At 71.5% G+C, this 55,810-nt stretch carries 54 protein-coding genes and 1 pseudogene (1 of these 55 only partly in view); 31 read left to right on the top strand and 24 right to left on the bottom strand.

What is annotated here, in order from left to right; translation table 11 throughout:
• The 4 genes and pseudogenes from AB0O48_RS31400 to AB0O48_RS31385 form a co-directional block, all read left to right on the top strand.
• Positions 1-277, top strand: the end of a protein-coding gene (locus AB0O48_RS31400; protein ID WP_357572604.1) for an alpha/beta hydrolase. The gene continues 452 nt to the left of window position 1, outside the view; the window shows 277 of its 729 coding nt (coding positions 453-729); its start codon lies off the left edge, out of view; the stop codon is at positions 275-277.
• A 399-nt stretch (positions 278-676) separates the two neighbouring features.
• Positions 677-1,444: pseudogene (locus tag AB0O48_RS31395) on the top strand (ThuA domain-containing protein); the annotation flags it as partial.
• Between the two features lie 588 nt (positions 1,445-2,032).
• Entirely contained in the window at positions 2,033-4,864 is a 2,832-nt protein-coding gene (locus tag AB0O48_RS31390) for a PQQ-dependent sugar dehydrogenase (protein WP_365069530.1), read from the top strand.
• Between the two features lie 215 nt (positions 4,865-5,079).
• On the top strand, positions 5,080-5,988 hold the full coding sequence (locus tag AB0O48_RS31385) for an NAD-dependent epimerase/dehydratase family protein (protein ID WP_357254218.1): 909 nt from the start codon (positions 5,080-5,082) through the stop codon (positions 5,986-5,988).
• On the opposite strand, the gene AB0O48_RS31380 is transcribed toward AB0O48_RS31385, so the two are convergent.
• Both AB0O48_RS31380 and AB0O48_RS31375 read right to left on the bottom strand, forming a co-directional pair.
• Complete coding sequence (locus AB0O48_RS31380; protein ID WP_365069528.1) at positions 5,950-6,480, bottom strand: GNAT family N-acetyltransferase; 531 nt, start codon at positions 6,478-6,480, stop codon at positions 5,950-5,952. The genes AB0O48_RS31385 and AB0O48_RS31380 overlap by 39 nt on opposite strands.
• A gap of 57 nt (positions 6,481-6,537) precedes the next feature.
• Positions 6,538-6,741 carry a hypothetical protein gene (locus tag AB0O48_RS31375; RefSeq protein WP_357254214.1) on the bottom strand — a complete coding sequence of 68 codons (204 nt, stop codon included), beginning with the start codon at positions 6,739-6,741 and terminating at the stop codon, positions 6,538-6,540.
• 218 nt (positions 6,742-6,959) lie between these two features.
• Between AB0O48_RS31375 and AB0O48_RS31370 the strand changes: the two genes are divergently transcribed.
• Positions 6,960-7,454 (top strand): GNAT family N-acetyltransferase, encoded by a 495-nt coding sequence (locus tag AB0O48_RS31370; RefSeq protein ID WP_365069526.1) that lies wholly within the window; start codon positions 6,960-6,962, stop codon positions 7,452-7,454.
• A gap of 18 nt (positions 7,455-7,472) precedes the next feature.
• Here AB0O48_RS31370 and AB0O48_RS31365 read toward each other — a convergent pair whose 3' ends face one another.
• Positions 7,473-7,913 (bottom strand): VOC family protein, encoded by a 441-nt coding sequence (locus AB0O48_RS31365; protein WP_357572602.1) that lies wholly within the window; start codon positions 7,911-7,913, stop codon positions 7,473-7,475.
• A gap of 91 nt (positions 7,914-8,004) precedes the next feature.
• Entirely contained in the window at positions 8,005-8,652 is a 648-nt protein-coding gene (locus AB0O48_RS31360; protein WP_357254208.1) for a TetR family transcriptional regulator, read from the bottom strand.
• A gap of 122 nt (positions 8,653-8,774) precedes the next feature.
• Between AB0O48_RS31360 and AB0O48_RS31355 the strand changes: the two genes are divergently transcribed.
• The 3 genes from AB0O48_RS31355 to AB0O48_RS31345 all read left to right on the top strand — a co-directional run bounded on the left by AB0O48_RS31355 (position 8,775) and on the right by AB0O48_RS31345 (position 11,840).
• A complete protein-coding gene (locus AB0O48_RS31355; protein WP_357572601.1) occupies positions 8,775-10,229 on the top strand; it encodes an MFS transporter in 1,455 nt (484 codons plus the stop codon).
• 195 nt (positions 10,230-10,424) lie between these two features.
• The gene (locus AB0O48_RS31350) at positions 10,425-11,300 is read left to right on the top strand and encodes an alpha/beta hydrolase (RefSeq protein ID WP_365069523.1); all 876 of its coding nucleotides are present in this window, start codon (positions 10,425-10,427) and stop codon (positions 11,298-11,300) included.
• Between the two features lie 123 nt (positions 11,301-11,423).
• Positions 11,424-11,840 (top strand): hypothetical protein, encoded by a 417-nt coding sequence (locus tag AB0O48_RS31345; RefSeq protein WP_365069521.1) that lies wholly within the window; start codon positions 11,424-11,426, stop codon positions 11,838-11,840.
• Between the two features lie 43 nt (positions 11,841-11,883).
• Here the strand turns inward: AB0O48_RS31345 and AB0O48_RS31340 are convergent, their stop codons facing one another.
• On the bottom strand, positions 11,884-12,147 hold the full coding sequence (locus tag AB0O48_RS31340) for a hypothetical protein (protein ID WP_357254201.1): 264 nt from the start codon (positions 12,145-12,147) through the stop codon (positions 11,884-11,886).
• 108 nt (positions 12,148-12,255) lie between these two features.
• Here AB0O48_RS31340 and AB0O48_RS31335 point away from each other — a divergent pair, with 108 nt between their 5' ends.
• Positions 12,256-13,008, top strand: a complete 753-nt coding sequence (locus AB0O48_RS31335) for an ATP-grasp domain-containing protein (RefSeq protein WP_357254200.1) — start codon at positions 12,256-12,258, stop codon at positions 13,006-13,008.
• A gap of 94 nt (positions 13,009-13,102) precedes the next feature.
• Here AB0O48_RS31335 and AB0O48_RS31330 read toward each other — a convergent pair whose 3' ends face one another.
• On the bottom strand, positions 13,103-13,771 hold the full coding sequence (locus tag AB0O48_RS31330) for an HAD-IA family hydrolase (protein WP_357254198.1): 669 nt from the start codon (positions 13,769-13,771) through the stop codon (positions 13,103-13,105).
• Positions 13,768-14,799, bottom strand: coding sequence for a nitronate monooxygenase (locus AB0O48_RS31325; RefSeq protein WP_357572598.1), 1,032 nt, complete (start codon positions 14,797-14,799; stop codon positions 13,768-13,770). Before AB0O48_RS31325 ends, AB0O48_RS31330 begins: the two co-directional genes overlap by 4 nt.
• A 149-nt stretch (positions 14,800-14,948) precedes the next feature.
• Here AB0O48_RS31325 and AB0O48_RS31320 point away from each other — a divergent pair, with 149 nt between their 5' ends.
• From AB0O48_RS31320 to AB0O48_RS31305, 4 genes are all read left to right on the top strand, one after another.
• Positions 14,949-15,257: a helix-turn-helix domain-containing protein gene (locus AB0O48_RS31320; protein ID WP_357572597.1), complete on the top strand. Its 309-nt coding sequence runs from the start codon at positions 14,949-14,951 to the stop codon at positions 15,255-15,257.
• The gene (locus tag AB0O48_RS31315; protein ID WP_357572596.1) at positions 15,254-16,150 is read left to right on the top strand and encodes a PhzF family phenazine biosynthesis protein; all 897 of its coding nucleotides are present in this window, start codon (positions 15,254-15,256) and stop codon (positions 16,148-16,150) included. Before AB0O48_RS31320 ends, AB0O48_RS31315 begins: the two co-directional genes overlap by 4 nt.
• Before the next feature lie 534 nt (positions 16,151-16,684).
• Positions 16,685-17,791 carry a hypothetical protein gene (locus AB0O48_RS31310; RefSeq protein ID WP_357572595.1) on the top strand — a complete coding sequence of 369 codons (1,107 nt, stop codon included), beginning with the start codon at positions 16,685-16,687 and terminating at the stop codon, positions 17,789-17,791.
• Between the two features lie 221 nt (positions 17,792-18,012).
• Positions 18,013-19,521: a cellulose binding domain-containing protein gene (locus AB0O48_RS31305; RefSeq protein ID WP_365069516.1), complete on the top strand. Its 1,509-nt coding sequence runs from the start codon at positions 18,013-18,015 to the stop codon at positions 19,519-19,521.
• Positions 19,522-19,584: 63 nt separating this feature from the next.
• Here AB0O48_RS31305 and AB0O48_RS31300 read toward each other — a convergent pair whose 3' ends face one another.
• Positions 19,585-22,053: a helix-turn-helix domain-containing protein gene (locus AB0O48_RS31300; RefSeq protein ID WP_365069514.1), complete on the bottom strand. Its 2,469-nt coding sequence runs from the start codon at positions 22,051-22,053 to the stop codon at positions 19,585-19,587.
• Positions 22,054-22,380: 327 nt separating this feature from the next.
• Between AB0O48_RS31300 and AB0O48_RS31295 the strand changes: the two genes are divergently transcribed.
• The 3 genes from AB0O48_RS31295 (at position 22,381) to AB0O48_RS31285 (ending at position 24,374) form a co-directional block, all read left to right on the top strand.
• Positions 22,381-23,241: a class I SAM-dependent methyltransferase gene (locus tag AB0O48_RS31295; protein WP_365069511.1), complete on the top strand. Its 861-nt coding sequence runs from the start codon at positions 22,381-22,383 to the stop codon at positions 23,239-23,241.
• Between the two features lie 181 nt (positions 23,242-23,422).
• Entirely contained in the window at positions 23,423-23,752 is a 330-nt protein-coding gene (locus tag AB0O48_RS31290) for a hypothetical protein (RefSeq protein WP_357572591.1), read from the top strand.
• Positions 23,753-23,951: 199 nt separating this feature from the next.
• The gene (locus AB0O48_RS31285; protein WP_357254181.1) at positions 23,952-24,374 is read left to right on the top strand and encodes a hypothetical protein; all 423 of its coding nucleotides are present in this window, start codon (positions 23,952-23,954) and stop codon (positions 24,372-24,374) included.
• 54 nt (positions 24,375-24,428) lie between these two features.
• Here the strand turns inward: AB0O48_RS31285 and metH are convergent, their stop codons facing one another.
• Positions 24,429-27,944 carry a methionine synthase gene (gene metH, locus AB0O48_RS31280; protein WP_357254179.1) on the bottom strand — a complete coding sequence of 1,172 codons (3,516 nt, stop codon included), beginning with the start codon at positions 27,942-27,944 and terminating at the stop codon, positions 24,429-24,431.
• Positions 27,945-28,206: 262 nt separating this feature from the next.
• Between metH and AB0O48_RS31275 the strand changes: the two genes are divergently transcribed.
• From AB0O48_RS31275 to AB0O48_RS31255, 5 genes are all read left to right on the top strand, one after another.
• Entirely contained in the window at positions 28,207-29,076 is an 870-nt protein-coding gene (locus AB0O48_RS31275; RefSeq protein ID WP_357254177.1) for a PAC2 family protein, read from the top strand.
• 122 nt (positions 29,077-29,198) lie between these two features.
• Positions 29,199-29,990, top strand: a complete 792-nt coding sequence (locus AB0O48_RS31270; RefSeq protein ID WP_357254175.1) for a GntR family transcriptional regulator — start codon at positions 29,199-29,201, stop codon at positions 29,988-29,990.
• Between the two features lie 217 nt (positions 29,991-30,207).
• Positions 30,208-30,942, top strand: a complete 735-nt coding sequence (locus tag AB0O48_RS31265) for a hypothetical protein (protein WP_357254173.1) — start codon at positions 30,208-30,210, stop codon at positions 30,940-30,942.
• Positions 30,939-31,271, top strand: a complete 333-nt coding sequence (locus AB0O48_RS31260; protein ID WP_357254171.1) for a transcriptional regulator — start codon at positions 30,939-30,941, stop codon at positions 31,269-31,271. Before AB0O48_RS31265 ends, AB0O48_RS31260 begins: the two co-directional genes overlap by 4 nt.
• 220 nt (positions 31,272-31,491) lie before the next feature.
• On the top strand, positions 31,492-32,697 hold the full coding sequence (locus AB0O48_RS31255; RefSeq protein ID WP_365069506.1) for an acetylhydrolase: 1,206 nt from the start codon (positions 31,492-31,494) through the stop codon (positions 32,695-32,697).
• A 204-nt stretch (positions 32,698-32,901) separates the two neighbouring features.
• Here AB0O48_RS31255 and mshC read toward each other — a convergent pair whose 3' ends face one another.
• From mshC to AB0O48_RS31225, 6 genes are all read right to left on the bottom strand, one after another.
• Positions 32,902-34,140: a cysteine--1-D-myo-inosityl 2-amino-2-deoxy-alpha-D-glucopyranoside ligase gene (gene mshC, locus AB0O48_RS31250; protein WP_365069504.1), complete on the bottom strand. Its 1,239-nt coding sequence runs from the start codon at positions 34,138-34,140 to the stop codon at positions 32,902-32,904.
• Positions 34,141-34,206: 66 nt separating this feature from the next.
• On the bottom strand, positions 34,207-35,025 hold the full coding sequence (locus AB0O48_RS31245) for an SCO1664 family protein (RefSeq protein ID WP_357572588.1): 819 nt from the start codon (positions 35,023-35,025) through the stop codon (positions 34,207-34,209).
• Entirely contained in the window at positions 35,022-35,612 is a 591-nt protein-coding gene (locus tag AB0O48_RS31240) for a DUF3090 domain-containing protein (RefSeq protein ID WP_357254163.1), read from the bottom strand. Before AB0O48_RS31240 ends, AB0O48_RS31245 begins: the two co-directional genes overlap by 4 nt.
• Positions 35,613-35,769: 157 nt before the next feature.
• Entirely contained in the window at positions 35,770-36,483 is a 714-nt protein-coding gene (locus tag AB0O48_RS31235) for an MSMEG_4193 family putative phosphomutase (RefSeq protein ID WP_365069501.1), read from the bottom strand.
• 105 nt (positions 36,484-36,588) lie between these two features.
• Positions 36,589-37,425: an undecaprenyl-diphosphate phosphatase gene (locus tag AB0O48_RS31230; RefSeq protein WP_357254159.1), complete on the bottom strand. Its 837-nt coding sequence runs from the start codon at positions 37,423-37,425 to the stop codon at positions 36,589-36,591.
• Entirely contained in the window at positions 37,422-38,474 is a 1,053-nt protein-coding gene (locus AB0O48_RS31225; RefSeq protein WP_357254157.1) for an LLM class F420-dependent oxidoreductase, read from the bottom strand. The genes AB0O48_RS31230 and AB0O48_RS31225 overlap by 4 nt, the downstream gene beginning before the upstream one ends.
• Before the next feature lie 185 nt (positions 38,475-38,659).
• Here AB0O48_RS31225 and AB0O48_RS31220 point away from each other — a divergent pair, with 185 nt between their 5' ends.
• On the top strand, positions 38,660-39,631 hold the full coding sequence (locus AB0O48_RS31220; RefSeq protein WP_357254155.1) for an aldo/keto reductase: 972 nt from the start codon (positions 38,660-38,662) through the stop codon (positions 39,629-39,631).
• A 172-nt stretch (positions 39,632-39,803) separates the two neighbouring features.
• On the opposite strand, the gene AB0O48_RS31215 is transcribed toward AB0O48_RS31220, so the two are convergent.
• On the bottom strand, positions 39,804-40,709 hold the full coding sequence (locus AB0O48_RS31215; RefSeq protein WP_365069498.1) for a hypothetical protein: 906 nt from the start codon (positions 40,707-40,709) through the stop codon (positions 39,804-39,806).
• Positions 40,709-40,864, bottom strand: coding sequence for a hypothetical protein (locus tag AB0O48_RS31210; RefSeq protein WP_357254151.1), 156 nt, complete (start codon positions 40,862-40,864; stop codon positions 40,709-40,711). Before AB0O48_RS31210 ends, AB0O48_RS31215 begins: the two co-directional genes overlap by 1 nt.
• 189 nt (positions 40,865-41,053) lie before the next feature.
• Here AB0O48_RS31210 and AB0O48_RS31205 point away from each other — a divergent pair, with 189 nt between their 5' ends.
• Entirely contained in the window at positions 41,054-41,245 is a 192-nt protein-coding gene (locus AB0O48_RS31205) for a DUF5703 family protein (RefSeq protein WP_013734349.1), read from the top strand.
• Positions 41,246-41,300: 55 nt separating this feature from the next.
• On the opposite strand, the gene AB0O48_RS31200 is transcribed toward AB0O48_RS31205, so the two are convergent.
• Entirely contained in the window at positions 41,301-41,963 is a 663-nt protein-coding gene (locus tag AB0O48_RS31200) for a hypothetical protein (protein WP_357254149.1), read from the bottom strand.
• A 57-nt stretch (positions 41,964-42,020) separates the two neighbouring features.
• Positions 42,021-43,349 (bottom strand): M20/M25/M40 family metallo-hydrolase, encoded by a 1,329-nt coding sequence (locus AB0O48_RS31195; protein WP_357254147.1) that lies wholly within the window; start codon positions 43,347-43,349, stop codon positions 42,021-42,023.
• Between the two features lie 183 nt (positions 43,350-43,532).
• Here AB0O48_RS31195 and AB0O48_RS31190 point away from each other — a divergent pair, with 183 nt between their 5' ends.
• The 3 genes from AB0O48_RS31190 to AB0O48_RS31180 all read left to right on the top strand — a co-directional run bounded on the left by AB0O48_RS31190 (position 43,533) and on the right by AB0O48_RS31180 (position 45,511).
• Positions 43,533-44,141: a hemerythrin domain-containing protein gene (locus AB0O48_RS31190; RefSeq protein ID WP_357254145.1), complete on the top strand. Its 609-nt coding sequence runs from the start codon at positions 43,533-43,535 to the stop codon at positions 44,139-44,141.
• Positions 44,142-44,226: 85 nt separating this feature from the next.
• Entirely contained in the window at positions 44,227-45,207 is a 981-nt protein-coding gene (locus AB0O48_RS31185) for a LysR family transcriptional regulator (protein WP_357254143.1), read from the top strand.
• A gap of 58 nt (positions 45,208-45,265) precedes the next feature.
• Positions 45,266-45,511: a hypothetical protein gene (locus AB0O48_RS31180; RefSeq protein ID WP_357254141.1), complete on the top strand. Its 246-nt coding sequence runs from the start codon at positions 45,266-45,268 to the stop codon at positions 45,509-45,511.
• A 58-nt stretch (positions 45,512-45,569) separates the two neighbouring features.
• Here AB0O48_RS31180 and AB0O48_RS31175 read toward each other — a convergent pair whose 3' ends face one another.
• From AB0O48_RS31175 to AB0O48_RS31165, 3 genes are read right to left on the bottom strand one after another with little or no spacing between them, the layout of a single operon-like run.
• Positions 45,570-45,920, bottom strand: a complete 351-nt coding sequence (locus AB0O48_RS31175; RefSeq protein WP_357254139.1) for a DUF3140 domain-containing protein — start codon at positions 45,918-45,920, stop codon at positions 45,570-45,572.
• Positions 45,920-46,123 carry a hypothetical protein gene (locus tag AB0O48_RS31170; RefSeq protein WP_357254137.1) on the bottom strand — a complete coding sequence of 68 codons (204 nt, stop codon included), beginning with the start codon at positions 46,121-46,123 and terminating at the stop codon, positions 45,920-45,922. Before AB0O48_RS31170 ends, AB0O48_RS31175 begins: the two co-directional genes overlap by 1 nt.
• Complete coding sequence (locus AB0O48_RS31165; RefSeq protein ID WP_357572584.1) at positions 46,120-48,678, bottom strand: ATP-dependent Clp protease ATP-binding subunit; 2,559 nt, start codon at positions 48,676-48,678, stop codon at positions 46,120-46,122. The genes AB0O48_RS31170 and AB0O48_RS31165 overlap by 4 nt, the downstream gene beginning before the upstream one ends.
• A 141-nt stretch (positions 48,679-48,819) precedes the next feature.
• Between AB0O48_RS31165 and AB0O48_RS31160 the strand changes: the two genes are divergently transcribed.
• The 5 genes from AB0O48_RS31160 to AB0O48_RS31140 all read left to right on the top strand — a co-directional run bounded on the left by AB0O48_RS31160 (position 48,820) and on the right by AB0O48_RS31140 (position 54,065).
• Positions 48,820-49,200: a hypothetical protein gene (locus tag AB0O48_RS31160; protein ID WP_357254133.1), complete on the top strand. Its 381-nt coding sequence runs from the start codon at positions 48,820-48,822 to the stop codon at positions 49,198-49,200.
• Between the two features lie 152 nt (positions 49,201-49,352).
• The gene (locus AB0O48_RS31155; RefSeq protein WP_030504016.1) at positions 49,353-49,613 is read left to right on the top strand and encodes a hypothetical protein; all 261 of its coding nucleotides are present in this window, start codon (positions 49,353-49,355) and stop codon (positions 49,611-49,613) included.
• Between the two features lie 6 nt (positions 49,614-49,619).
• Positions 49,620-50,738: a hypothetical protein gene (locus AB0O48_RS31150; RefSeq protein ID WP_365069491.1), complete on the top strand. Its 1,119-nt coding sequence runs from the start codon at positions 49,620-49,622 to the stop codon at positions 50,736-50,738.
• Entirely contained in the window at positions 50,731-53,406 is a 2,676-nt protein-coding gene (locus tag AB0O48_RS31145) for an FtsK/SpoIIIE domain-containing protein (protein ID WP_357254129.1), read from the top strand. The genes AB0O48_RS31150 and AB0O48_RS31145 overlap by 8 nt, the downstream gene beginning before the upstream one ends.
• Complete coding sequence (locus AB0O48_RS31140; protein WP_357572581.1) at positions 53,403-54,065, top strand: hypothetical protein; 663 nt, start codon at positions 53,403-53,405, stop codon at positions 54,063-54,065. The genes AB0O48_RS31145 and AB0O48_RS31140 overlap by 4 nt, the downstream gene beginning before the upstream one ends.
• 219 nt (positions 54,066-54,284) lie before the next feature.
• On the opposite strand, the gene AB0O48_RS31135 is transcribed toward AB0O48_RS31140, so the two are convergent.
• Together AB0O48_RS31135 and AB0O48_RS31130 are read right to left on the bottom strand one after the other, a co-directional pair.
• A complete protein-coding gene (locus tag AB0O48_RS31135) occupies positions 54,285-55,559 on the bottom strand; it encodes a cupin domain-containing protein (protein WP_357254125.1) in 1,275 nt (424 codons plus the stop codon).
• 9 nt (positions 55,560-55,568) lie between these two features.
• On the bottom strand, positions 55,569-55,810 hold a 242-nt coding region (locus AB0O48_RS31130), incomplete at its 5' end, for a hypothetical protein (RefSeq protein WP_357254123.1).

Raw genomic sequence — 55,810 nt, 5'->3', positions numbered from 1 at the left:
CCTCTACGCGGTGCAGGGGCCGATCGCCGGGGACCTGTTCCAGGGCCGCACGACGACGGCCGCCTGGCGGAACCGACCCTGCTACTACTCGATCTCCACGCAGGACCGCACGACCGCGCCGGAGCTGGAACGGTTCCTGGCCGACCGGATGGACGCAACGACGATCGAGGTCGAATCGTCGCATCTTGCCATGGTCACCCACCCGGAGACGATCGCCGACCTCATCCTCATGGCGACCCGGGGCACTCGCGGTGGCGCGTCGGACGAGCGGGGTTAACCGCCCGACGCGCACCGGGGTCGGCGGGTCAAACCGGCAGCGCCGCGCCCTGTTCGACGCGAAGTTCTCGTCTTGGCGGGTGGACCTGCCGCCGACCACGCGCCGCGCCGCAGCGCCCGCGCCGTCCGCGTCGACGGACCCCGGGGCCGGAGCACGTGGGCTTGACGAGGGCCAGACATCGGAGGTTTACTGCGTCAGCGATGCCAGTCGATACAATTGATCGTCCACAGTGTCGGTCGAGTCGGCCGACTGGCGCAGTGACCCGTCCCCCATCACCCCACCACCCCCCGCACCACCTCAGCCGAGCATCGGCGGCCCGGCTTCCGCACCACCGCCACTGCGGCCCCGGCCTGCCCCCGTGCACAGCCTGAGGTCGACGCTCAGCAGAGGAGCAAGACCATGCGTTCCCGTCCCCGTTTGTTGGCTCTCATCACCGGCCTGGCCGTGCTGGTGGCCGGCCTGATAACCCTGCCCACGCAGGCCTCGGCCGCACCGCTGACCAAGGTCCTGGTGTTCAGCAAGACCGCCGGCTTCCGCCACTCGGCCATCCCCAACGGCATCGCCGCGATCCAGCAGCTCGGCTCCGCCAACGGCTTCAGCGTGACCGCGACCGAGGATGCCGGCCAGTTCACCACCTCCAACCTGGCCCAGTACCAGGCGGTGGTCTTCATGTCGACGACCGGTGACGTCCTCAACGCCAGCCAGCAGACGGCGTTCGAGTCGTACATCGCCGGTGGTGGCGGGTACGTCGGCGTGCACGCCGCCGCCGACACCGAGTACAGCTGGCCGTGGTACGGCGCGCTGGTCGGGGCGTGGTTCGACTCGCACCCGGCGATCCAGACGGCGACCGTGAAGATCGAGGACCGCACCAACCCGTCGACCGCGCACCTGCCGAGCACCTGGTCGCGCTCCGACGAGTGGTACAACTACCGCACCAACCCCCGGTCCACCGTGCGGGTCCTCGCCAGCCTCGACGAGTCGTCCTACAGCGGCGGCAACATGCGCGGCGACCACCCGATCACCTGGTGCAAGACGGTCGGCAGCGGACGGGCGTGGTACACGGGCCTCGGGCACACCGAGGCGTCGTACACCGACCCGAACTTCACCCGGATGCTGCTCGGCGGCCTGCAGGTCGCCGCGGGTTCCGTGAGCGCCAACTGCTCGCCGGGGACGTCGCCGACCACCCCGCCGCCGACCACCGCCCCGCCGACCACCGCGCCGCCGACCACCGCGCCGCCGACGACGGCCCCGCCGACCACCCCGCCGCCCGCGGCCGTCGGTTCCACCCTGAAGGCTCGCGCCAACAACCAGTACGTGAGCGCGCCCAACGCCACCACCGCGCTGATCGCCAACAAGACCTCCGTCGGGACCAGCGAGCGGTTCGACGTGGTCAGCCTGGCCAACGGCAACGTCGCGCTGCGCGCCAAGAGCAACGGTCAGTTCGTCGCGGCGGAGAACGCCGGAGCCTCCGCGCTGATCGCCAACCGGGGCAGCGCCGGCGCCTGGGAGACCTTCCAGCTCGTCCGCAACTCCGACGGCACGGTGAGCCTGCGGGCCACGGTGAACAACCGTTACGTCGCGGCCGACAACGGTGGTGGCTCTCCGCTGATCGCCAACCGGACCTCCATCGGTCAGTGGGAGAAGTTCGACCTCGTCACCACCAACTGATCGCGTCTCGACGCGCTCTTCACCACCCCCACCTGGCCGTGGTGCGCCCCCGCACGCCCCGGCCCTGGTCGTCGAGAAAGGACGATCATGCTTTCGAACCCCCGGCGCTGGTCCCGGGCACTCATCGCGGCGGTCACCACCGTCGCGAGCGTGACCCTGGCCGTGGCCGCCGCACCGTCCACCGCGCAGGCGGTGGTCATCCCCGCCTCCGACTATCAGCAGGTCAAACTCGCCACCGGCTCCGCCGAGCTGGGTGAGGCCATGTCCCTGGCCGTGCTGCCCAACCGTTCGGTGCTGCACACCGCCCGCAACGGTGTCCTGCGGGTCACCGACGTGAACGGCAACACCAAGACCTCCGGCACCCTGTCGGTCTACACCCACGACGAGGAGGGGTTGCAGGGCGTCGCCGTCGACCCCAACTTCGCCACCAACCGGTGGATCTACCTGTACTACTCGCCGACGTTGAGCACCCCGTCCGGGGACGCCCCGACCACCGGCTCGCAGTCGGACTGGGACCGGTGGAAGGGGCACCTGCGGCTGTCCCGGTTCACCCTCAACAGCGACGACACGCTCAACCTGAGCACCGAGAAGATCGTGCTCCAGGTCGCCAACGACCGTGGGCAGTGCTGCCACGTCGGTGGTGACCTGGACTTCGACGCCGCGGGCAACCTGTACCTGACCACCGGCGACGACACCAACCCGTTCGAGTCGTCCGGCTACGCGCCCCTGGACGAGCGGACCAACCGCAACCCGCAGTTCGACGCCCAGCGCTCCGCGGGCAACACCAACGACCTGCGGGGCAAGGTGCTGCGGATCAAGCCGCAGGCGGACGGCACGTACACCATCCCGTCGGGCAACCTGTTCGCCCCCGGCACGGCGAACACCCGCCCGGAGATCTACGCGATGGGCCTGCGTAACCCGTTCCGGATGAGCGTCGACAAGGCCACCGGCGTCGTCTACCTCGGCGACTACGGCCCCGACTCCGGGTCCACGAACTCCAGCCGCGGCCCCTCCGGTCAGGTCGAGTTCAACCGCATCGCGGCACCGGGCAACTTCGGTTGGCCGTACTGCACCGGCAGCAACAGCAGCACCGAAACGTACAACGAATACACCTTCCCGTCCGGGCCGTCGCAGTCCAAGTACAACTGCACGGGCGGGCCGACCAACAACTCGTTCCGCAACACCGGCCTCGGCACGCTGCCCGCGGCGAAGCCGGCCTGGATCAAGTACGCCGGCGACTCCGGGTCGCCCTCGGAGTTCGGCAGCGGCTCGGAGTCGCCGATGGGCGGCCCGGTGTACCGGTACAACGCCTCGCTCAACTCCAGCATCAAGTTCCCGCAGTCGCTGGACGGCCAGTTCTTCGCCGGCGAGTACGGCCGCCGGTGGATCAAGCCGATCAAGGTCAACTCCGACGGCTCGCGCGGGGAGATCTCCAGCTTCCCGTGGAGCGGCACCCAGGTCATGGACATGGCCTTCGGCCCGGACGGCGCGCTCTACGTGCTGGACTACGGCACCGGCTCGAACAACCAGGCGCTCTTCCGGATCGAGTACATCGGCGGCGGCAACCGCAACCCGATCGCGGTCGCCTCGGCCAACCCCACCTCGGGGTCGAACCCGCTGACCGTCAACTTCTCGTCGGCCGGCTCCTCCGACCCGGAGGGTGGGGCGCTGAGCTACCTGTGGACGTTCGGCGACGGCACCACGTCGACGGCGGCCAACCCGACGAAGACGTACACCACGAACGGCACCTTCTCCCCCACCCTGAAGGTCACCGACCCGACCGGCCTGTCCGGCACGGCGAGCCTGGTCATCACCGTGGGGAACACCGCGCCGACGGTGACGCTGACCACGCCGGCCGACGGGCAGCTGTTCAGCTTCGGTGACACCGTGTCGTACCAGATCTCGGTGAGCGACCCGCAGGACGGCACGATCGACTGCTCGAAGGTGAGCCTGACCTACGCGCTGGGCCACGACAGCCACGCGCACCAGATCACCTCGAAGACCGGTTGCAGCGGCGCCATCACCGTCCCGACGGACGGGGAGCACGACTCCGCGGCCAACATCTACGGAGTCTTCGACGCCGCCTACACCGACAACGGTGGGCTCACCACGCACAGCATCAAGACCCTGCAGCCGAAGCACCGTCAGGGTGAGCACTTCAGCGCCCAGTCCGGTGTCCAGGCGACCGACCACACCAGCGCCGAGGGTGGCCGCACCGCCGGGTTCATCGAGAACAACGACTGGATCTCGTACCAGCCGTACAACCTGTCCAACGCCAACCGCATCACCGTGCGGGCGTCGTCGGCCGGCGCCGGTGGCACCATCGAGGTCCGGGCCGGGTCGGCCACCGGCACCCTGCTGGGCACCGTCACGGTGCCGGTGACCGGTAACTGGGAGACCTTCGTCGAGTCGTCCGGCACGATCAGCAACCCGCCGAGCGCGTCGACCGCGCTGTACCTGGTGTTCAAGGGCGGGTCCGGCTACCTGTTCGATGTAGACGCGTTCACCTTCACCACCGGCACCACCACCCCCAGCGGAGGTATCACGCTGCGGGCGCAGGTCAACAACCAGTACGTGTCGGCTGTCGGCACCAACCCGCTGATCGCCAACAAGGCCAGCGTCTCGACGACCGAGCAGTTCGACCGGGTGGACGCCGGCAACGGCAACATCGCCCTGCGCTCGCGCGCCAACGGGCTGTACGTGTGCGCTGACAACGCCGGCGCGAGTCCGTTGATCGCGAGCCGTACGACGGTCGGGCCGTGGGAGACCTTCACGATCATCAACAACTCGGACGGCACGGTCGGCCTGCGGGCGCTGGCCAACAACCAGATCGTGGCCGCCGAGAACGCCGGGGCGGGCGCGTTGATCGCCAACCGTACGTCGGTCGGGTCGTGGGAGAGGTTCATCCTGACCAGCTAGCCGGCGGTGCCCGGCCTGGTCGGCGGCCGGGGCTGCCGAACGGCGGGAGTCCGGGGCGGACGGTGTAAACCGTCCGCCCCGGTTCTTTTCTGGGCTAAGAGAGGTGGGTTGAGCGGCTGCTGGGTGGGCGTTCGCCGCGGCGGTGCAGCCGGCGCAACGGACCGGGTGGCCACGGTGGCTTGACAAGCACCCGGCTCCAGAGTGGACGATGCACCGTGCGGATTCTCGTGGTGGGTGGCAGTGGCCTGATCGGCGCTCATGTCGTGGACGTGCTGCGCGAGCGCGGCCATGCCACCACCACGGTGGCGCGGACCGCCCAGCCGGGGGTCGATCACCGCCTCGATGTCGGGTCCGCCTCGATCGAGGACCTGCGGCCGTTGCTCGCCGGTCACGACGGCGTCGTGTACGCCACCCGCACCGACGAGCAGCGGCCGCTGCGCAAGCCGATCTACCCGGAGTTCCGCCGCGACAACGTCGAACCGGTGGTACGCCTGTGCACCGCCGCCCGCCTGGAGGGCCTCACCCGCGGGGTCGTGATGGGCTCCTACTACACCTATTTCGACCGGCTGCATCCGCAGTGGCGGCTCGCCGAGCGGCACACGTACATCCGCTGCCGTGTCGAGCAGGCCCGGGAGGGGCGGGCGGCCGCCGGCCCGGATCTGCCGGTCGCCGTTCTCGAACTGCCCTTCGTCTTCGGTCGGGCCGGTGACCGGCTGCCGAACTGGGCCGGGCCGCTGGACCGGTGGGCGCGGTCGCGTACCCCGCTGGTGGTGCCGACCGGCGGAAGCGCCGCGGTCGCGGTGCGCAGCGTCGCCGAGATCGCGGCGGATGCCTTGGAGCAGGCCAGCGGCGCGGACATTCCAGTCGCCGACGAGAACCTGACCTGGGACGACATGATCGGGCGCATCGCCGAGGCGGTCGGCCGACGTCGCCGGGTGGGCCGACTGCCGGCCGGCGTGGCGAAGGCCGCGTTCCGACTCGGCGGCGCGTTGCAGGGCCTCGGGGGCAAGGAGTCGGGCATCAACGTGACCCACCTCGCGGGCCTTCTGCTCGCCGAGCTGTTCGTCGAGCCGACGACCGGCCGGTCACTGGACCCCGCGCTGCGCGAGACCTTCCCCGTCTAGGGCTGTCTCACCAGCGCGGCCCGCCCGCGCTGGACCGCGCGCCTGGCTCTCGGATGCCGGTGGTCGCGCCAGGTACGCGGTCTTGACGTCGGGCGCGAACCCGCAGGCGCGGTAGAAGGCGTGCGTCGCCGGGGTACGCGACCCCGTCATCAGCATCGCCTTGTAGCAGCCCGCGTCCCAGGCGGCCTGGAGGGTGCCGGCCATGATCTGCCGGCCGAGCCCGGTGCCGCGCCGCGACTCCTCGACGACCACGTTCTCGATCACGGCGTACGGCGACGCCGACCGGCTGAGGTTGGGGATCACGTTGAGGTACGTCGTGGCGACGACGACCCCGTCCAGTTCGAGGACGAACAGACGCAGCCCCGGTGTGTCCACGATCTGGTGGAAGACCTGCTCGTCGGATCCGTCGTCGAGCACCGGATCGTCCGGGTTCAGTTGCCGGTAGAGGCGGATGATCTGCGCGAAGTCATCAGGCCGAGCCGCACGGAACATGCCCCGAGCGTAACGAGGAAGCCGGAAGCCGCCACCGCGCGGGCACGCGCCGCGCCGCTAACGGTCGACGCGTCGGACACCACGGTAGACCGCCGTGATGACCACGAAGAGCGTGCCCACGAGCACGATGGTGATGGCGGCGTTGACCACCACGGGCAGGTCCCGAACCAGGTACTGCTTCACGTAGTTGCCGCCGAGAATGACACACAGGTAGACCCACCAGGGCGCCCACGTGCTCCTCTGCTCTTCGTTCCCGCTCACGTACTGCCCTCTCTCGATGTGGTTGTCCGGACCTCGACCCGTCGACGACGGCCGCGGCCAGCGAGGCGACACTGCGTCCACTCTGGTGCCGACATACGGCCGTGCCATCGACACCGGGAATGAAGAAGACCTCATCAGTTGGTACTACGACCGCCCACCTCGGCGAGTCACTTTCTCGTCATTGGCGGCCGGGTCTGGGCCTGTGGCAGGGTGTGGCGGTGCAGAACGTCGATATCCGCGCCGCCACTCCGTCCGATCTCGCGTTCCTGGTCGACATGCTGGTGGAGGCCGTGAACTGGCTGCCGGAGCGCGACTGGTCTCGCGAACGGATCCTGGCCGACCCCGCGCTGGCGCACTACGTCACCGGGTGGATGCGGCCGGACGACGTCGGGGTGGTCGCGGTGAAGCCGGCCGGTCAGCCCGTCGGCGCGGCCTGGCTGCGGCACCTGACCGCCGCGGACCCGGGCTACGGGTACGTGAGCGACGACGTGCCGGAGCTGACCATCGGCGTGGTGGAGTCGTGGCGGGGTCGGGGGGTGGGCCGGATGCTGCTGCGCGCTGCCCGGGATGCCGCACGCGCGCGCGGCATCCCTCGGGTGTCACTGAGTGTGGAGCGTGCGAACTTCGCGGCGAAGCTCTACGCCGCCGAAGGGTTCCGCACGATCGAGTCGTTCGAGAACGCGGACACGATGGTCACCGACATTCGCGCCTGACCCTCGCGGCGCTGGCCCTCAACCGAGCTGTTCGGCCAGGCCGACGATGATGCCCTCCGGACCACGGACGTAGCAGAGCCGGTAGCTGTTCTCGTACTGCGCCAACTCACCGACGAGTTCGGCCCCGTGCGGACGCAGGCGGGCGATGACGTCCTCGACGTCGTCGACGGCGAACATGATCCGACGAATGCCCAGGGTGTTCGCGGGCGCGTCCGCCGGCTCGGCCCGGACCGCCGCCGGCGTGTGGAACATCGCCAGCTCGACCTTGCCGTGGCCGTCCGGGGTCCGCAGCATCGCGACCTCCTGCCGAACGTCGTCGAGCCCGATCACCCGCTCTACCCAGCGCCCCTCGACCGGACCCCTGCCCTCCAACTCCATGCCGAGTTCGACGAAGAACGCGATGACCGCGTCAAGATCGTCGACAACGATGAGGACGTTGTCCATCCGCTGGATCGCCATGCCGGGCCTGCCTCTCCTTGGTGCGGCCCTGGTGGCCGCTCATCACTGGGACGGAACCGCCCGGCCGTTCTCGACGTCCCGGACCGTCGGGTTATCCGGGCTTCTGCCCAACCGATGACCGGTGCGCGTGTGCCAGCGGCAGGAGCACGGCATCCACGATGGACTCGATCTGCTGGTCGGTGCTCCTGTCCTGCCCGTTGACGCAGTTGTACGTCAGCATCGCGGGCCCGACCGTGGCGAACACCCTCGCCTGCGCCTCGTCAATCGTCGACGCGCCGCCGGTCGGCACGTCCCGGCGCAGCAGCGCCAGGATCTGCTCCTGGCACGGGTCGGTCACCCGAGCCTGGAAGAGGGCACGCAGCATCGTCACGTCGTTGCCGCTCCCGGCGGCGACCGCCTGGAACGCGGCGCCCCTGGACCCGAACAGTGCCGAGTCGAAGTACTGCAGCAGCATCAGCAGACCCGCACGCAGGGAGGTCGACTCCGGCACGTCGGGCGGCCCCGGCAGCAGGGTGCCCAGGGCGTCGCGGATGAGTTCGTCCCGGTTGTCCCAGCGGCGGTAGAGGGCGGCCTTGCCGGTGCGGGCCGCCGCCGCCACGCCCTCCATGCTGAGCTTGGCGTAGCCGACGGTGCCGAGCTGGTCGATCACCGCTTCGAAGATCGCGCGCTCGAGATCCGCACCCCGTCGCCGCCCCTGGACCCGGGCCGCCTGGTCCGCCCCTGCGGTCGGAGTCGTCATCGGTCACCTCTCTGCCTCCGCGCGCGGAGACAGCTTGTCACGGTCACACCGCGGCCCATATAGTAGACGGAAGCGTTCACTATTGGCTCACTCGTCTCCACGCTATTCAAGCAGGAGGATCCGTGTCGAGTTCACCGCCCCGCACCGCGGACACCACCCGGTCGTCGGCCCCGAGGACCGGCCGGGCGGCCACGCTGACCCTGACGATCCTGGTGTCCTGCGAGGTCATGCTGATGCTCGACGGCACCGTCATCAACGTCGCGCTTCCGGTGATCAGAGACGGCCTGGGCTTCTCCACCGCCGGCCTCTCCTGGGTGGTCAACGCCTTCCTCCTCGCCTTCGGCGGCCTGTTGCTGCTCGGTGGTCGAGCCGGCGACATCCTCGGTCGACGCCGGGTGTTCCTGGTCGGCATCGCGCTGTTCACCGTGGCGTCCCTGCTCGGCGGCCTGGCCCAGAGCGCGGAGTGGCTGGTCGCCATGCGGACGCTGCAAGGCGTCGGCGCGGCACTCGCCGGGCCGAGCACCCTCGCCCTGCTGGTCATCAGCTTTCGGGGCGCCGCACAGACCAGAGCGCTCGGCATCTACTCGTCGACGACCGCGTCGGCGATGACTCTCGGCCTGATCCTCGGCGGCGTCATCGTCACCCTGGCCTCCTGGCGCTGGGTGCTGTTCGTCAACGTTCCGGTCGGCCTGTTCGTGCTGCTCTTCGCGCGCCGATTCGTCGACGAGTCACCACGGACGGCCGGCCGTCTCGACCTTCCCGGGGCGGCGACCTCCCTGGTCGGCATGGTCGGCGTCGTGTTCGGGCTGGTGCGCACCGCCGAACACGGCTGGAACGACCCGCTCACCCTGGTCGGACTGAGCGTTGGCGTCCTGTCGTTGATCGCGTTCGTCGTGATCGAACGAACGGCACCGCAGCCGATCATGCCGCTCGGCGTGTTCGCCGACCGTTCCCGCGCGGGGGCCTACCTGGGCCTACTGCTGGTGCCCATGGTGACCCTGAGCATGCAGTTCCTCCTCATCCTCTTCGTGCAGGAGGTGTCCGGCTTCAGCCCGCTACAGGCCGGCCTCGCCTTCCTGCCGATGGCGGCCGGGCTGCTGGTCACCGCCCGGAACGCGGCCAGGCCACTGGGCAGATACGGCGCGAAGACGACGGCCGCCACGGGTGTCGTCGTACTCCTGATCGCCACCGCCTGGCTGACCACGATCACCGCCACCACCGGTTACCTCGCCGGCCTGTTCGGGCCACTGCTGCTCGCCGGCGCGGGCCTCGGCCTCGTGGCCGTTGCGCTCAACGTCACCGTCATGTCGACGGTGGACCCCGAGAACGCCGGGGCCGCGTCCGGGCTACTTCAAGCGATCATGATGGCCGGTGCGACACTCGGGGTGGCGGTCCTGTCCACGGTGTACACCTCGGTCGTCGGTGACACCCCGCAGGTCACGGGCGCCGCACCCACCGCGTCGCTCATCGCCGACGGCATGCGCAGCGCATTCCAGGTCAGCACCGGCATCGCGGTCCTGGCCCTGCTCACCGTGCTGTTCACGGTCGCGTCGCCGGCCGGCGGCCGGACCCGGTGACGGCGAGCCGCCCCCATCGACACCGACGCGGGCGACCACGCCGGGCAATCGTCATCGAGCGGCCCGGTCTGACGGGCGGGTTGGACCGACAATGCCAGCGCGGCCAGGCCGGGCAGGGAACAATGGACCCCGCTGCCGGTGCTGCGCGGCGGACACCCGGTGGGCCCGCGCCGACCGCGGTGGGAGGAGGACGCGATGCAGGCCATCCAGAAGATCCGCCACCGACAGGCCGACGTCGACGGCCTGGAGGTGTTCTTCCGCGAGGCGGGGCGGACCGGGCAGCCGGCCGTACTTCTGCTGCACGGGTTCCCGAGCTCGTCGCACACCTTCCGCGAGGTGATGCCCACGCTGGCCGACGTCGCGCACGTGATCGCACCCGATCTCCCCGGCTTCGGCATGTCCTCGTCGCCCACCGTCGACGAGTACGACTACACCTTCGAGAACCTCTCCCGGACGATCGAGAACCTGCTCGACCAGCTCGGCGTCGAGCGCTTCTTCGTCTACCTGCACGACTTCGGCGCACCGGTGGGATACCACCTGGCCACCCGCGCCCCGGATCGCATCCGCGGCCTCATCGTGCAGAGCGGCAACGCGCACGAGGACGGTCTCGGCGAGCAGTGGGACGACGCCAAGGCGTACTGGGCCGACCCGACCGACCAGCGGCGCGCCGCGCTGCCGGACTGGCTGACCTTCGCCGGGACCCGGGACCAGTACCTCGCCGGGCTGCCCGAGGACGTGCGTGCCTGGCAACCTCCCGAGTCGTGGCACCTCGACTGGGAGCGCATGCGACGACCCGGCAACATCGACGCCCAGTTCGCGTTGTTCACCGACTACGCCAACCACGTCGCCCGCTTCGCCGAGCTGGCCGACTACCACAGCGCCCACCAGCCGCCGGCGCTCGTCCTCTGGGGACGGCACGACCCGTTCTTCGACGTCGAGGAGGTCCTCGCCTACCACCGTGCTCTCGAACGGATGGACGCGCACATCTACGACGGTGGGCACTTCCTGTTGGAGACACACGCGGCCGAATGCGCCGAACTCATCCGGACGTTCGTGCTCGACAACGCCTGAGCTGCCGCGTGGTGCGGCGGGATCATCGACGTCTACCGGATGCGCACGGTCGGACCGACCGCGTACCGCAGGTGTTCGCCTGCCAGCACCCGATCGTTGGTCGGGCGTTGCGACAATCGTTCGATGGACGAGCAGTCATCGGTGCCGAACGGACCCGATGACCCGGCAGGTCGGACAGACGCGTCTCGGCGGGACGGGGTTTCCGTACGCGAGGCTCTCCGGCGCTCGTCGGTCGGCCTGGCCATCGGAGCCCTCCTCGTCCTGGCGCTGTCATGGATCTACGATGATGATGGTCTTCTCGCGATTCTCAGCGCGATGGGCTTCCTGCACCACCAGGACGACCGGCACTCGCGCCGGGCCATCGTCATCGCGTGGATCACCGCGGTACCGGTGGCGTTGGCTACCGCGGCGACACTGAAGGGGTGGCTACCCCAGTCCTGGAGCGGCATCCTCTTCGCCGGGCTCGGTTCCCTCGTCGGAGGCGTCAGCTACGCAGCCGTGACCCAGGCTGGCCACAAGAAACAGCAGGCACGCCGCTGACGGGTCGACGGGCCGGGCCGCCGCGGCCGTCCGGGGCGCCGGGTCATGGCGCAGCCGTCCGGCCATCGGGCGGTGTCGCCGTCTTCCATCGAAACTGGTGGTCGGGCTCGTCACGATGGTCCAGAACGCCAGCGCGCACCAACGCGTGCAGCATGTCGTAGAGTGCCGCACCAACCGGACTGTCCGACCAGAACACCCACTTGACCTGCAAGAACGTGTGATCGACAAACAGACCCACAGCCCTGCCCAAGGCGTACTGGGCGCCGTCCACGTCGGTCCAATCAGCGAGAGCGTCCGCCAGGCCCATGGCCACAGATCCTCGCACGCGAAACCGGGCCAGCCCCGGCAGCGCGACGGCGACCAGCCACGGATAACGGCTGTGGCAGCGGCACCCGATGCGGCAAGATCCTCGTGCGTGACACTCGTCCTGCCGCCGCGACTGACCGCATCGGCTCAGCGGTTGCGCGATACCGCCCATCGGCGAGGGCTGCCCACCGTGCAGCTCTCGACCTTCGAGGTGCCCGCCGGTGTGCACGCCGACCACCTGCACGCCGGGCCGACCTTCGCCGACGCCGTCGCCCCGCTGCTCGGGATCGCCCCGCTGGAGGCCCCACACGGTTGGCTCGCCGGGCTGCCCCGGGACGTCACGCTCCGGGAGATCACCCTGGTCCCGATCGACGAAGCGTACGAACTCCGCCGACCCGCATTCGTCAAGTCACCGAACGACAAGACCATCCGGGCCATGATCTATACGGACGGTTCCCGCCTGCCCGGCCCCGACGCCGTCGACCGACAGACTCCCGTACTCGTCAGCGACATCGTCGACTTCACCGCCGAGTACCGGCTGTACCTGCTCGACGGCGCAGTCCATGCCGCCAGTCAGTACGCCGAGCAGGCGCGGCTGCGCCTCGGCCCCGCAACAGCCGGTGCGCTCGCCTTCGGCGCTGACCTGGCGGCCGGATTCGGCCACACACTCCCCACCGCCATCGTGGTCGACGTGGGCGTCATCGACGGCCGTTGGGCCGTGATCGAGCCGAACGCGGCCTGGGCCAGCGGGTCCTACGCCGCCGACCCGGACCTGGTGCTCGACGTCGTCCTGCGTGCTGCCGGCCCCCGGAGCACGGTCAGTGACCATGATCGGCAGTTCATCCGGCCGTCCCAGCCGTAGGGGCGCATGGGGCGGTGACCGGCGAGATCACCTCCAGTGGAGACGACCGCAACCGACCGGTCTCGCCCACCGTCACGAGTGCGTGGAGCACTGGTCATGACACCGGTGTGCTGAGCCAACTCTCGATGCGTGGCATCGCGTCGCCGAGCGTCTTGGTGATGTGGTGTGCGCCGGTGAGCTGGGCGGCGGAGTGGGTGGTGGTCAGTGCGATCACGGTCATCCGCGCCGCGCGAGCTGCTTCGATTCCGGCCGGGGCGTCCTCGATGACCAGGCAACGCTCCGGCGGGGTTCGCAGAAGGTCGGCTGCGCGGAGGTAGCCTTCCGGGTCTGGTTTTCCCAGGGCGACCTGCGTGCTGTCCACAAGGACCGGGGGGTCAGGTAGACCGCCTGCTCGCAGTCGTTGCCGCACGGTAGGGGCTCGGCCCGAGGTCACCACACCCCACCGCCGATCCCGGATGGCCGTCAGCACGCTCGGGGCGTCGGGGTACACCGGGAAGGCGTCACCTTCGTCGGCCATGAAGTCGCGTACCACCTGGTATTCGGCTTCGGTGTCGAGGTGTGGAGCGACGACTGCGATGGTGTCGATCGGGCGGCGGCCGTGGGTGTGAGTCCAGACGGTCTCCGGGTCCAGGCTGTGGTGCAGCGCCCAGCGGTCCCAGATCCGGCGATACGTGGCGTAGGAGTCGACCAGAACGCCGTCGACGTCGAACAACACGGCAGCGCCGCGGTCGGCGTCTGCGCCGACGCGAGCGAGGGAGGTCATGGGTACGAAGTCCCGTCTGCCGCCTGCATCGCGCGGCACATCTGCTCGATGACGTCGACGGTCTGCGCCGTGAGTTCGTGGATGAGCCGGCCTGCTGGCCGGACGTCCCGGACGAGCTCGACCGATTGGCCGGCGTAGAGGGCCATGTCCGCCAGGGCGCCGGTCATGCCGGGTAGGGGCATCAGATCCCCGTACCGGTAATGGGCCTGGCCTGCGGCGTCGACGGCTACGACGTCGCCTTCGCCCGGACGCTCCGGCACTGGGGGTGAACCGGCCAGTTCCCACCGTCGCAGGGTCGGATTCCGCAGTGCGCGGTGCACGGCGTCGGGCCATCCGCCATCGAAGCAGTGGGTGTGGACGGCGTCCTCGGCGGTGGCAGCGAGGAGGTGTTGCCGATACAGCTGATGGGTGAAGGCTTCGGTGGTCGCCAGGAAACGAGTTCCCATCCATGCGCCCTGTGCGCCCAGGGCCAGGACGGCGGCGAGGCCGCGGCCGTCGCTGATTCCGCCGGCGGCCATGACCGGAATCGGGTGCACCGCGTCGACGACGGCTGGCACCAGAACCATGGTGGCGGTCTTCCCACGAACATGACCGCCGGCCTCCCAGCCCTGCGCCACGATGACGTCGACGCCGCAGCCGGCGGCGTGCACAGCCTCCCGCACGCTGCCGACCGTGTGCATGTGCACTGCACCGGCAGCACGGATCCGGTGGCTGACGGGTTCTGGATCACCCCAGAAGGTGGAGATGACCGGCACAGCCTCGTCCAGGCACACCGCCAGCGTGTCGATGACGGGAAAGTCCAGCACCAGATTCACCCCGAACGGCCGCGCCGTCCGCTGCCGAACATTGCGGATGCCGAGGCGCGCGCGTTCGGGACTCTGCCAGGTCGACGCCAGCATGCCGAGGCCACCGGCTTCGGCCACTGCGGCAGCCAGTTCGGGCGCCGCCGCGGAACCTATCGGCGCCTGCACCACCGGCACGTCGATACCCAACCGCTCACACAAAGCGGTACGCAACCTGGACGTCATGTGTGCCCGACCCCCTGCGCTTCGGAAACCGAATCACTGGCGAGGAGGTAGCGTATCGGAAAAAGAAGCACCAGGAGAAGTGGGACGAGCCAATGGCAGTGCCGAGACCGGGAACCCCGGTTCGTGGGTCGAACACCGGGCGCCCCTTGATGGCGGCACTCGACCTCTTCGGACGTCGATGGAGCCTGCGCATCGTCTGGGAGTTGCAGCGCGGCGCACTCGGCTTCCGCGCACTGCAGCACCACTGCGACAACATGTCGTCAAGCGTCCTGCGGCAGCGGCTGACCGAGCTGATCGAGGCACGCCTCGTCACGCAGGAACCGGACGCCGCCTATGCCCTCACCCAGCTCGGACAGGGCGCCTACCGCGCCCTGCGTCCCCTCGTGCGCTGGTCGGACGACTGGGCCGGCGCCCTCGCCGACGGCGACCCGGCCACCGAGGAGGAAACCCCGACATGACCGAAAGCAACGGCAACGACGTGACGATCGTCGACGCCTGCACTCGCCGCCGGGAAGGTGGCAGCCCCACCGCCGTGCTGATCGATGACAGCACGCTCAGCGACAGCAGTCGGCGCGCGATCGTCCGGCGCGCCGGCACCTCGCACGCGGCGTTCGTCGACGCCGACGCGGAAACCACGCCCACGGTACGGTTCTTCACCGCACACGGTGAGCTCACCAACTGCGGGCACGGCACAATCGCCGCCCAGGCGTTCCTGCTGCACCGTCGCCGGATCCGGGAACATCGCGTACGTCAGCGGACCGGTGGCCGCACCTTCGACACCACCGCGATCCAGCGCGACGACGGCATTGAGGTCTGGTTCGACCAGGGCACGGTGGAGCTTCAGGGCGGCACAGCCGCAGGACTCGACAGCATCCTCGGTGCACTGGGCATCACATCGAACGACATGGCCTCCGACGACGCCCCGTGCGTCGCCTCACCGGGAACGCCACGCCTGCTGGTACCGGTCAGAACGCTGCCGACCCTGCTCGCGATGCGCCCTGACCTGCGCCGACTCGCCGCCGACTGCCGTCGTCTCGGCTATCTCGGCTGCTTCGTCTACCTGCTCTCCCCAACCCGCAGGGCGGCGTCCGCGCGCATGTTCGCGCCGGCGATCGGAGTCGGCGAGGACGTCGTCAACGCCAACAGCACCGGATGCCTCGCCGCGCATCTGTTCGCGACCCACGGCCACCGCAGCATCGACGTCGAGCAAGGACACACCGCAGGTCGCCCCTCGTCGGTCTTCGCCACCGCAACCGCCACCACGGAAGGCATTTCCGTCCGGGTCGGCGGAATGGCCACCATCCGATCCGGAGGGGTGGACCATCGAGTGAGTCCGATGAGTTTCGGGTGACGGCGAGAACCCTCCACCACCCGTCGTCGCCTGTGCGACATCCGAAAGACGTAGCCGGCGAGGAAGGTCGCCTGCTGGTCTGCTTCCAGTTCGGCTCGCAACGCCACGATGAGTTCCCGCAGATCGGGATTCAAGGGAGGCGTTGTGTTGATGCCTCTACCAGTCAGGGTCCGCGACCCGCCGTCGTACAGGAGGCGCGGCTATCCACACATCTTTCGTCGGTCCCTCTTGCCTGAGCCATGCCCGCACGGAAGGGTTCCGGAAGTGATCCCCCCAGAACTCGGCGCGTTGTCCCCGACGGAGCAGCGACTGTGGGACGCCTTTCCGCGTGGCACGCGGGTAGTGCTGACCGGTGACACTCCTCGCACGTTACGCGCCACGGTGATCCGGTCTTTGCTCCTCGGCGCTCGTGAAGCCGAACCAGGCCACCGCGCGGCGCTGCACCTGTGTGGCGCCGACGTAGTTGGCTGCCTCGACCTCGCCCAAGCCGAGATCGAGCCTGCGATCGACCTCATCGGCTGCACATTCGATGCGGTGCCGTTGCTGTCATTCGCGCGCCTCCGCGGCGTGTCCTTCGAGGGCAGCACACTGCCGGGTCTCGACGCGTTCGCGGCGACTGTCCAGGGCACCCTCAGCTTCGTGAAATGCACCTTCACCGGCGCGCTCGTCGTCTACGGCCTGCACGTCAGCGGTGACCTGGACCTCGACTGGGCACGACTGGCCGCCGACCGGCGTCCGGAGGAACTCTTCGGCGACCGGACGGCCGCAGTGTTCGGCGACGCGGTCCACGTGGGCCGGCATCTCTATCTGCAGGGCACCGCCGCCACCGGCAATGTTGAACTGGCCGGCATGCGCGTCGGGGGCACAATGCACGGCCACCAAGGGCTGCGGGTCGACGGCGAACTTCGGCTGCGCCGTGCCGAGGTGTCGGGAGAAATCAACCTGACCGACGCGGTCCTGATGAACCCCGGTGGCGTGGCCCTCGGCGCGTGGGGCCTGCGGGCCGGGCAGTTGTCCCTGCTGCCTGAGCGCATCGACGGCGCGGTAGACCTACGGCACGCCCGAGTCGACGTGCTCCGCGACGACCCGGACCGCTGGCCAGCCCAGCTACTGCTGGACGGCGCCACGTACACCGCGCTGGAACCGGCCGGCACAACTGGAGAACGGCTGAACTGGCTGGACCGGGATCCGGCCGGATACCGGCCGCAGCCGTACGAACACCTGGCCAGGTTCCTTCGGCAGATCGGGCACGAGGCCGACGCGCGCACCGTACTGCTGGTCAGGCAGCGACGCCGCCGGCGGCAACTGTCCCCGGCAGGCGCGGCGTGGGGCCTGCTGCAGGACGGATTGGTCGGATACGGCTACCGCCCGACGTGGGCGGCGCTGTGGCTGCTCGTGCTTACCGCGCTCGGTACCACCATCTTCAGCCTGAACCCGCCGGCGAGTGGGGCAGGCGGCACGGCTTTCAACCCACTCGTCTACACCCTGGACCTGCTCATCCCAATCGTCAACTTCGGGCAGGAACGCGCGTTCGGCATCGGCGGGCGGGCGCAATGGCTGGCGTACGTCCTGACGGCGATGGGCTGGATCCTGTTCACCGCAGTGGCCGGAGCCCTGACGCGTACCTTCAACCGCTCGTAGACGAACCGCGTGAGAGTCTGCGCCTTTCAACAGACCGAGCCCACCTGAGGATGCACAAACCCAGCACATCAGCCGCGACCAGCCCGAGCACCGATCCGTGCACGCCGAGCACGCTGTGGGAGGCAGACCATTGACGGCTGCCCGGCAGGACCGCCGGCATGTTGACTCCTGCCGGGCGTCCTGCCTGTCTACCGGCAGCGGACGTTGCTTGACTCAGCGGCATGACATCACTTCGGAAAGCGATCACCCGTACGGTGGTCGTCGGGGCACTGGTCGGCGCGACGTCGCTCACCGGTCCCACCTCCGTGTACGCGGAGTCCGGCCAACCGGGGGCCGCCGGGGCCGCCACGTCCCTCCTGGACATCATCCCGGCACAGACCCTGGACAAGATGGTCGCCCAGGCCCCACTTGTCGACGCGGCCAATGTCATCCGCACCGCTGTGGAACGCTCGCCGGCACGCGGTTACGCGGGCATCGGCCTGGTCGACGACCACGTCACCGTGTGGTGGAAGGGTGCGCCGCCCGCCGACATCGCCGCAGCCGTCACCGCCGCCCGCCGCACCGCGCCGGTCGAGGTGGCCAACGCCACCTACTCCCGCGCCGACCTGCGCAAGGCGGCCGCCAAACTCACACCGGTGGTGGAGGGCGACCCGACGGACGCCAGTCACTCGGTCAGGCTGCGCACCGACGGCACCGGCATCGAGATCGCCGTTGACCACACTCTGAGCGCCAAGCTGCCGAAGCTGCCGGTCACCGGCGTCCGTACCAGCATCGTCGAACGCGACCAGATGGTCGAACGGTCGCGGGCCAACGATGCCGCGCCGTTCGACGGCGGGGCGAGCATCGGGGTCACCGTACCCTGGTGCACCGCAGGCTTCGGCGTACGCGACGCGGACACCAACGCCGGTTACCTCCTCACCGCCGAACACTGCGGTGCCATCGGCTCACCCTGGCACGTCGGCTTGTCCACCGGCACCGGCACTCTGGTCGGCCACGCGGTCGACAGCAATGACGACCACGACACGATGATCATTTCGACGTCGACGCCCGGCGGCCACCTCTACGTCGGCGGTCAGCAGGACGAAGTCCGCGCCCAGGTGATCAGGTGGACCGAGGTCTTCCCCGGCCAACTGCTGTGCCAGTCCGGCAACACCACCGCGGGTGCGATCGGCGGTCCGGTCTGCAACCTGCGGGTCGACTTCCACTACGACGACATCGAGGACCTCGTCGAGGCCACCCAGCTCGACGGCGAGGAGGCCGCACGGGGCGGCGACAGTGGCGGCCCGGTCTACTCCGTCAACGCCGACGGCACCGTGCTCGCCGCCGGCACCACCACCCGGTCTCTGGGCGTGGGCTTCGGCTTCCAGGACTTCGCCACCGCCCGCGACGACTACGGCAACATCGTGCCGGCGACGACGATCGCCAGCACCTGCCGGGTCTCCTTCGTCGTCACCAACTCGTGGGGCACCGGCTACAGCGCCAGCGTCACCGTCTACAACGACGGCCCGGCCACCAACGCCTGGTCGCTGGGCTTCACCTTCCCGGGTGGACAACTCGTCCAGGGCCACTGGAACGGCATCTTCCAGCAGGCCGGCGCGGCGGTGACCGTCACCAACGAGAACCACAACGCCAGCATCCCGACCGGCGGCGCCGTCAACTTCGGCTTCACCGCGAACGGCTCCCCCGCCACCCCGGCACCGTTCACCCTCAACGGCACCACCTGCAACTGACCCCCCTGTCCCTGCACACCGGGCCCCGCCGCACCGTCGGCGGGGCCCGGTCCGTCTTTGGGATCAGGACTCGGCCAGCTCGCGTCGCAGGGTGGCGCGCAGGGTCCGCACCTCCGGGGCGTCCAGTTCGCCGCACCGGTCGAGCGCCCGCTGGCGCAGCAGGCGGGCGTCGGCGGCCCGGCCCGGGGCCGAGCCGGCCAGCGCCGCGAGCGCGGACAGGGTCTGCGCCTCCCACCACGGGCAGCACAGCGCGGCATACAGGGCCAGCGCCGCCCGCAGCGCCTCGGCCGCCGCGTCGACCTCGCCCAACGCCTGAAGCGCGAGCCCGTAGCGATGGATGGCGATGGCCTCGCTGAACGTCGCACCGCACCGGTTGAACACCTGCCGGGCGCGGGCGTACTCGTCGGCAGCGCTGCGCCAACGGCCCATCCCGGCCAGATCCGCGCCGAGACTCATCATCGCGCCGGCCCGGGCCACCGCCGCGCCGGTAGGGCTGAGACCGTTGCCCCGGACGTAGAACCCCAACACGTCTCGGTGCAACTCGGCCGCCTCGGCGAACCGGCCGAGCGCGGCCAACGCTCCGCCCAGCGCGCTCGCCGCGCTGTGCTCGCCGAGGGCGTACCCGATCTCGCGGAACAGGCCCACGGCCCGGCGGCAGTGGTCGACGGCCCACCCGCCACGGCCGGTCCGAATGAAGATCGCGGCGGTGTAGGTAAGCGCCCACGCCTCCTCCCGGCGGTCCCCGATCCGCCGGGCCAGTTCCAGCGCCCGGGACAGGGCGTCCAGCCCGTCGGTGTTGCGGTCCCGGCAGAAGTAGCGGGCCCAGCCCAGGAAGTTCAGCAGTACGGCCTCGTCGCGGGGGCTACCGGCGGCCCGGGCCGCAGCAACTCCCAGCGAGAAGATCTCGTCCCAGGAGTGCCGGTGACTGTTGGCGTCCGAGTACCAGTGCAGAGCCCTGGTGACCGCGACCACGTCGGCGTGCCGACCGCGTCGGGCCGCGTCGCGCAGCGCCGCCAGCCAGTTGCCGGACTCCCGATCCAACCAGGACGCCGCCTCCCGGTCGTCGTCGAACGGGGAGTCGCCCCGACAGGCGACCGGTTCGAACATCAAGCCCGCCTGCCGGGTACGCCGCAGCAGCCAGCCGACCATCTGGTCGTGCGCCGCCGTCCGGCCGGCCTGTGGTTCCTCGGCGTCGAGGCGTTCCTGGGCGTAGAGCCGGACCAGGTCGTGGAACTGGTACCGGTCCCCCATGCTCAGGAGGACACCGGCCTCGACCAGCTCCTCCAGAGCCGCCGCCGCGGTCTCCTCGTCGGTGCCGGCCACGGCGGCGACCAGCGCGGGTTCGAAGTCGGTCCCGGGAATCAGCGAGGCCCGCCGGAACACCCGCGCGGCCATCGGGTCCAGTTGCCGGTAGGAGACCTCGAACGCGGACCGGACACCCAGGTCTCCAGCGGTCAGCACGGTCAGCCGCCGACGCTGGTCGTGGAGCAGGTCCACCAGCCAACCGACCGACCATTGTGGTCGGCTGGCGAGGCGGTTGCCGGCGATCCGGACGGCCAGCGGCAGCCGGCCGCAGAGTTTGACGACCTGGTCGGCCGCGGCCGGCTCGGCGGCGATCCGGTCGGCACCGACGATCGCCGCGAGCAACAGTCGACCGGCAGCCGGGGCGAGCAGGTCGAGCGGCAGGCGGACCGCACCGGCAAGACCCGTCAGTGGACGCCGGCAGGTGACCAGCGCCAGGCATCCCCGCCCGGCCGGCAGCAGCGGACGTACCTGTGCCTCGCTCGCGGCGTTGTCCAGGACCACCAGCAGCTGCCGGTCCCGGGTGAGGGTGCGGAACAAACCACCCCGCTCGGCCGGCGACACCGGCACCCGGCTGTCCGGCACCCCGAGCGACCGCAGCAGCCCGGCCAGCGCCTCGGCCGAGTCGACCGGGCCGTCCGGCGAGGCGCCCTGCAGGTCGACGAAGAGCTGTCCGCCGGCGAAGGCCGGGCTGAGTCGATGCCCGGCGGCGACGGCGAGGCTGGTCTTGCCGATCCCCGGCGGTCCGTGCAGCACCACCACCGAGGCGGCGTCCGGCCGCTCCGCGGTGACGTCGGCGGCCAACGCCGCAAGCCGTTCCAGGATCTCCGCCCGGCCGGCCAGGTCCGGCACGGCGGCGGGCAGTTCCCCGGGTACGACCACCGCCGGGCGCTCGTGCGGCACCGGCGAGCGATCGTGCGGCACCTCCGCGCGGTCGTCCGGCACCGTGAAGCGGTCGTCCGGCACCGGCGTTCGGGCGTGCGGCTGCCGCTCGACCCGGGCCAGGGCGACGAAACGGTCGCGGTCCGCCCCGGCCAGCCGCAGGGCATCGGCGAGCAGCACCACCGTCCGTCGTTGCGGGCTGCGCACCCGGCCGCGCTCCATCTCCCGGATGCCGCGGACACTGGAACCGGCCGCCTCGGCAAGCTCCTCCTGGGTCAGCCGCCGCTCTAAGCGGAGGGTTTTGAGGAGGCCCCCGAACTGGTCACGTCGCACCTGACTCTTGGGCATGATCCCCCAACCACCCAACGCCCACAGTTACGTAACGTGCGTTGATGCTTGCACGTGCGTGACGAGTTACGGACCACTGTGCACCGAGTGTGAGTATCGCCATGACGAATCCTCGACAAGTCACCGGAATCCAGGGTGCGATCGGCCGGCCATGTTTCACGCCAACGGATCTCCCGAGTCAGGGCGCATAGCAATTCCGATCTCAGCCGTCCAACCCTGGTCGGTCCGGAACGTTGGTGCCGGATTTCCTGGTCCGGCGGCCTGTCAGACGACCTCAGGTGTTTGTCAGGGCCAGTGCGGTGCTCGCGCCGGCACTATCGTGACCCGATGACGACCGACAGGTGGGCACAGTGGTTGTTGACGCGCCGAGACGGCGGAAGCGCCACCCTGCGCGCCCGACACGCCCCAGACCTGGCGTGGTTCCGCGACGGCGTCCTCGACCGAGCCGATCTGAAACCCGATGACGTCCTCCTCGACGTCGGATGCGGAACCGGCCTAATCGGCTTTGGCGCGCTCGACCGTCTCGGCCCGGACGGCCGCGTCATCTTCAGCGACGTGTCGCAGGACCTGCTCGAACAGTGCCGGCGGATCGCCGACGGCGATGAGCGGTGCAGCTTCGTACAATCGCCGGCCGAGGACCTTGCCGGCGTTGCGGACGCCTCCGTCGACGTCGTCACCACCCGGTCAGTACTCATCTACTCCGACCGCAAAGCCAGCGCGTTCGCGGAGTTCTTCCGAGTGCTGCGGCCAGGCGGAAGGCTCTCCCTCTTCGAGCCCATCAACCGCTTCCAGCTGCAACACCGCCCCGACGAACTGTTCGGCTCGGGCGGCTCCCCCGTCGACGACCTGGTCGCCAAGGTCTGCGACGTGTACCGGGGACGCATACAACCGATGGTCGACTTCGACGAGCGCGACCTCATGACCTGGGCAGAGACTTCGGGCTTCGAGGCGGTCGAGCTGGACTACCGCGCCCAGCTCGACGTACCCGCCGAGCCGATCAACGACTGGGACGCGCTCAAGCGGGTCGCCCCCAACCCCCTGGTCCCGACGTATGGCGAAGCCATCGCCGCCGCGCTGACCAACGACGAGCGCGAGCGCCTCGACGCACACATGGCTGCCCTGGCAGCTGCCAGGACGCCTACCCGCCGCACTGAAGCCATAGCGTTCCTCCGCGCGCTGCGGCCCTGAGGTCCAGGTGCAGGATTATCCGCTCCGGCTCGCCGGTTTGGCTGCCGGTCGCGCCGCGCAGCCTCGCCCGGCGCTGGCTCGCCCTTTCTCGTCGCCCCCATCCCTGCCAGCTCCTACATCGCGCGGGAGACGGCCTTCACCGATCTCGCACTTCGACAGACAGAGCGGGCACCATGGCCCGATGCGACTACTGACGGCAGATGAGTTCACCGCCACGATTGGGACACCGCCAACACCAGTCGACGTCGATGAGCCGCCTCCCTTCGACTTCTGGCCCTACTACGACGCCATCCCCCATGACCACTTCGCCGACCACGACTTCAGCCGGGAGGAGGTGACGAACGTCTGGCACATGCCCGACGGCATCTACCAGCACGTCCTCATCGCGTCCGGAACCCCGAACGTGTACATGGCGCTCGTGCTCGACCTCCGAGCAGCCTCAGTGCTCGGCCACCATCTGCTCGACCTCAACGAGCTCTACGGGCTCAGCCAGCCGCCCGCGACACCTTGACAAACAATAAGAGCGTCCACACCGCCGGCAGCCGGCTGGCCGGTCTTGGGCCTGCGTGACCCTCCACCGAGTGTTGGTGGCGGCGCCCCGGTCCTTACCGAGATTCCCGGCACCACTCCGCAGGCGGTCGCCCGGTTCAAGGTCCACACCACCACGAACCCGTTAAGGTGCACTCTCAGCCCGTCGGCAGAGGACACACATGGACAACCGAACCGACCCGGTCTTGATCATCGCCGGGGTGTCAGAGCGCGACGGTAAGCAACGCGCCTTGGAGGTATGGCTCTACAAAGCCACCAAGGAAGGCTGGTCCCTGACGGTGCAGTCGACCTCGGTGGACGAGCCAGGTGACGAGTGCGCAGTCGTACACATCGAAGGCCTGAAGTATCGCATCCGCCACGCGAAGCGCGTCCGGCAGCACGTCACCATCGTGCCGGCAGGGCAACACCTGATCGATGCGGCCGTCAACCTGTGCATGGGCGAACTAAACGGCATCACGCACACCTGGGAGTTCGGCCACGCGGCTTGGGCCGAGCCTATCGTCGAGGACGAGCCGGGTGCGGAGGCTACGGCCTTCGCTACGGACCAGGCCGCCGAGGGCGACCCGGACGCCCCTGCGGCATGATCATGGTCCAAGGGCCCTCGGGACGACGTAAATGCAGGTCAGCGACGTTGCCGGTCACTTGGCGTTGAAGTAGCTGGCCTCCGGGTGGTGGACCACGATCGCGTCGGTGGCCTGCTCCGGCATCAACTGGAACTCCTCGGACAACTCCACACCGATCCGCTCCGACCCGAGCAGGTCCACGATCTTCGCCCGCTCCTCCAGATCGGGGCAGGCCGGGTAGCCGAACGCGTACCGGCAGCCCCGGTAGTCGTTGCGCAGGAGCCCCGCCAGGTCCGCCGGGTCGTCGGAGGTCAGCGGACGGCCGTCGGGCAGCGTCAACTCGGACCGGATGCGCCGGTGCCAGTACTCGGCGAGCGCCTCGGTGAGCTGCACGGACAGCCCGTGCACCTCCAGGTAGTCGCGGTACTCGTTGCGGGCGAACAGCTTCGCCGCGTACTCGCTGACCGGCTGACCCACGGTGACCAGTTGCAGCGCGACCACGTCGAGCTGGTCGCCCTTGGGCTTGAAGAAGTCCGCCAGGCAGAGTCGACGCTCCTGGCGCTGCCGGGGGAACGAGAACCGGGCGCGCTCCGCGTGCCCGTTCTCGTCGAGCACCACCAGGTCGTTGCCCTCGGAGTACGCGGGGAAGTAGCCGTACACCACGGCTGCCTCAAGGACCTGGTCGGCGATCAGCCGGTCCAGCCAGTACCGCAGGCGCGGCCGACCCTCGGTCTCCACCAACTCCTCGTAGGACGGACCGTTGCCGCCGCGGGCGCCGTTCAACCCCCACTGCCCGCGGAAGGTGGCCCGCTCGTCGAGCAGCGCCGCGTACTCGGCCATCGGCACGCCCTTGACCACCCGCGTGCCGAAGAACGGCGGGGTGGGCACGACCACGTCGGCGGCCACGTCGGAGCGGGTCGAGGAGTCGTGCAGCTCGGGCAGGGACTCGGTCACCATGGACCGTTGCCGTTCCCGGCGGGCCCGCCGCGCCGCGAGGGCCGCCTCCCGCTCCGGGTCGATGACCGGGGCGCCGCCGCGCTTGGCGGTCATCACCTTGTCCATCAGGGACAGTCCCTCGAAGGCGTCGCGCGCGTAGTGCACCTGCCCGGGGAACATCGCCCGCAGGTCGTCCTCGACGTACGCGCGGGTCAGCGCCGCCCCGCCCAGCAGGACGGGCCAACGCTCCGCGACCCCGCGCGTGGCCATCTCGGCCAGGTTTTCCTTCATGATGACGGTGCTCTTGACCAGCAGCCCGGACATGCCGATCGCGTCGGCGCGGTGCTGCTCGGCGGCGTCCAGGATGGCGTTGATCGGCTGCTTGATGCCGATGTTGACGACCTCGTAGCCGTTGTTGGACAGGATGATGTCGACCAGGTTCTTGCCGATGTCGTGCACGTCGCCGCGCACGGTGGCGAGCACGATGCGACCCTTGCCGCCGTCCTCGATGGTCTCCATGTGCGGCTCCAGGTACGCCACGGCGGTCTTCATCACCTCGGCGGACTGGAGCACGAACGGCAGCTGCATCTGGCCGGAGCCGAACAGCTCACCGACCACCTTCATGCCGTCCAGCAGGATGTCGTTGATGATCGACAGTGGGGACCGGCCGCCGGCCATCGCCTCGTCCAGGTCGGCCTCCAGGCCGTTACGCTCACCGTCGATGATCCGCCGCTTGAGCCGCTCGTCCAACGGCAGCGCCGCCAACTCCTGCGCCCGGCTCGCCCGGGCACTCGTCACGTCGACGCCCTCGAAGAGCTCCAGGAAGCGCTGCAACGGGTCGTACCCCTCGCGGCGCCGGTCGTAGACCATGTCCAGGGCGACCTCGCGCTGCTCGTCGGGGATCTTCGACATCGGCAGGATCTTGCTGGCGTGCACGATCGCCGACGTCAGACCGGCCTGCACGCACTCGTGCAGGAACACCGAGTTGAGCACCTGCCGGGCCGCCGGGTTGAGCCCGAACGAGATGTTCGAGATGCCGAGGGTGAAGTTGATCCCCGCGTAACGCCCGGCGATTTGCCGGATCGCCTCGATGGTCTCCAGACCGTCGCGGCGGGTCTCCTCCTGCCCGGTGGCGATCGGGAAGGTCAGCGTGTCGATGAGGATGTCGGACAGGTCCATCCCCCACCGGCCGGTCAGGTCGTCGATGGTGCGCGAGGCGATGCGGACCTTGTCCGCCGCGGTGCGCGCCTGCCCCTCCTCGTCGATGCACATCACCACCACGGCGGCACCGTGCTCCCGGATCACCGGCATCACCCGCCCGTAGCGGGACTCCGGACCGTCGCCGTCCTCGAAATTCACCGAGTTGACCACGCACCGGCCGCCGAGCATCTCCAGCCCGGCCTCGATCACCGCCGGCTCCGTGGAGTCCAACATGATCGGCAGGGTCGACGCCGTGGCGAACCGGCCGGCCAACTCGCGCATGTCCTGCGTGCCGTCGCGGCCGACGTAGTCCACGCACAGGTCGAGCAGGTGTGAGCCGTCGCGGGCCTGACTGCGGGCGATCTCCACGCAGGCGCGCCAGTCGCCGGCGAGCATCGACTCCCGGAACGCCTTCGAGCCGTTGGCGTTGGTCCGCTCCCCCACCATCAGCACCGACGCGTCCTGGGCGAACGGCACCGGGTGGTAGACCGACGAGACCCCGGCCTCGTGCCGGGGCTCCCGGGGCGGGGCGGAGACGCCGTGCAGCCGCTCGGCCAGCACGCGGATGTGCTCCGGGGTGGTGCCGCAGCAGCCGCCGATCAGCCCCACGCCGTACTCGTTGATGAACCGCTCCAGGGCCTCGGCCAGCTCCACGGGAGTCAACGGGAAGTACGCCCCGTCGGCGGTCAGCACCGGCAGGCCGGCGTTCGGCATCACCGACAGCGGGATGCGGGAGTGCTGCGACAGGTAGCGAAGGTGCTCGCTCATCTCGGCCGGGCCGGTCGAGCAGTTGAGCCCGATCAGGTCCACGCCGAGCGGCTCGATCGCCGCCAGGGCCGCACCGATCTCACTGCCGACAAGCATCGTGCCGGTGGTCTCCACGGCCACGTGACAGATGATCGGTACCGACTGGCCCAGCTCGGCCATCGCCCGCTTGGACCCGACCACGGCGGCCTTGACCTGGAGCAGATCCTGGCAGGTCTCGATGATCAGCGCATCCGCGCCACCGACGATCAGACCGGCGGCGTTCTCCTGGTACGCGTCGCGCAGGGTCGCGTAGGGGGCGTGCCCGAGGGTGGGGAGCTTGGTGCCCGGCCCGATCGAGCCGAGCACGAAGCGGGGCCGCTGCGGAGTGCTGGCCGCGTCGGCGGCCTCCCGCGCGATCCGGGCGCCCGCCTCGGACAGCTCACGAATGCGTTGCGGGATGTCGTACTCGGCGAGGTTGGCGAGGTTGGCGCCGAAGGTGTTGGTCTCCACGCAGTCCGCGCCGGCCGCCAGGTAGGCGTCGTGCACCCCACGCACCACGTCCGGTCGGGTGACGTTGAGGATCTCGTTGCACCCTTCGAGGCCGTCGAAGTCGTCGAGCGTGAGGTCCGCGGCCTGCAGCATCGTGCCCATCGCCCCGTCGGCGATGAGAATCCGGTCGGCCAGCACATCCATCAACGAAGTCCGCACCCGTCCAGGTTAGTGCGGCGTCCGCCCCGCCCACTGGCCGTCAACGGGCGATCCCACATTGTGTCAGCGGGATCACGCTGTCCGGTCCGTTCCTGTCTGACCGGGCCTGGAAGCGGCCGACCGGCGCGGCCGACAGGCCGTACCTCCGCCCGGGACGTAGGCTGACGGACGTGAAGGACAACAGCGACGCCGCCGTGCCCCACGGTCTGACGACCGGGCGCCATCCCGGCGCCGGCCGCGACGAGCAGGGTGAGGTGACGGCGTGACCGAGTTCGACGGACTGCCGGTGCTGCGGTCCCCGGTGGCCATCGCCGCGTTCGAGGGCTGGAATGACGCCGCCGACGCGTCCACCGCCGCCGTCGAACACCTCGAGCAGGTCTGGAACGCCCGGCAGATCGCCGAGTTGGATCCGGAGGACTTCTACGACTTCCAGGTCAGCCGGCCCACCATCACCATGGCCGACGGGGAGACCCGCCGGGTGGAGTGGCCGACGACCCGGTTCATGGTGGCCAGCCCGGAGGGCACCGACCGTGACGTGGTGCTGATCCGCGGCATCGAGCCGAGCATGCGCTGGCGGACGTTCTGCGAGCAGGTGCTGGAGATCTGCCACAGCCTCGAGGTGGAACGGGTGGTGCTGCTCGGCGCGCTGCTGGCCGATGTTCCGTACACCCGGCCGCTGCCGATCAGCGGCAGCGCCTCCGACGCGCAGGCCGCCGAGCGCTACCAGCTCACCCCCACCCGCTACGACGGGCCGACCGGGATCGTCGGCGTGCTGCACGACGCCTGCACCCGCGCCGACGTGGATGCCGTCTCGTTCTGGGTGCACGTGCCGCACTACGCCAACAACCCGCCCTGCCCCAAGGCCACCCTCGCGCTGCTGCACCGGGTGGAGGAGGTCGTCGACCTGCCCGTGCCGATGGCCGACCTGGCCGAGGAGTCCGCCGAGTGGGAGCAGCGGGTGCGGAGCGCCGCCGAGCAGGATGCCGAGCTCGGCGAGTACGTCCGCGAGCTGGAGGAACGGGTCGGCGACGAGGGCATCACCCCGCTGACCGGTGACGAGATCGCCCAGGAGTTCGAGAAGTACCTGCGTCGTCGGGGCGGTTCGGCCGGCCCCACCGCCGGCTCCTGGTAACACTGCTCGCTGCGGACCCTCGGACCTTCGTGGTTCGGGGGTCCGTTTTGGCGTGTCCGGGGTGGCGCCGTCACACCCTCTACGGCATCCTAGGAACCTAGATGTGATCAAGGAGGTTGGGTGTGCAGATCAACCCCGGGGCCGCCGAGTTCCCGCACCGACAGATCGCCGCGCAGCTCAAGGCCCAGGTCCGCCGCGGCGACTGGGGGCCCGGCGAGCGGCTGCCATCCATTCCGGCCATCGCCGAGATGTTCGGCGTCGCCAAGCAGACCGTGCAACGCGCCGTCGACCAGCTGCGGGTCGAGGGCATCCTGATCACCAAACCCGGCTCCGGTACGTACGTCCGGGGCACCCGCCGCCGACTCAACCGGCTCTCCCGAGGCCGGTACGGCGGCTTCCGCGGCTACCACACCGACCTGGCCGCCCGATACCGTCAACAACTCGTCTCCGTCGGGCACGCCCCCGCCCCCGCCGAGGTGGCCGACGCCTTCGGCGTGTCGGACGGCACCAGCCTGCTCTGCCGTCGGCACCTCGTCCGCACCGACGACTCCCCCGTCGAGGTGGGCGCCTCCTGGTTCCTGCCCCGCGACACCGCCGGCACCTCGCTGGAGCGCACCGAGGCGTTCGGCCGCCCGCTCTACCAGGAGGCCGAGGAAGCCACCGGGCGGCGGTACGTCTCGGCCACCGACACGATCAGCGCCCGCCAGCCCAGCCGGGAGGAGGCCGAGACCCTCCAGATCCGGCCGGACACCCCGGTGCTGCACCTGCTGCACGTCGCGTACGACGCGCACCGCAAGCCGATCGAGGTGGCGCAGGCCACCTGGCCCGGCCCGATGACCACCCTGACCGAGGAGTACAAGATTCCTGCCCCCACCCCCGAGGCCGATCCCGACCCTGGCCTGGTCCTGGGCTAGGTTCCGGCTCGCCGCTCAGGTCCGCAGGGCATGGCGCGTAGCCAGTCCAGCGCCACGACGCGGTCGCGGGCGACTCGGTAGTCGGTGGCCACCCCGCCTGTTGAACCCGCGTTCCACCTGGCTTGCGTTCGCAGTAAGCGGCGCGGTCACAGTCGGCACCCGTGAAACACGGTCAGGCTCTCTTGCGCGGATAGATCTGTAATGCAAAGCTGACTGCATGACATACGAGTCTGCTCCTCAGGCGGACGGGCCTCACGAGCTGTTGGCGGCCGTGCGCGACCTGACACACCAGGTCCGTGTCGCCCAGCGCGGCACCTGGTTTCCACTGCTGGTCTTCGCGGTGATCACCCTGGTCGCGATACCCGTCTACCGGTACGCCCCCTACCTCGACCTGTTCGGCACCTGCCGATCCCGCCCGCAGCACACGGCCTGCATGGCTCCCAACCCCGCACAGCTCGGGTACTGGACAGTCGCGCTGGTGCTCGCCTACGCGGCGATCGCAGGCTTCTACGTCAGACAGTCCCGACGGCGTGGCGTGGGCACCCCGATCCGCCCCTACGTCGTCGTCGGCGTCACGTTGGCCGTTCTGATGGCAGCCGTGTCGATCTGGCTGACGTTCCACCCGCTCATTTCCGTCCCCGCCGACCCCTTCTCCACCGACCCCGTCGAGATCGAGGTCGGGCCGGCGGCGTGGCTCGTCAATGGGCTGGCCAGTCCCATAGCGGTCATCGCGTTGGCGCTGCTGGTGCTCGCGTGGGTCGAACGCAACTGGGCGCTGCTGGCGTACAGCCTCGCCTACCTGGCGATCGTGATGGTGCAGGGCGGCCAGGTCATCCATTCGACCTCGCCGTGGTTCTTCCTGCCGTACCTGCTCGTCCCGGCGGCGCTGCTGCTGCTCGGCAGTGCCGCCTTCGCTCTGATCCGGCCGACCGCTGAGGTTCCGGGGCGATGACCGACCATCCCACCAACGGCCTCGACGACGTGGTCCACCAGCGCGTCCGACTGGGCATCCTGGCCATCGCGCACCAGGCCCGCCAGGTCGAGTTCGGCTTCCTGCGCACCACCCTGCAGCTGACCGCGGGAAACCTCGGGCAGCACCTGACCGTCCTGGAGAAGGCCGAGCTGATTGAGGTCGAGAAGGGCTACGAGGGCAAGCGCCCGCGCACCTGGGTGACTCTCACCGCCGCCGGTCAGGCAGCCCTGCGCGATGAGATCACCCATCTCAAGCAACTCATCCAGCAGGTCGAACAAGCGGAGACGGCGCCGACCGCCGACCGGTGACCTGACGGCCAGCCGACGTGCGCGGACCGGATCCGGTGCCGCACGGGGGTCCGTCCCGCCCAGCCACGGGCAGCCCCGGCGTCTCCACCATCGGGGCACCGATGTCTTCACCATCGAAGAGCGCTGACGCCGTTGCAACTACACCCTCGGTGTATACACTGCGAATATATCGATGGCCGGAGCACTCCGTTGCGGCGTCGAGCAACCCAGGGGAGGATCAATGCCAACCGTGAAACCTGGTGGTGCGCGGGGGATCACGCGCCGTGGCCTTGTCGGAGCCGCGCTGGCGGTCGGGGCCGGCGTACCGATGGGCATCGCCGGTCGCGCCACTGCGGCAACCGCCGATTCGGGCCCGGTCCGGCTCACTCTGCCCCGGCCGACCGGGCCGTACCGCGTGGGAACGGTGTCGCTGCACCTGGTCGACCGTTCGCAGCCGGATCCGCTGGCCGGCCCGGGCCGGTACCGGGAGCTGATGGTCAGCGTCTGGTACCCCGCCCGGGACGTGCACCGGTTCCCGCGTGCGCCCTGGATGACCCCCGCCTCGATGCGCGTGCTGCTGGACTCCGCCGGGTTCGACCCCGACGCCGCGCTGGCGCCGTTGACGGCCGGGCACGAGGGCGCCCCGGTGCGGCACCCGGGCCGGCGGTTGCCGGTGGTGCTGTACTCGCACGGCTCGGGCAGCCACCGTTCGGACACCACGATCGTGGTGCAGGAACTCGCCAGCCACGGCTACGCGGTGGTCACGGTGGACCACACGTACGACGGGGTCAGCGAGTTCCCCGACGGCCGGGTCACCGTCCAGGAGGACGACTTCGACTCGACCCCGTGGACCTACACCCGCGACGTTCGATTCGTCCTCGACCAGATCGCCGACCTCGCCGCCGGGCGCAACCCCGACGTGGACCACACTCCGCTGCCGGCCGGGCTGGGCGCCGCCCTCGACCTGAGCCGGATCGGCATGTTCGGCTGGTCGAAGGGCGGTACCGCGACGGCCCTGACCATGGGCACCGACCGGCGGATCCGGGCGGGGCTGAGCCTGGACGGCCCGATGGTGTCGCAGCCGCTGCCCACCGCCGACCTGTACCGGCCGTTCATGCTGATGACGGCCGAGTACAACCGGGCCGCGGAGCCCGCCGTCGCCGAGTTCTTCACCCACCTACGCGGATGGCGACTCAACGTCCAGGCCGCCGAAGCGGTCCACTCGTCCTACGGCGACAACCAGTGGCTCCTACCGCAACTGGCGCGGCTCATCGGGATGAGCGACGAGGAACTCGTGCGCTTGATCGGCAATCTCGACCCCGCCCGCGCGGTCCGCATCGGGCAGGCGTACCCGCTGGCGTTCTTCGACAGGCACCTACGGCACCGGGGCGGCCACCTCCTGAGCGGCCCGAGCCGGTCCTTCCCGGAGGTGACGTTCATTCCGTAGCCCGGCCGTCCGGGCCCGCCCCCGAACCGGTCCTGGGCTGAGCCGCTTGATCGACCCGGCACGCGGCCGTCCGCCCGGAGGCCGGTGCCCCGCCGATCATGGAGTTGTGGTGCCTCGCAAAAGGTGCGTGGCATCGCGTTTCGGGCACCACAAGTCCATGATCGCCGCGGGTGGGGGGTGGGGCGGGGTGGGGTGGGAGGGGGGCTAGAGGCGGATGCCCAGGAGGGCGTCCACCGTCTTCGCGAAGAGGGCCGGGGCGTCCGCGTCGTCGGCGGCGCCCGCCAGGGTCGCGTCGGCCCAGCGGTCGGCTGCGGCCAGGGCTCCCGGGGTGTCCAGGTCGTCGGCGAGGCGCTCGCGTACCCCGGCCAGCAGCTCGGCCCCGGACGGCCCGGCGGGCGCGGCGGCGGCCCGCCGCCAGCGGTCCAGGCGCTCCTGCGCGGCCGTGAGCAGCTCGTCGGTCCAGGTACGGTCGCTGCGGTAGTGCCCGGAGATCAACGCCAGCCGGATCGCCAACGGGTCCACCCTGTCGGCGCGCAGCCGGGACACGAAGACCAGGTTGCCGCGGGACTTGGACATCTTCTCGCCGTCCAGACCGATCATCCCGGCGTGCACGTAGTGCTCGGCGAACGGCGCCTGACCGGTGAGCCGCTCGGCGTGCGCGGCGGACGCCTCGTGGTGCGGGAACAGCAGGTCGTTGCCGCCGCCCTGCACGTCGATCCGGTCACCGAGCAGGTTGAGCGCGATGACCGCGCACTCGATGTGCCAGCCGGGGCGGCCCGGCCCCAGGTCGCCGCCCGGCCAGGACGGCTCGCCCTCGCGGGCGCCGCGCCACAGCAGCGGGTCGAGGGGGTCGCGCTTGCCGGCCCGGTCGGGGTCGCCGCCGCGCTCCGGGAAGATCTCCAGCATCTGCTCGCGGGTCAGGTTGGACTCGTAGCCGAACCGGCCGGTGGCGGAGATGTCGAAGTAGACGTCGCCGGTGCCGTCGTCGAGCCGGTACGCGGCGCCGTCCTTGACCAGCACCTCGACCTTGTCGGCGATGTCCGGGATCGACTCGACCGCGCCCACGTAGTGCGCCGGCGGGATGATCCGCAGCGCCTCCATATCCTCGCGGAACAGCGCCGTCTCGCGCATCGCCAGGACCACCCAGTCCTCGCCGTCGCGGGCGGCGCGTTCCAGCAGCGGGTCGTCGATGTCGGTGACGTTCTGCACGTAGCGCACCGGACGGCCGGCGTCGCGCCACATCCGCTGCACGAGGTCGAACGTGATCATCGTGGCGGCGTGACCGAGGTGCGTGGCGTCGTACGGGGTGATGCCGCAGACGTACATGCTGCCCGCGTCCGCCGGCTCGCTCGGGTGGACACCCTGCCGCGCCGAGTCGTACAACGCCAGTGGCTCGCCCCTGCCCGGCAGCCGTGGCACCTCGTGTCCCGCCCAAGACTCCATGGGATCAGCCTAGCCAGCCCGGCGACGCCGCCGGAGCGCCCCACGGGTGATCAAGATGACAGCGGCTCACATGGGCGGCCAGGGAATCGCCGGCCAGTCCTCCGGTGGCTGCGGGAAGCGGCCGGTCTCGCGCAACCTGTCGACCCGGGCGGCCACCTCGGTCACCTCGCTGATGGTGAGGTGGTCGGCCAACTCCGCGCCGAGCGCCCCGGCGACCTGCCCGGCGAGCCCGTCGAGCATCTCCACGGCATCCGGGGGCAACTGCTTGCCGGCCCAGCCCCAGAGCACCGTGCGCAGCTTGTCCTCCACGTGGAAGCTCACCCCGTGGTCCACGCCGTAGATCCGGTCGTCGGCGCCGACCAGCACGTGAGCGCCCTTACGGTCCGCGTTGTTGATCACCGCGTCGAGCACCGCGAGACGTGCCAGCCGTGGGTCGTCGGCGTGCGCGAGGGCGTACGCCGTGCCGTCGTCGTCACGGGCCGCGGCGATCGGGAACCAGCGTGGCGGCAGCTCCCCGGCCGGCAGGAAACCCACAAGTGGGTCGGCGTCCTCCGGCTCGTCGATCCACAGCTGGCAGGAGCCGGGGCCGAACGGGCCGTCGCGCAGCACCGTGGGCGGCACCAGGCCCCAGCCGGTGGCCCGGGAGACCAGATACGCCGAGACCTCCCGCCCGGCCAGCGTGCCGTCGGGGAAGTCCCAGAGCGGACGCTCACCGCGTACCGGTTTGTAGACGCAGCGCGCGGTGGCCCCGTCCAACGTCAGAATGCCGCGCAACGTGGTGTTCGACGCGTCGACCAGCCGACCCTCCAGGTCGAGCGTGCCGTCTCGCAGCAGCCGCAGCGCCGCGTCGCCGTCCTGGCGAGGCTGGAGGCCGGACGAGGTCACCGGTGATAACCGTTGTGCCGCGGGCAGAGGTGCCCGGCGGGGTCCAACGGTTGGCCGCAGAGTGGGCACGGAGGCCGACCCGCGTTGACCACTCGCCGGGCCCGCTCGATGAACTGACGGGTCGCCTGCGGGGTGAGCCGGACCCGGAGCCGGTCGAGGTCCTCGTCCGGCTCGTCGTCCTCGACATCGTCGTCGTCGGGGTCCTCGTCGTCCTCGTCGCCCAACTCGACCTCGGGCTCCACCTCGCCCGCGGCGATCGCCTCGATCACCACGGTCGCGGTGTCCACGTCGAAGGCCAGCCCGAGGGTGCCGACGCGGAACTCCTCGTCGACGGGCGTGTCCAGTGGCTCGTTGTCGCCGATCACCGGGGCCAGCTCGGGCAGGTCCACCCCGAAGCGACGTTGCGCCTCGGTGAGCAGCTCCTCCAGCTTCTCGGCGAGCAGGGACACCTGAACCTTTTCCAGCGCGACGCTGACCAGCCTGCCGCCGCCGCGGGCCTGCAGGAAGAACGCGCGCTCCCCCGGCGGCCCGACAGTCCCGGCGACGAACCGCTCCGGCGGTTCGAAGGCGTGCACCTGGTGGGTCATACCCACGACCCTATCCGGCCCGCCAGGGCACCGCGCACCCCACCGACCCGAATCGCCCGAGGTGCGGCGCGCCCGGTGTGCCAGGGGTTACACCCGGGCGTGGCGGCCTCTTCGGCGTGCCAGAACGCCCCGACCGGGGGCGGTGTCGTGACGTGCCTCACCGCGACACGCCCGCGCCGCCGCCGACGGCCGCGTCCGAGTCGGCCACGCGGCTCGCGCGCCGACGCCGCTTGGCCGGCGGCGGCACCAGCGCCGCCAGGTCGCCGCCGGTGTCGTTGAGCCGCACCAGAAACGGACGCAGCGGCGTGAACCGGATCGCCGTCACCGACGCCGGGTCGGCCACGATCCGCTGAAAGGCATCCAGGTGTACGCCGAGCGCGTCCGCCACGATGGCCTTGATCACGTCGCCGTGGCTACACGCCAGCCAGACCGCCTCCGGGCCGTGTTCGGCGCTCACCCGGGCGTCCCAGGAGCGCACCGCCGCCACGGCACGCGCCGCCATCGCCGCCATCGCCTCCCCACCCGGGAAGACCGCCGCGCTGGGGTGCTGCTGGACAACCGGCCAGAGTGGCTCCTTGGCGAGCTTCTTCAGCGGCTGCCCCTCCCAACTGCCGTAGTCGCACTCGATCAGCCCGTCCTCGACCACCGGGGTGGCCTGCGGGAGCGCCAACTCCAGGGTCTGCCGGCACCGGATGAGCGGGCTGGTCACCACGGCGGCCAGTGGCACCGCCCGCAGTCGCCCGCCGACCGCGGTGGCCTGGGCGCGTCCGGTGTCGTCCAGTTCGACCGGTTGGCGGCCGGCGAGGCCGCCATCGGCGTTCGCCGTGGTTCGGCCGTGTCGCAAGAGCAGAAGGGTCGCCACGGAGACCACCCTATGACCTGGACCCCGTGCCGGGCCGTCGTGGGCGGCGGGAGGACGACCGCGGCCCCCGACTCCGCGCACGGGCGGGGTCGGGGGCCGTCGTCGGCGGGTCGCTCAGGTGGCGTCGATCGCGCCGGTCAGCAGCAGCGCCAGGACCAGCGTGCCCAGCGCCACCCGGTACAGCACGAAGACGTACAGGGTGTGGTGGGCGACGTAGCGCAGCAACCAGGCGATGGCCGCGTACCCGATGCCGAAGGCGATGAGGGTGGCCACGATCGTCTGGGCCACCGTCGGCACGGAGGTGCCCGGGGCGGACGGCTCGAAGACGTCCCCGAGGCTGAACACGCCGGACATCACCACCGCCGGGATGGCCAGCAGGAACGAGTACCGTGCCGCCGCCTCCCGGGTGAGGTTGAGCAGCAGGCCGGCGGTGAGCGTGCCACCGGAGCGGGACACCCCGGGGACCAGCGCCATCGCCTGGGCGAAGCCCATCACGATGCCGTCCTTCATCCGGAAGTTCTCCAGGGTGCGGGTCTGCCGCCCCCAGTACTCCGCGAACGCCAGCACGAAGGCGAACACGATGAGCGTGGTCGCCACGACCCACAGGTTGCGCCCCGCGGTCTTGATCTGGTCCTTGAACAGGAAACCGAACAACCCGATCGGAATCGAGCCGACGATCACGTACCAGCCCATCCGGTAGTCGAGGCTGGAGCGGACCGACGTGTCCCGGATGCCCACCAGCCAGGTCCGGGTGATCCGCCAGATGTCCTTGGCGAAGTAGATCAGCACGGCCGCCTCGGTGCCGAGCTGGGTGACCGCGGTGAACGACGCGCCGGCGTCCCGGTCGAAGAAGATCGCCGAGGTGATCCGCAGATGCCCCGACGAGCTGACCGGAAGAAACTCGGTCAGTCCCTGGACGATGCCCAGGACGATGGCCTCAACCCAGGTCACTCGCCGACTCCCGAAAGCTCCAGTGCCTCGGCGACGGTACGCAGGGTCTGCACACCGCTGTCCCGGTCGGCGACGAACAGGCTCACCGACAGCGTGGTGACGCCGGCGGCAGCGTACTCCCGCATCCGCTCGGCGACGCGCTCCTTCGGGCCGAGCAGTGAGGTGCGGTCGATGAACTCCATGGGTACGGCCGCGGCGGCGTCGCGCTGCCGCTTGGCCAGGTACAGGTCCTGCACGTCGCGGGCGGCGTCGCCGTACCCCATCCGGGTGGCGAGCTGGTTGTAGAAGTTCTGCTCGCGGCTGCCCATGCCGCCCACGTACAGCGCCGCGTACCAGCGGACCAGCTCGGCGCAGGAGGCCACGTCGTCGCCGATCACCACGGGCACCGAGGGCACCACGTCGAACCCGGCCAACTCCTTGCCGACCTTCGCCCGACCGGCGCGGACCGAGGCGAGCTGCTCCTCGGCGAACTCCGGGGCGTAGAACACGGCCAGCCAGCCGTCGGCGATCTCACCCGCCAGCTCCAGGTTCTTCGGGCCGACCGCCGCCAGGTAGATCGGTATGTGCTCGCGGGGTGGATGGAAACCCAACCGCAGGGCCTTACCCGGGCCGTCCGGCAGCGGCAGCTTGTAGTGCTGCCCGTCGTAGGCCACCTCCTTGCGGGCGATGGCCAGCTTCACGATGTCGACGAACTCGCGGGTCCGCGCCAGGGGCTTGGCGAAGCGCACACCGTGCCAGCCCTCCGACACCTGCGGACCGGAGACACCCAGGCCGAGCCGGAACCGGCCACCGGAGAGCGCGTCGATGGTGGCGGCGGTCATGGCGGTGGCGGCCGGCGTACGGGCGGGGATCTGCATCACCGCGGCGCCGACGTCGATCCGTTCGGTCTGGCCGGCCATCCAGGCGAGCATGCTGGGCGAGTCGGAGCCGTAGGCCTCCGCCGCCCACACCACCGAGTAGCCCAGCCGGTCCGCCTCCTGGGCGAGGGCCAGGTGGTCGGCCGGTGTGCTCCACGCTGTCTGGTATCCGAGACTGAGCCCGAGTCGCACTGGTCCTCCCCCATCCGTGGCACAGGTCGCACCAGGTTACGCAATGCCGAAAACGGACTCGATCACCGGCTCGACACCTTCGCTCCCCCTCCATCGGGGCAGCCCACGGCGGCGGAACCGGCAGAACCGGCAGAGATACGGGAGCGAGGATATCCGTGGCGGCAGGTTCGAAATAAGGTTCACCCATGCAACAGCGACCGCTCGGCCGAAGCGGGCTGGCGGTTTCCCGGCTCGCGCTCGGCACCATGACCTGGGGCCGGGACACCGACGCCGACGACGCGGCCGCCCAGCTGAAGAGTTACCTGGACGCGGGCGGCAACCTGATCGACACCGCCGACGTGTACGGCGACGGCGACGCCGAGTCGGTGATCGGGTCGCTGCTGGGCACCCTCGTGCCCCGCGACGAGCTGCTGATCGCCACCAAGGCGGGGCTGCGCCCGGGCAGTGGTCGACGTCGCGACGGCTCCCGGGGGCACCTGCTGCGGACGTTGGACGCGTCGCTGCGCCGCCTCGGCACCGACCACGTCGACCTGTTCCAGGTGCACGGGTACGACCCGGACACCCCGCTGGAGGAGACCCTCGCGGCGTTGGACCACGCGGTGGCCAGCGGCAAGGTTCGCTACGTCGGCGTGTCGAACTTCTCCGGCTGGCAGACCGCACGCGCCGCCGCCTGGCAGACCGCCTGGCCGGGGCGGGCACCCGTGGTCGCCACCCAGGTGGAGTACTCGCTGCTGGAGCGGGGCGTGGAGCGGGAGGTGCTGCCCGCGTGCGACGCGCTCGGCCTCGGCCTGCTGCCCTGGTCACCGCTGGGTCGGGGCGTGCTGACCGGCAAGTACCGGCACGGCCGTCCCGCGGACTCCCGAGCCGCGTCGCCGCACTTCGAGCGGTTCGTCTCGACGTACCTGGAGCCGCGCTGCTCCAGCATCGTGGAGGCGGTGGCCACCGCGGCCGGCGGCCTGGGGGTGTCACCGCTGGAGGTGGCATTGGCGTGGATCCGGGACCGGCCTGGGGTGACCGCGCCGATCCTCGGCGCACGCACGGTCGGCCAACTGCTCGGCGCGCTGCCCGTGGAACGGATCACCCTGCCGGAGGAGATCACCACCGCGCTGGACGACGTCTCGGCGGTGCCGTTGGGCTACCCCGAACGCGACGGCTGACCGGCGCTGTTCCTCGCCCCCGGTTGCGGCACTCGGCAAGATCGTGCTCGATCCTGGATGCGGTGGCATCCCACGACGACGACGTAGCCACTACATCGTGGATCGAGCGGGATCCTGGGCACGGCGCGATCTTGGGCGCGGCACGGCGGCAGGTGCATGCCGGGGCAGGGCGTCAGGGCGACGGGCGCTGCCCGGGGAGGTCGTGGATCGCGGTCAGGAAGCGCGACTGGTCGTCGCGGACCGCGGGCTGGGTGAGTCGGATCCACGAGTCGTCGTCGAAGACGAACGTGGAGGTCAGCTGCACGAACCCGGCCGCGCCGCGCTCCGAGTCGATCCGGGCCACCCGGTCACGTCGCACACTCCACAGGACCCGCGGTTGGCGCCGGTCGGGGCGGTCGGCGTCCGGGCGGGGACCCATCCGCAGCAGGTGCAGATGGGTGTCGGTCACCGCCAGCGGGGTGCCGTTGTACCGCTCCAGGAAGAGCAGCAGGCTGCCGGCGAGGGTGGCGAGGTCGCCGCTGAAGACGTACCGGCGGCGGTAGGCGATCTCGGCGAGCTGGTCGGCCAGCGGGCGGTACAGGCTGAGCCGGAACAGGGCGCGGAACGCCTCCTGTTCCTCGGTGAGCGGGATGGGATCCCGCTGCGCCCGCTGCGGTGGTGGGACCGGCTCCGGTTCGGCCGCCTCCGGCACACCGGCCGCGACGGCAGCGGCCTTGGCGGGCAGCAGCAGCAGGCCCGCCGCCAGCCGGACCGGCGTCAGCACCGCGTCCACCCAGACCACCGGGTTGACGATGTTGAGCAACCCGAACAGCACCTTCGGGTCGAGCGAGTCGACGAACTCGTCGGCCATCACACCGGCGAGCTGCCGCCCGGCCTTGTGGGTCTGCGGGGCGCGGACCGGGCCGAGCCCCACGTACCGCAGCTCCTGCCCGGGCAGCAGTGGCGCGACGAGGGCCCGTTCGGGTTCGTCGCTCGTGCGGAACTCGTCGCGCAGCTCACGGGCCTTGTCCCGGGCCGCCCGCGCGCCGCCGAGCACCGCGTCGGTGAACCGACCCAGCCGGCCCCGCTCCTCCGACATCACGCGTCCCCTCGCGACCGGCCCGCCGGCGGTTGCCCGAAGACACGCTGGTTGATCCAGTCCGCCTCGACCGCGGCGAGCGAGCTGTCGAGGCGGCGGGCGGCGGTCTCCAGTCGACGGACCGCCCGCACGTCGACGTCGATATCCGGTGGCATGCCGTTCCTCCCCCACGAGTCGAGCGCACCGACGATACGATTCCCGGCCACCCGGCACCACCCCGTGGCACGGACAGCACGCTGCACGGGGCAGGGGCGCACAGGTCGGCACGAACCACCCCACGGCAGCGTCGTTGGTCACCCCCAAGGGGGTGGCGAACAGCCGCTGGGCTGGGCAGCATGGATGGCATGGACTACGAATACGCGCCACTGCGGCTGCCGCCGAACGTCGACCGGTTGACCGCGGCGGCGCAGTTGGCGATCCAGGCGGAGTTCTCCGGATGGGAGTTGGCCCGGGTGCGGTTGTACCGGGACGGCACGCGGCAGGTGGTGCTGCGGCGGCGGCGGGTCAACCAGCCGCAGCCGGGCCTGTCGTACTGACGGCCGGACGCCCGGGGCCACGTGGACCCCGGGCGTCGAACGGCCTTGGTGCGCCCTAGTGCTGGTGCCCGGCGTGGTCGTGATCGTCGTCGAGCTCCACGAACGGGTGCTCGTCGAGCCGGCCGACCAGTCGGTCGTCGACCGCCGGCTGGAACGGACCGACCGCGTCATCGTCGTCGAACGACTCCAGATCGACCGGCGTGCCCACCTCGCTGACCATCACCACCCCGTCGAGGGGCTCCAGCTCGGGGACGTCCAGCGCGCCGAGCGAGCCGTCGCCGCTCTGCAGCAACTCCAGCACCGCCTCGCCGACGCCCTCCACCGGCGCCGGCTCGTCGTCCTCCGGGGTGCCCTCGCGGCGGGCCGCCTCGGCCACCCGCAGCAGCGCGGCGACGCTCGGCACCCGGTAGTCGCGACGCTGCCGCACCGAGATCACCCGGGGGTGCGGGTCGCTGGCCTCGGAACCCTCCGGGCCGCCGAAGCGCTCGTCGGCCTCGTCCGGGTCGATCGAGTCGACATCCCACGGCGTCACCTCGCCGAAGGCGTCGAGCAACCGCTCGTCGTACGCGAAAGAGGCGTTGTTCAACGCCACGTACGCCTGCCAGACGTCGTCGTCGTCGACGCGGCCCTGCGCGGCGCGTACGGCGGCCAGGTGGTGGCGGGCCGCTTCGATCACCCGCTCGAGAGCGGCGTCCAGCTCACCGTGCTGGTCGGTCATGTGGGGCAGTCCCTTCACGTTGGGGAGGTCGCGCGCCGGATGCAGCGCCGGGCGCGGCTAGCAGGTGCGGAGGAACCGGTCGAGAACCCGCACGCCGAACTGTAGTCCGTCGACCGGAACCCGCTCGTCGATGCCGTGGAACAACGCCGAGAAGTTCAGGTCGGCGGGCAGCCGCAGCGGGGCGAACCCGAAGCAGCGGATGCCGAGCTGGGAGAACGCCTTGGCGTCGGTGCCGCCGGAGAGCATGTACGGGACCGGACGCGCCCCCGGGTCCTCGGCGCGCAGCGCCGCCGACATGGCCTCGACGAGGTCGCCGTCGAAGGTGGTCTCCAGCGCGGGCTGCCGCTGGATGTACTCGATCGCGATGTCCGGGCCGACGAGCTCCCGCAGCTGCCGCTCCAGCAGCTCGGACTGGCCGGGCAGGCTGCGGCAGTCGATCGTGGCGGTGGCCCGGCCGGGGATGACGTTGTCCTTGTAGCCGGCGTCGAGCCGGGTCGGGTTGGCGGTGTTGCGGATGGTCGCCCCGATGATGTTGGCGATCGGGCCGAGTTTCGCGATGGCCGTCTCCGGGTCCTCCGGGTCGAGCTCGACGCCGAGCAGGTCGGAGACCTCCTCCAGGAAGGCCCGCACGGTGTCGGTGACCACCACCGGGAAGCGGTGCCGGCCGATCCGGGCGACCGCCTCGGCGAGCGCGGTGACCGCGTTGTCGTCGTGCACCATCGAGCCGTGCCCGGGGCGACCCTTGGCGTGCAGCCGCAGCCAGTCGATGCCCTTCTCGGCGGTCTCGATCAGGTAGAGCCGCTGGCTGTCGTTGACCGAGTAGGAGAAACCGCCGACCTCCCCGATCGCCTCCGTGCAGCCGTCGAAGAGGTCCTGGTGGTTCTCCACCAGGAAACGCGCGCCGTAGTCGCTGCCCGCCTCCTCGTCGGCGGTGTAGGCGAGCACGATGTCCCGCGGTGGCCGTACGCCGGTGCGCTGCCAGTGCCGCACCACGGCGAGCACCATCGCGTCGAAGTCCTTCATGTCGATCGCGCCGCGGCCCCAGAGGTAACCGTCGCGCAGCTCGCCGGAGAACGGGTGCACCGACCACTCGTCGGCGTCGGCGGGCACCACGTCCAGGTGGCCGTGCACCAGCAGCGCGCCCCGGCTCGGGTCGGTGCCGGGGATGCGGGCCACCACGTTCGCCCGGCCCGGCGCGGCCTCGTGCAGGACGGACTCCACGCCCACCTCGGCGAGCTTCTCCGCCACGTACTCGGCGGCGCGGCGCTCGCCGACGCTCGTGTCGTTGTCCCCCGTGTTGGTGGTGTCGATGCGCAGCAGGTCGCGGCAGAGGTCCACGACCTCCGCGCTGGGGTCGGGTCGGGTGGAGGCCGCATCGCTCGTCATCGCCTCTTCATACCAGCCGGCCCCGGTCGGCCGGGCGGCGCACCGGTGCACGCGGGCCGGCACACCGGTGGCCACGCGCCGGCGCATCGACGGGCCCGGTTTCGCCGGGAGCGGGTTCGGGTACCGCCGCCCACGACCGCACATCCCTGCCGGAGCTTCCGCCCGCCAGTCGAGGAGGGCACCATGTCCGCCGTTCCCCTGCCGCCGCTGCCGCCCGCACCCGCACCCGAGGAGGGCTACCGACCCGGTGGCCGCAACATCGCCGACATCGTCGATCGGGAGCACCGTCAACTGGTGGCGCTGCTGGACCAGCTGACCGGCCCGGACGCCACACCGCGGGAAGGGCTGCCGGTGCTCACCGCCGCGTTGTCGCGGCACCTCTCCGCTGAGGAGCAGTACCTGCTGCCGGCGGTACGCGCCGCGCTGCCGGCGGCCGCCGAGCGGGTGGACGCCGAGATCAACGCCGACGCCAGTCTGCTCAGCGCCCTGAAGGGCGCGACCGACGAGGCGTTGGCCGAGATCGCCGAGCGGGTCCGCCACCACGTCGACGGGGTGGGTGCGCTCGTCACCGAGCTGCGCGCGGTCGCGACCCAGGAGGAGCTGATCCGGCTGGGCAACCGGCTGGAGATCGCCGAGGAGGCCGCACCGACCCGGCCGCACCCGGGCACTCCGGCCACCCCTCCGTGGAACCGGATCGTGGAGCCGGCGGTCGGGGTGGTGGACAAGGTGCTCGACGCGGTGACCCGCCGGCCGACGTACCTGGCGGACCTGCCGGAGTCGCCGCGGGACTGACGGCGGCGGCGATCCCAGGTGCATTCATTATCACCGATCCGCTCGGGCTATTCCGCCGACTGACGTGTAGTCCTACCGTCACGGTATGAACCTGGAGCTGCGTCACCTGCGGGTGGTCTGCGCGATCGCGGAGACGGGGAGTGTGACGAAGGCGGCGTCGGCGCTCGGCCTGGCCCAGCCGGCGCTGACCGCCCAGCTCCAGCGCATCGAGCGGACCCTGGGCGGCCCGCTGTTCGACCGGGACCGGCGCGGCGCCCGGCCCACCGCTCTCGGTGAGCTGGTGCTGGCTCGGGCCCGGGTGCTGCTGCCGGCGATGAAGGGGTTGCAGGACGAGGCGGCCCGGCTGGCCGGGGCCGGCGACGCGCCGCCGTGCTACCGGTTCGGTGGGGTGAACAGCCCGATCCTGGGCCGGATGGTGCACCGTCTGGCGGCCGAGCAGCCGCCGGCCCAGATCACCACGCTCGCCTCCTGGTCGGTGGACGAGCTGGCGCAGTTGGTGGCGGGCGGCCGACTGGACTTCGCCCTCACCGGGGTGTGCGGCGACGCCAGCCCGTCGGCGGGGTTCGGGTTGAGCTGGCAGGAGGTGGCCATCGACCCGGTGCTGGTGCTGCTGCCCGAGACGCACCCCCTCGCCGCGCACGACGAGGTGCGCCTGGCGGACCTGCGGCACGAGCAGTGGGTGGCCGCCCCGGGCGACGGCTGCTTCGCCGACTGCTTCGCCACCGCCTGCGCGCGCGCCGGATTCACCCCCCGCAAGGTGTACGAGACCGACATCCGCGGCTGCGTCGACCTGGTGGAGGCCGGGGTGGCGATCGCGCTGTGCCAGGCGACGTTCCGCCCGGTGGCCGGGTTGGTCACCCGCCGTCTCGCCGGCGTACCGCTGCGCTGGCGGCTCCTGCTCGGCTGGCATCCGGACTCCCCCGCCGCCCGGGAGGCCGACCTGATGGTGCAGACGGCGAAGGCGGCGTACGTCGACTCGTTGGCCCCGCATCCCGCGTACCTGGACTGGCTGCTGCGTCACCCGGCGTTCGGCGTCCGGCAGCCCACCGGGGTCCGACCGGGCTGAGCGGGAGGTAACCGGCCGGTGGCGGTGCGAACCGCCGTGGGCCGGGTATCTGGCGGACATGACCGACCTCTACCCGCCCGCCGACGACCGGGAACTGCTCCGCGAGGCGGCCGCCGCGCACACCGCCGCCACCCGTGCGGTGGAGGCGTTCCTGCGCCGCCTGCCGCAGGTGCCCGACCCGGCCGCCGTCACCGAGTACGCCAACCTGCTCACCCGGGAGGACCAGACCCGCACCGACCGCGACGCCGCCGCCGACGCGGCGGGGCTGACCATCGCCAGCCTGGAACCGGACCAGGGCCAGTAGCGCAGACGCGATCGGTGCCGTCCCCGGCCGGGACGGCACCGTTCGCGCGTGGTGTCGTTCAGAGTTCGACGAGCGGGTCGTGTCCGAGGTCGAGCAGCGAGTGCCGCCAGGTGTCGTCGGCGTTGCCGCGCGACGGCTTGGCGTCCATCAGCTCGCGGATCCGCTCGACCGCCTCCCGCATCACCTCGATGTCCTCCGGGGTGAGGTCGACCTTGCGTTTGTTCAGCACCTTGAGGATCTCCCGGCCCGGCTGGGGCAGGTCGAGGTTCGGGTTCGGGCTGAACGACTCCTCCCCGGAACCCCTGGTCAGCAACCACGTCCGCAGTTGCTCCGACGGGACGTTGACCTCGGCGTGGAAGTCCTCCCAGAGGACTTCCACCTCGGGGTCGAGCCGCGCTTCGCGTACCATCAGGTCTCCTCTCCGGGCGGTTTCCCGGACGTCTCCGGGTCGTCCTGGTCGGTCTTGGGATGCAGGCCCTCCGCGGGCACCCGCGTACGGCGGGGGTTCGCGGTGGGCGGCGCCAGGATCGGGTCGGGATGGTCGTCCTCGTCCCGGGCTTTCGTGGGCTCGTGCGGGTCCTCGTGCTCGTCTCGTCGCGCCGGCCCGCTCATCGCGGGTGGGTGGTCGTGGCGGCGGTGTACCCCCGCTCGCCCGCGGTCACGTCGAAGGTGAGCGCCCCGTCGCGGACGTCCACCGTGACCTTCTGCCCCGGTGAGATCGCCGACTCCAGCAGCATCCGGGACAGGTGGTTGTCGACCTCCCGCTGGATGACCCGACGCAGCGGACGGGCGCCGAACTCCGGCTGGTAGCCGTGCTCGGCGAGCCAGTCGATGCCGGCGGTGGTGAACTCCACCTGGAGGTCCTGGGCGTGCATGCGGCGGCGGGTCTCCTCCAACAGCAGCGCGGTGATGTCGCGCAGCTGCTCGGCCTCCAGCCGGCGGAAGATGATGACCTCGTCGATGCGGTTGAGGAACTCCGGGCGGAAGTTCTCCTGCAGGCGGCGCATCAGTCGCTCCCGCAGTTCGTCGTTCTCCTGCTCGCTGCCCACGTCCCCGCTGCCGAAGCCGACCGAGCGCTGGGCGCCGGTGATCAGCTCCGAGCCGAGGTTGCTCGTCATGATCAGCACGGTGTTCTTGAAGTTCACCGTGCGACCCTGACTGTCGGTCAGCCGCCCGTCGTCGAGCACCTGGAGCAGGATGTTGAACACGTCCGGGTGGGCCTTCTCGATCTCGTCTAGCAGCACCACCGCGTACGGGCGGCGGCGCACCGCCTCGGTGAGCTGACCGGCCTCCTCGTAGCCGACGTATCCGGGTGGAGCGCCGACCAGTCGACTGACCGTGTGCCGTTCCTGGAACTCGCTCATGTCCACCCGGACCATCCGGTCCGCCTCGCCGAACAGCGCCTCGGCCAGGGCACGGGCCAGCTCGGTCTTGCCGACACCCGTCGGGCCGAGGAACAGGAAGCTGCCCATCGGTCGTTCCGGGTCGGCCAGCCCGGCCCGGGAGCGACGGACGGCCTCGGCGACGGCGGTGACCGCGTCGTCCTGGCCGACCACCTTCTGGTGCAGGTGCCCCTCCAGGCGCAGCAGCCGGTCGCGTTCCTCCTCGGTGAGCTGGCTGACCGGGATGCCGGTGGCCCGGGAGACCACCTCGGCGATCTCCTGCGGACCCACCTCGGGCACCTGCGAGGTGGACGAGCCGTCGTCACCGTTCGCGCGACGGATGTCCCCCTCCAGCTCGGAGATCCGGTCCCGCAGGGCGGAAGCGCGCTCGTACTGCTCGTCGGTGACGGCCTGTTCCTTGTCCCGGCGTACCTCGTCGAGCTCCTGCTCCAGCTCCCGCACGTCGGAGGCGGGCGTACGGGTCCGCAACCGCACCCGGGCGCCGGCCTGGTCGATCAGGTCGATGGCCTTGTCGGGCAGGAACCGGTCGGTGACGTACCGGTCGGACAGCTCGGCGGCGGCGACGAGCGCCTCGTCGCTGAAGCGCACCTGGTGGTGGGCCTCGTACCTGTCGCGCAGGCCACGCAGGATCGCGATGGTGTCGTCGACGCTGGGCTCGGGCACCAGCACCGGTTGGAAGCGTCGGGCCAGCGCGGCGTCCTTCTCGATGCTCTTGCGGTACTCGTCGAGGGTGGTCGCGCCGATCACCCGCAGCTCGCCGCGGGCGAGGGCGGGTTTGAGCATGTTGGACGCGTCCATGCCGCCCTCGCTGCCGGCGCCGCCCGCCCCGACCAACGTGTGGATCTCGTCCATGAAGATGATCAGCTCGTCCCGGTGCGCCCGGATCTCGTCGATCACCTTCTTCAGCCGTTCCTCGAAGTCGCCCCGGTAGCGGGTGCCGGCGACCAGGCCCGCCAGGTCGAGTTGGACGACCCGCTTGCCGAGCAGGGTCTGCGGCACGTCCCCGTCGCAGATCCGTTCGGCCAGCCCCTCCACGATGGCGGTCTTGCCGACGCCGGCCTCCCCGATCAGCACCGGGTTGTTCTTGGTGCGCCGGGACAGGATCTCGATGGCCTGCTCGATCTCGTCGGCGCGTCCCACCACCGGGTCGATCTGGTCCATCCGCGCCAGCTCGGTGAGGTCCTGCCCGTACTGGTCGAGGGTGGGCGTGCCGCGATCCGGCTTGGGCCCGGTCATCGGTCCACGCTCGGCGTTGGCGGCCTGCAGCGACTCGGGTTGGATCCGGCCGGCGGCCAGCATCCGACCGGCCGGCGACTCCGGGTTGAGCGGCAGCGCCATCAGGATGTGCTCGGGGCCGATGTAGTTGGCGCCCATCGCCCGGGACAGTTGGTGGGCGTCGAGCAGCGCCCGCTTGGCGGCCGGGGTCAGCGACAGGTTGGGCGGCACCTCTCCGCGTGGCGCGCCGTCGCCCTTGCCGCCGAGCGCGTTGAGCAGGGTGTCCGGGTCTGCTCCGGCCCGGCGTACCAGGTCACGTAGCGGTTCGCGTTGCAGCGCCGCCCAGAGCAGGTGGTCGGTGTCCAGGTCGTTGCTGTGGCGTTGCGCGGCCCGTCGGGCCGCGTCGGCCAGCATTTCCCGGGCGTCCGCGGTCATGAGTCGGGTGATGTCGACCCGGTGCGGCGGTCGGCGTCCTCCCTCGCCCCGACCGAAGTACCTGGCCAGGAATTCGTCCCACGGGTCGGAGCCGGTGTCACCGGGTCCCATCATGTCTGTCCTCCGCAGTCGGGCGCGGCACGGTCGGCAGGGGCTACCCGGCGCGCGCCCCGACAAACGCCGCGGGAGACGGCGTACCGGCATCCCGGGAGTGGCGTCGGGTCGGGACAGGCCGTTTGGTGGCAGGCTGGCCGGATGGATGAGACCCCGCTGCTGATCGTGGATGGCGCCAACGTGGTGGGCTCCCGCCCGAACGGGTGGTGGCGTGACCGGGCCGGTGCGGCCGCCCGTCTGCGCGACTCGCTCGCGCCGGTGGCGACCATCGGGTTGCCGGCCCGACTGCCGGCACCGGTGGAGGTGGTGCTGGTGGTCGAGGGTGCCGCGCGGGACGTACCCGGGACCGACGGCGTCCGGGTGGTCTCCGCACCCGGCTCCGGCGACGACAGCGTGGTCGACCTGGTCGCGGGCGCACCGCTTCGGCGTCGGTTGGTGGTCACCGCGGACCGGGAGCTGCGCGAGCGGGTCACGGCCCTGGGCGCGGAGGTGTACGGACCGCGCTGGCTCCGGGAGAACTGAGAAGTTCTCGCACTGGGAGTCCCACACAACGGACTCCCGGCACTTCCAGGTGCCTTCCGGACAGGCGGGCAGGAACACCGACAGGGCGGATGTTCTTTCGCGGCGGCCGATAGGCTCTAATGGAGATCTCCCCGCCCCCAGGAGGTTCCGCCGTGGCGAGCGTCGCCGAGCTGAAGGCTGCCATCGATGTCGCCCTCCAACAGATCGGTGACGGGCAGACAGCCGTGCAGGCGGCCGGCGAGAAACTGGCCGAGGCGCAGCAGACCCTGGCCGGCGCGCTGGAGGGCAGCGGGCACGAGACAGTGGAGGCGGCCCAGGCGTCGCTGACACAGGCCAGCCAGGAGCTGGAGGAGTGTCTCGCCGCGACACTTGTCGCGGTCGAGCAGGCGCAGCTCTACGTCGCGACCCTGTAGGCCGCCATGTCCATCATCGAGGACGTCGGTGGGCAGGTCCGCGCCGCCAGCGAGGAGTTCCCGCTGGCCCTGCTCGGACAGGCGTTGGAGAAGTTCGGCCTGGCCGCGGAGCGACTGCGCTGGGTCCGTCAGGAGTCGGCCAACCCGATGGGGGTGCCGGAGTTGTCCGCCGCGACCGAGCACGCCGAGAGCGCCGGCTACGCGCTACGGGTGGCGCAGGAGCAGCTCTCGGCGTATCTGGCGGCGATCGGGTTGGGCGCGGACGGCGCTCCGGCGCCCCGCCCCGAGCAACGCGCTCCCCGACACGACACGCCGCCGGCGGCCGGTCCCAGCGCGGTCGCCCCGGAGCCGACCGAGCAGGTCCGGATGCGCCGCTGGTGGTCGGTGCGGGTGGCGGAGCTGACCGGCGGGCGCGAGGGCGCCGACGAAGAGCCCGACGAGCGGGTGAACGACTCCCAGGAACTGCTGCGCCGAGTGGTGGGTGGTGTCCGCTCCGGCGACCGGGACCGGCTCCGCACGGAGCTGCGGCGGGCGCCGGCCGACGTGGGGCTGGGGATGGCGGCGCTGGCGCCGCCGCTGCTGCGCGAGCTGGCCGGTGAGCTGCTGGGGCATCCGCCGCGCGCCGCCGACCTCGGTCGGTTGCGCGGGGAGTTGGACGGGCGGGTCCGCGACCTGCTGCCCGGGCTGCCGCCGCCGGTGCTGGAGACGCTGCTGACCCGGGTGTGCCGGATGCCGCCGCCGCGTGCCTCCGGGGAGCCGCCGCACGCCGCCGACTCCGCGGTGACCGCCGGTGTGGCGACCGGGCTGCTGCTCGCCCGTCTCGGCCGGGACCTGCCCTCCGGCGCGGGCCAACCAGCCGGCGCGGGCGACCAACGCGGAGCGGGTCAACCGGGCGGCGCGGGCCAACCGGGCGGCGCGGGCCAGCAACGCGGTGCGGGCCGCGCAGGTCAACACGGCGGAGCGGGTCAGCCAGGCGGCGCGGGTCAGCACGGCGGCGTGGGTGCGCGTCCTGGTGGTGCGGTTCGGCGGCCGGGGGATGCGGGTGGACAGCGCTCCGGTGGGTTGCCGCCGCGTTCGGGCAGCCCGTGGCGGGACGCGCCGACGCGTCGGAGCTCCGATGGCTGACCGGCGTGGTCAGCTGGCCGGGCGAATCCGGGACAGCCTGGCCGAGGCGCTGGGAGCCACCCGTACCCGGCTGTCCGCCGCCCAGGCGGAACTGACCGCCGGGCGGGAACGACTGGCCCGGGTCCAGCGGGCGGCAGCCGCCGTACCGGAGCGGGTGGGCGCCCAGCGGGACCGCCGCATCGCCGAGATCGACGCCCGCTACTCCGCCCGGATCGCCGAGCTGGCCCGGCGCGCCGCCGAGGCGGCCCGGCAGGAGGCGCCCGGCTGCGCGGGGGCCGACTGGGTGGGGTGGGCGCCGACGCCGACGCGGCGCGCGGAGCCGCCCGGCGCGCTGCGGGTCGGCACGGTCCGGATCGACGGCGTCGATCCGGTGCCCGCGCTGGTGCCGCTGCTCGACGCCGGCCACGTCCACCTCTCCGGAGACGATCGGGCCGGCTGCGACGCGGTGGTGTCCGCGTTGCTGCTGCGGGCCGCCGGCCGCGCCGACCCCGGGGCGGTACGGCTGGTCGGGTACGACCCGGAGCAGCTCGGCGGCGGCCTGGCCGGGTTCGCGCCGCTGGGCACGGCGGGGCTGCTCACCTTCGTCGGCCCCGGTGGGCTGGGTCCCCTGCTCGACGACCTGGTGGAGCAGATCCGCCGGATCAACGAGACGGTGCTCGCCGGTGAGTACGCCTCGCTACGGGAACTGGCCGCCGCGACCGGCCGGCGACCCGAACCGTGGCGGGTGGCGGTGCTGCTCGGCGGCGACGAACTCAACCGGCACGAGCGCGGCCAACTGGACCGGGTGGTCCGTGCCGGCGCGGCCTGCGGGGTGCACCTGGTGGTACACGGGGTGCCGGTGCCGGAGGACCCGACGGTGACCCGGGTGGTCGCCGGGGCCGCCGGTGCGCGCATCGGCGGGTCGGCCGGGCTGCCGGTCCGGCTGGATCCGCCGCCACCGGCGACGCTCGTCACCGAGACGTGCCGGGAGATCGCCGTCCAGGTGAACGCCGGCCCGCCGCCGACCCCGTTCGCGGACCTGCTGCCCCCGCCCGAGCTGATGTGGCGGGAGGATTCCGCCGACGGGTTGACCGCCCCGATCGGTGAGGGGCCGCAGGGTCGACCGGTACGGCTGTCGTTGGGCGACTACCCGCCGCACGCGCTTATCGGTGGGCCGTCCGGCACCGGCAAGACCAACCTGATCTTCGCGTGGATCGGCGCGCTCGCCGCCCGCTACTCCCCCGCCGAGCTGGAGTTCTATCTGCTGGACTTCAAGGAGGGGGTGTCCTTCGCGCGGTTCGCGCAGGGCCGCCGTGACCCGAGCTGGTTGCCGCACATGCGCCTGGTCGGCATCAACGTGAACACCGACCGGGAGTTCGGCCTGGCGCTGCTGCGGTTCCTCGCCGAGGAGCTGCGCCGGCGCGCCGACGCGGCCAAGAAGCACGAGGTCACCAAGCTGGCCGAGCTGCGGGCGGTCGACCCGACCGGGCACTGGCCGCGGATCGTCGCGGTGGTCGACGAGTTCCAGATGCTGCTGGCCGGTCGGGACGTGGTCGCCCGGGAGGCGGCCGACCTGCTGGAGGACCTGGCCCGGCGCGGCCGGTCGCAGGGCATCCACCTCGTGCTCGCCTCGCAGGACGTGCGGGGCATCGAGGCGCTGTGGGGGCGGCCCGCGCTCGTCGCCCAGTTCACCCTGCGCATCGCGCTGCCCAAGGCGCTGCGGATCCTCGCCGAACGCAACGACGCGGCACAGTCGCTGCCCCGCTGGCACGCGGTCGTCAACGCCGAGTCGGGGATGGTGGAGGGCAACGAGGTCGCCCGGATCCCGTCGGCCAGCGACTGGGAGACGTGGAGCGGGTTGCAGCACCGGCTGTGGCGGATGCGCCCGCCCGACGCGGCGCCGGCCCGACTCTTCGACGGCGACGCGATCCCCCGGCTGGCGGACGCCCCGGACTTCCGGGCGCTCGCCGCACCCCCGGACGGGAGCGTGCCGCGCAGCCCGGTGGCCCTGCTCGGCGAGATCATCGACGTGCAGTCCCGCTCGGCGGCGCTGCGCCTGCCGCGCGCCCCGGGGCGTAACCTCGCCGTGCTCGGCACCCGGGTGGACGAGGCGTGCGCGGTACTGGACGCGGCGGCCCGGTCACTGGCCCGCCAACATCCGCCCGGCACCGCCCGGTTCTCCATCGCCTGCCTCGACGCGGACGCCGACCCGATGGCCCGCGCCCTCTACGACGACCTGGCCGACGACGCCGCCTGGTACGACGAGGAGACCGTGGGCGAGCTGATGGCCGAGACGGCCGACGGGCTGACCGGGCCGGGAAGCCCGCACTACCTGCTGCTGTTCGCGGTCGACGCGGCGGCCGGCGCGCTGGCCGCCCGCGCTGGCCGGCGCACCGGCCTGGAACAGCTACGCCGGATCCTGCACGACGGGCCGGAACGACGGACGCACGTGCTGGCCTGGTGGCGGGGTGTGGCCCGGATGCGCGCCGACCTCGGTGGTCCGGCCGCCCGCACCGACCAGATCGGCGCCTGGGTGGCGCTGGACGCGCACGGCGGCGAGCTGGGCTCCTCGCTCTACCCCGGCACCGGCGGCCCGGACTGGTATCCCCGCCCGTGGCGCGGGCTCTTCTTCGACCGGGCGGTCCACCGCACCGGACAGGTGATCATCCCTTACGGACCGTCGCGATGAACGAACCAGTGGCCAGCGAGACGTACGCGGCGCAGTTGCGGCGACTGGCCGAGCTGACCGCACGGGTGGGTGAGCAGCGCGCCGAGGCGCACACCTGGTACGAGCGGCAGTGCGCGGCTGCCGAGCGGGCCGTCGCCGACGCCGCCGAGCAGGTCCAGCACGCCGAGGTGGAACTCGTCGAGGCGCGCGAGCAGCAGGAACGCGTCGACGCCGAGGTGGCGCACCTGTGGCAGCAGGTGCGTACCCGCCTCGGCGCCCGTCGTCTCGGCGGCCCGCCCGCTCCGGCGAACAGCGGCGGGGCCACCGACGCGCTGGCGCTCCTCACCCGGGCCCGGGACCTGCTCGACCGGGCCGGCCAGCCGGGTGAGCTGCCGGGTTCGGTCAACCCCCTGCTGGCGCTCTGCGGGGTGGGCGGTGCGGTGTTCGCGTACGCGCTGGGGGCCGGGGCACGGGCGTTGGGCGTCGGGTACGGCGGCGACCTGGCGGTCGGGATGCCGGTGCTGGCGCTGGTGGTGACCCTGTTCGGGCCGTTGGTCGGGCTGGCGCCGGCGCGGGTGCTGGCCGACCGGCGGCACGCGGTGCTCGGACCCCGGCCGATCATCGTGGTGCTCGGCGCGGGGTTGGTCACGACCGCATTGCTGCTGGCGCTCGGCCGCTGAGCGCGGTCGTCCAGCGGGGGTCCGCCGGCCGTCGCCGCGGTCTTCCACGGGGCGCCGCGGCCGGCGATGATGGACTCGGGTCCGGAAAGACGGGCCATCCCCGCCGCCCGGACCCCGCGACTTCAAGAAAGCCGAGTCGATCACCCGCCGCGCCACACCGGACCAGGCCGCGCCACACCAGGCCGCGCCACACCGGTCCGGCGACGGCGGGCCGGGCCGTCAGGCCGGGACCAGGACGGCCTCGCGGAGCAGGCGGCGGGTCAGGGTGACCCGGTCGGCGTCGTCGGGCAGGCCGGGCAGGTCACCGACCCGGGTGACCGCGCCGCTGAGCAGGACACGAGCCGCCGCCTCGCAGTCACCAGGCAGGGTGATCGTGCGGTCGAACAGCCGCAGCGCCACCGTGTCCGAGCCGTGCGGCACCAGTTGCCAGCGCAGGCCGGGCCGCAGGGTGACCCGGGCGTCGGCGTCCAGCGCGGCCACCGCGTCGGCCTGGGCGAGCGGTCGGATGGGTGCCGGGCGGGCAGCCGGCCAGGCCCGCTGGCGCAGTCGCGCGGCGACCGCGCCCGGGTCGGCGCGCAGCAGCCAGTCCCGCAGCGCCTCCACCGTCTCGGTCAGCTCCGGCTCGATGGCGTCCGGGTCGGCGACGTCGGTGCCGAACGGCAGGGTGGCCCGCAGCCGCTGGTCCTCGGCGGCCAGCGCGAGCAGCTCCTCGACCAGGGCGTACCGGGTGAGCGCCCGAATGCCCACGGTCAGGTGCAGGGAGCTGGCGTCCTGTGCCTGCGCGCTGTGCAGCCAACCCCGGGGCAGGTAGAGGGCGTCGCCGGGGGCGAGCACCACGTCCAGCGCGGCGGGGCCCTGCGCGGTCGCGCCGACCTCGTCGGCCCGGCCACCCCACGGCTGCTTCTCCAGCGGGTCGGGCAGCACCGGCGGGTGGATCCGCCAGTGCTTGCGGCCGTCCACCTGGAGGACGAACACGTCGTGCGTGTCGTAGTGGGTGGCGAATCCCTGACTGCCGGCCGGCGTCAGGTAGGCGTTGATCTGCAACGGCTGGTTGAGCGCGAGGCCCAGGTCGCGGGCGAAGTCGACGAGCGGCGGCCAGATCCGGTGCAGACCCTGCAACACAAGGGTGGCGCCAGCGGCGTACTGCTCCAGGACCCGCTCGTCGAGCACCTGGTCGCCGATCTCGGCGCCGGCACCGCCGCCGCCGGTCCAGCGCGCCGCCGGCACCAACTGGCCGTCCCTGGCGACCCGCAGGAACGGGGTACGCAGACCGCGCCGGCTCAGCAGCTCGTCGGCGTCGGCGGGGCTGAGCAGGTCGGTGAAGCCGGCCGGGTCGGGCAGCTCGGCGGCGCGGGACAGCAGCGGCGTGTGTCCCCAGTGCGCGGCGGCGAACTTGGCCGGTTCGACCGAGACGCAACGGGCCAGCGCCGCGGCGGCGGATGCGGACGGAACCGCCGGGCGGCCGTGGCCGCCCGGCGGATCGAGGTGCGTCATGGTGTGCCGCTACCGCGCGCTGCCGTCGGCGCCACCGTCCTGGTGACCCGGCGTCGCACCGCCGTCGGCGGGACCCTCCGCGCCACCATCGGCGCCACCGTCCTGGTGACCGGGGGTCGCGCCACCGTCGGCCGGGCCCTCCGCGCCACCGTCCGCGCCACCGTCCTGGTGACCGGGGGTCGCGCCACCGTCGGCCGGGCCCTCCGCGCCACCGTCCGCGCCACCGTCCTGGTGACCGGGGGTCGCGCCAC

Source organism: Micromonospora sp. NPDC085948 (assembly GCF_040686315.1).
In the GTDB taxonomy this organism is placed as follows: domain Bacteria; phylum Actinomycetota; class Actinomycetes; order Mycobacteriales; family Micromonosporaceae; genus Micromonospora.
This window is presented reverse-complemented; position numbering and strand designations above follow the sequence as displayed.

Excerpts from the sequence above, each read along its gene's own strand:
- AB0O48_RS31390 (WP_365069530.1), top strand. The coding sequence starts at position 2,033 with ATGCTTTCGAACCCCCGGCGCTGGTCCCGGGCACTCATCGCGGCGGTC.
- AB0O48_RS31380 (WP_365069528.1), bottom strand. The coding sequence starts at position 6,480 with ATGTTCCGTGCGGCTCGGCCTGATGACTTCGCGCAGATCATCCGCCTC.
- AB0O48_RS31365 (WP_357572602.1), bottom strand. The coding sequence starts at position 7,913 with ATGGCGATCCAGCGGATGGACAACGTCCTCATCGTTGTCGACGATCTT.
- AB0O48_RS31360 (WP_357254208.1), bottom strand. The coding sequence starts at position 8,652 with ATGACGACTCCGACCGCAGGGGCGGACCAGGCGGCCCGGGTCCAGGGG.
- AB0O48_RS31350 (WP_365069523.1), top strand. The coding sequence starts at position 10,425 with ATGCAGGCCATCCAGAAGATCCGCCACCGACAGGCCGACGTCGACGGC.
- AB0O48_RS31345 (WP_365069521.1), top strand. The coding sequence starts at position 11,424 with ATGGACGAGCAGTCATCGGTGCCGAACGGACCCGATGACCCGGCAGGT.
- AB0O48_RS31340 (WP_357254201.1), bottom strand. The coding sequence starts at position 12,147 with ATGGGCCTGGCGGACGCTCTCGCTGATTGGACCGACGTGGACGGCGCC.
- AB0O48_RS31330 (WP_357254198.1), bottom strand. The coding sequence starts at position 13,771 with ATGACCTCCCTCGCTCGCGTCGGCGCAGACGCCGACCGCGGCGCTGCC.
- AB0O48_RS31325 (WP_357572598.1), bottom strand. The coding sequence starts at position 14,799 with ATGACGTCCAGGTTGCGTACCGCTTTGTGTGAGCGGTTGGGTATCGAC.
- AB0O48_RS31320 (WP_357572597.1), top strand. The coding sequence starts at position 14,949 with ATGGCGGCACTCGACCTCTTCGGACGTCGATGGAGCCTGCGCATCGTC.
- AB0O48_RS31315 (WP_357572596.1), top strand. The coding sequence starts at position 15,254 with ATGACCGAAAGCAACGGCAACGACGTGACGATCGTCGACGCCTGCACT.
- AB0O48_RS31305 (WP_365069516.1), top strand. The coding sequence starts at position 18,013 with ATGACATCACTTCGGAAAGCGATCACCCGTACGGTGGTCGTCGGGGCA.
- AB0O48_RS31300 (WP_365069514.1), bottom strand. The coding sequence starts at position 22,053 with ATGCCCAAGAGTCAGGTGCGACGTGACCAGTTCGGGGGCCTCCTCAAA.
- AB0O48_RS31295 (WP_365069511.1), top strand. The coding sequence starts at position 22,381 with ATGACGACCGACAGGTGGGCACAGTGGTTGTTGACGCGCCGAGACGGC.
- AB0O48_RS31290 (WP_357572591.1), top strand. The coding sequence starts at position 23,423 with ATGCGACTACTGACGGCAGATGAGTTCACCGCCACGATTGGGACACCG.
- AB0O48_RS31285 (WP_357254181.1), top strand. The coding sequence starts at position 23,952 with ATGGACAACCGAACCGACCCGGTCTTGATCATCGCCGGGGTGTCAGAG.
- AB0O48_RS31265 (WP_357254173.1), top strand. The coding sequence starts at position 30,208 with ATGACATACGAGTCTGCTCCTCAGGCGGACGGGCCTCACGAGCTGTTG.
- AB0O48_RS31260 (WP_357254171.1), top strand. The coding sequence starts at position 30,939 with ATGACCGACCATCCCACCAACGGCCTCGACGACGTGGTCCACCAGCGC.
- AB0O48_RS31255 (WP_365069506.1), top strand. The coding sequence starts at position 31,492 with ATGCCAACCGTGAAACCTGGTGGTGCGCGGGGGATCACGCGCCGTGGC.
- mshC (WP_365069504.1), bottom strand. The coding sequence starts at position 34,140 with ATGGAGTCTTGGGCGGGACACGAGGTGCCACGGCTGCCGGGCAGGGGC.
- AB0O48_RS31240 (WP_357254163.1), bottom strand. The coding sequence starts at position 35,612 with ATGACCCACCAGGTGCACGCCTTCGAACCGCCGGAGCGGTTCGTCGCC.
- AB0O48_RS31220 (WP_357254155.1), top strand. The coding sequence starts at position 38,660 with ATGCAACAGCGACCGCTCGGCCGAAGCGGGCTGGCGGTTTCCCGGCTC.
- AB0O48_RS31215 (WP_365069498.1), bottom strand. The coding sequence starts at position 40,709 with ATGTCGGAGGAGCGGGGCCGGCTGGGTCGGTTCACCGACGCGGTGCTC.
- AB0O48_RS31210 (WP_357254151.1), bottom strand. The coding sequence starts at position 40,864 with ATGCCACCGGATATCGACGTCGACGTGCGGGCGGTCCGTCGACTGGAG.
- AB0O48_RS31205 (WP_013734349.1), top strand. The coding sequence starts at position 41,054 with ATGGACTACGAATACGCGCCACTGCGGCTGCCGCCGAACGTCGACCGG.
- AB0O48_RS31200 (WP_357254149.1), bottom strand. The coding sequence starts at position 41,963 with ATGACCGACCAGCACGGTGAGCTGGACGCCGCTCTCGAGCGGGTGATC.
- AB0O48_RS31195 (WP_357254147.1), bottom strand. The coding sequence starts at position 43,349 with ATGACGAGCGATGCGGCCTCCACCCGACCCGACCCCAGCGCGGAGGTC.
- AB0O48_RS31190 (WP_357254145.1), top strand. The coding sequence starts at position 43,533 with ATGTCCGCCGTTCCCCTGCCGCCGCTGCCGCCCGCACCCGCACCCGAG.
- AB0O48_RS31185 (WP_357254143.1), top strand. The coding sequence starts at position 44,227 with ATGAACCTGGAGCTGCGTCACCTGCGGGTGGTCTGCGCGATCGCGGAG.
- AB0O48_RS31180 (WP_357254141.1), top strand. The coding sequence starts at position 45,266 with ATGACCGACCTCTACCCGCCCGCCGACGACCGGGAACTGCTCCGCGAG.
- AB0O48_RS31175 (WP_357254139.1), bottom strand. The coding sequence starts at position 45,920 with ATGGTACGCGAAGCGCGGCTCGACCCCGAGGTGGAAGTCCTCTGGGAG.
- AB0O48_RS31170 (WP_357254137.1), bottom strand. The coding sequence starts at position 46,123 with ATGAGCGGGCCGGCGCGACGAGACGAGCACGAGGACCCGCACGAGCCC.
- AB0O48_RS31165 (WP_357572584.1), bottom strand. The coding sequence starts at position 48,678 with ATGATGGGACCCGGTGACACCGGCTCCGACCCGTGGGACGAATTCCTG.
- AB0O48_RS31160 (WP_357254133.1), top strand. The coding sequence starts at position 48,820 with ATGGATGAGACCCCGCTGCTGATCGTGGATGGCGCCAACGTGGTGGGC.
- AB0O48_RS31150 (WP_365069491.1), top strand. The coding sequence starts at position 49,620 with ATGTCCATCATCGAGGACGTCGGTGGGCAGGTCCGCGCCGCCAGCGAG.
- AB0O48_RS31145 (WP_357254129.1), top strand. The coding sequence starts at position 50,731 with ATGGCTGACCGGCGTGGTCAGCTGGCCGGGCGAATCCGGGACAGCCTG.
- AB0O48_RS31140 (WP_357572581.1), top strand. The coding sequence starts at position 53,403 with ATGAACGAACCAGTGGCCAGCGAGACGTACGCGGCGCAGTTGCGGCGA.
- AB0O48_RS31135 (WP_357254125.1), bottom strand. The coding sequence starts at position 55,559 with ATGACGCACCTCGATCCGCCGGGCGGCCACGGCCGCCCGGCGGTTCCG.